Source organism: Phycicoccus sp. Root563 (genome assembly GCF_001427915.1).
Classification (GTDB): domain Bacteria; phylum Actinomycetota; class Actinomycetes; order Actinomycetales; family Dermatophilaceae; genus Pedococcus.
The window spans coordinates 2,428,387-2,486,057 of sequence record NZ_LMGM01000001.1 but is presented as its reverse complement, the minus strand read 5'-3'; the positions used below and the strand labels follow the sequence as shown (position 1 = coordinate 2,486,057).

The window sequence follows — 57,671 nt, the reverse complement described above, 5'->3', positions numbered from 1 at the left end:
ACGTTCTGCACCATCTGGGTGAACGCCTGCTCGAACCACTGGGCCTGCTCTTGGGTGACGGTCATGGAGTGCGGTGCCTTTCGTTGCTGCGCGGGGCTGCTGGGTGGGTGGGGTGCAGGACCCCCGTATGGCGCGGGGTCACCAGCTCGCCGCCGGTGACGTGCGGTCGGCTCCGGGGCCACCGCTGAGGCGGACCTTCATCGTGCCGCCGTTGACGGCGGAGACGCAGGTGCCGCCCCAGTCGTAGCTGGACCCGCCGCTGCGGACCCGGAGCCGCTCGGTCGAGGTGTACGACCCGTTCTTGGAGTGGATGCAGGTCACGGTCCAGGTCGATCCGGCCGGGAAGTTGGAGATGGAGAACCGCACCTGCGGGCACCCGGGGGGTGAGGCGCAGGAGCCGCTCGCGTTGGGCGGCACCGTCTTGGAGCCCTTCGTGGGCTTGCTCACCGACGGCGAGGGCGGCGGCTTGGCGGTGCGGCCGTTGATCGTCGTCCACGCGCTCCACCGACCCGTCGAGTCCTTCATCCGGACCCGGGCCGAGTGGGCGCTGTCGTACGCGCCATACGTGAACTTCACCGACCGGGCACCGGAGCCGAGGTTCTTGGTCGTCCCCGCGCTGGAGGCCTGGAAGGCCGCGATGGCTCGGCCGTTGAGGCGCTGCGACCAGTTGTAGGTGATGGTCTTGCCGGAGGCGGACGAGCCGCGGGACGTCGGGGCGTAGGGCGTGCCGTAGGGGCTGACGTTGCCGCTCAGCGGCGACCAGTCCGACCAGGCGGTGCCGTTGAAGACCCGCACCCGGATGCGCTGGCCGGCGGTGGTGCCCAGCCCGCTCGTCGTGAACGCCTTCGTGGAGTTCTCCGCGCACCCGCAGCTGACGAACCCGCTGGCGATGACGGCGCCACCGTTGCGCGACTCCCACTCCAGGCGGGAGAACGCGCTGGACCGCGAGTCGCCCAGTGGTGCCTGCACGTCCGCCGTCTTGTCCGGCCGTGGCGTCGAGGCCGACGGAGCGCCGGGCGTGGCCGGCTGGCCGACGGAGGAGAACGAGCGCGTGTTCGCCTTGGCTGACTCCTTGTTCGCGCCGTTGGTCGCGGTCACGGTGTACGTGTAGGTGCGGCCGTCGTAGGGCAGGTTGGAGTCGGTGTAGTACCGCTGGCCGGGCGGCGTCGTGCCCAGCTGGGTCCAGGCGCCGGACCCGACCCGGCGGTAGACGGTGTAGCGCAGCAGCGACGGGCCGTTCGGGGAGACGGCGTTCCACGTGATGCGGACGTTGGTGTTGTCGTACCCCGCGGCCGGTGCCCGCGAGCTCACGTCGGTGATGGTGACGGCCGGCGGGGTGCCGGCGGACTGCAGCTCGACGGCCGGCCCGAACGGCCCCGCGCCGAGGTCGTTGCGGGCGCGCACCGAGACGGCCTGCTTGTGGTTGTTGGTCAGGCCGGACATCGAGGCACGGACCCCGGGGGCCGCGACCGTCCGCGTCCGGATCGCCCCGGTCGTCGTGTCCTGGAACCGGACGATGTAGGAGCGGACGTCGCTGCCCTTCTTGGCCGGCGGGTTCCAGGTGACCGTGAGGGTGCCGTCGCCGCGGCTCACCTGACGCACGCCGGTGACCGGGTTGGGCAGGGTGTCGGGCTTGACCGGTCCGACCTCGGGGCTGCGGGGGCTGTCGCCGACGCCGTTGGTGGCCAGGACGCTGAAGTAGTAGGGCTTGCCGTCCTCCAGGCCGCCGATCGTGCAGGGCGAGGCGCTGCAGCGCTGGGACTTCGCCCCGGGTCCGCGACCCGTCACCGTGTACGAGGTGATGGGGCTGCCACCGTCGTAGGTGGGCGGGTTCCACGAGACACGGGCGGTGCCGCCGTTGACCCGGTCGGCCACGGCGCGCACTCCACCCGGGGCGAGCGGCTTGCCGAGGACGCTGATGCTGCCGCGGCCGACGGCGTTGCGCCCCGGCCCGTCGGACACGGACACGGCGACCGATCCGCTGCCCGACGACTCACCCGACGCCTGGATCGTCACGGTGCAGCCTGTGACGCTGGCGGTCAGGCCCTTGCCGCTCTCGATCCGCGCGGAGTTGACGGTGCAGGACGGCTTGTCCAGCGGTGAGTCGAGGTAGGACCTCAGGTCGACCGTGGCCGAGGACCCGGCCTTGAGCCCGGTGACCGAGAACGGTCGCATGCGCGGCGGCGGTGCCACCGGCAGCGGGTCGCCCTTGGCATCCACGGCAGCCTTGGCCGGGTCGGCCGACAGGCCGAGGACGTTGACGCGGACGAACGAGTCCTCACCACCCTTGGGCCGGATCCGTACCCGTCCCTTGGTGCTGCTCGGGGCGTCGCGGCCGGCCTTGAGCGCCACCTGGCGCCCTCCCTGGCCCTCCTGGTCGAGGCTGACCCCGGGAGACTCGGGCTGCCACTGGGCCTCGAAGCCCACACCGTCCAGGGACAGCCCCGGCGGCAGCCAGGCGTGGCACAGGGTGGGGATGTCGAGGGTGCGCTGCCGGCCACCCGCGACGAGCGAGACGGCGAAGTCGGGACACGTGAGCAGCGGGACCTTGGGGCCGATCTGCACCGGGATGGAGACGTAGGCGGTGCGGAAGTCCTTCTGCTGCACGTTCTCCTGGTCGGTGACCTCGAGCATCACCGCACCCGGCCCGACGTACCCGCCGGAGGAGGTGAGGGTCAGCGAGTTCTTGCCGTCGTTGGAGACCTCGAGCTTGTCGGACGGCGAGGCGCTGAGGGTGTCCGGCGTGGTGATGCCGACGACGCGGGCGCGGGGCGACTTCACGTAGTCCGCGATCGCGACGGTCTTGCTCGAGTCGCGGTCCATCTCGATGAGCGCCCCGTTGACGACGAAGGGGTCGCCGTTGTCGCCGGTCGGCACGTAGATCAGCGCCATCGCCGTCTGGCCGTCCTCGTCGGTGATGACGTACGGCACGGTGTGCGGGTGGTCGAGCACCGTGACGCGGACCTGGCGGCCACCCGGCTCGACCGATGCGTCGGTCGACAGGACCGAGACCACCTTGAGCTGCTCGTTGTCGCCGTCCACGTCCCGGTCGTTGGCGAGGACGTCGACCAGGGCCGTCGTCTCGTCGCCCTTCGGCTTGGCCACGTCGTCGACCGCGACGGGCCGGTTCTTCCAGCCGGCGACGGGCACGACGGTGATGCTCGACTTCGACGGGTCGAACACGCCGTTGTCGATGCCGTAGGTGAGGTGCTGCTGGCCGGCCGAGACCGGCGGGACGACCGTGCGGAACGTGCTCGCCTTCGCGTCGATCTTCCACTTCGACAGCGACGCCGAGGGGTTGAGGTCGCGGTAGAGCAGGTCGACGGAGTCCCCGCGGGCGATGAGGTCGTTCTCGGTGGGGTCGAGCGTGACCGTCTTGCCGGGTGCCGCCCTGACCACGTCCTCGACGGCGACCGGGGGCTGGGGGTCGCCCGGTGCGACCACACCGATCCGGACGAACCCGGTGCTCTCGCCACCGAACCGGTCGGCGACGGTGTAGTTGAGCACCTCGGTCCCTGCGGACCGGGGGTACGCCTCGTACTTGATCGTCGAGGCGCCGAACCCGGTGACGCGACCGAGGCTGAGGTTGATGGCCTCGCCGTCGGCGCTGGAGATCCCCTGGACCGTGACCGTGTCACCGTCCGGGTCGACCCCGGAGGTCGGGATGGTGATCGTCAGCGGCTCGCCGGCGACGACGCTCGCCGAGAAGCTGCGGGCGACCGGCGACTGGTTGGGGTTGGTGGCGCCCGGCAGCGGCTTGACCGTCACCGAGACACGGCCGGAGCGCGCCTTGGACGGGTCGCCGATGGGGTACGCCGAGTACTCGATCGTCACGACCTTCTCGACGGTGACCGGGGTGGTCGGGTCGGGTACGTAGCGCACGAGGTTGCCCGATGCGAAGGCGTTCTGCGGCTCGCCCTTGGTCAGCACCTTGACCGAGTCGGGGTCGAGGACCAGCGGGATCCCCTCGGCCATCGAGTCGTTGTCGAGCACGGGGATGCTCACCGTGTCCTGCGCCCGGACGACGGCCGTGTCGTCCTGGATGATCGGCAGCGCCTTGGGGTCGGTCGGTCGCTGGGTCACCGTCAGCTCCCCGGTGGTGGACTTGCGACCGTCGCTGATCGTGTACCGGACCGTGCCGGTGCGGGGCTTGGTGCCGCCGGTGAACGGGTCCAGCGCCTCGACGCGGACCCAGCGCCCCTGGTAGATCGTCGGGCGCAGCCAGCTGTTGTCGCTGTCCACCGACACGCTGCGGGTGGCCAGCACATCGGCCCGCGGCGAGTAGTCGTTGGCGAGGACGTCCGCCATGACGGGCGTCTGGTCGCGCACCGTCGCCGAGTCGGGCACCGCGACCGGTGGGGCGTCGGGGTCGGGGTCGTCGATGAGGTCGATGCGGATCCGTCCGGGGGCGACCCCCTGGCCGACCTGCGCGGCATACGTGAGCTCGAAGGTGCCCTTGGTCGCACCGGTGATCGTCACGACGCCGGTGTCGAGGTCGCTGACCACGCTGAGCGACCCCTGGGGGCGCACGTCCGTGGCGAGGCGCATCTTCGCGTCGGGGTCCTCGGGGTCGGCGCCGGCGATGTCGTTGCCGAGCGGCTCGATCTGCAGGGGCTTGCCGACGACGCCGCGCACCACGTCGGGCTGGGTGCTCGGCGCGCGGAACGTGTTGCCGTCGCCGAGCACCCCGAGCGTCACCTTGCCGGGTGTGACCCCGCCGCGTCCGTCGTCGACGGTGTAGGGCACCGCCTGCGACCCGGCCTTGTCACGGGCCTGCACGACCAGCCGGCCGAGCCCGTCGACGAGGCTGTCGCCGTCGCCCGGCTGGGCGGTGACCTGGTCGTTCTCCGGGTCGCGCCAGTCGCCGATGACGGTCACCGGGATGCGTCCCCCGGAGACGACCGGGTATGCCGTCGTGGCCAGCGTCGCGCTGCCCTCACGCAGGAAGGGGGGCGAGTTCACGTCGTCGGCGACCACGGTGACGGTGACCGTGGCCCGGGGGTGGGCGGAGGCGACCCCGTTGTTGACCTGGTAGGAGAACGAGAACGAGGTGGTCCCGGGGTCGGCCGGCACCGACACGTCGACGGACTGCCCGTCGCCGGACACCGTCGCGGTGACGCCGCCGGCGTCCGGCTGGGTGATCTCACCGGGGGCGATCGCGAGGATCGAGCCCGGGGTGTCGGTGTCGTTGTCGAGGACGTGCAGCTTGGACGTGCGGCCGGCGCGGACCTTGAGGTTGTCGGGCTCGGCCTTGGGGGGCTGCGGCGTCGTCGTGTCGTCGACGACGTTCTTGTCCTTGTCGTCGTTGTTGTCGTCGGTCTTGCTCGGCGGGATGACCGAGTCCCAGTTGTCGATCTTCAGCGGCTTGGAGTCGAGGTCCCACGCGTCGCCGGTGTCGAGGTCGTTGAGGACGATGAGGTTGCGGTTGGTGCGCAGCGCCATGCCGTCGCGCAGCGGCACGTCACCCGGCTTGTCGAGCGTCCCGGCCGTGACGGTCTGGCCCTGGCCGCAGTTGGCGCCGTAGTACGCCCGGTCGGTCTGGGCCCACGCGGCGTGGACGCAGTCCCCGAGGCGCACCGGTCGGGACACCTTCGGGCGTTCGGCACCCGGGCCGACCTGGCTCGGGAGGCGGACCCCGGCCTGGCCGGGTGCGCCGTCGAGCCCGATCACCTTGAGCTCCGTGGTGGTCTCGAGGGCCACGGAGTCGGCCTTCGGGCCGGGCTGCTGCAGCGCGGCGTACGCCATCCCGCCGAGGCGGTCGGCGCCACCGGCGACGGGCTTCTCGAGGCCCTCGGCGAAGACCTGGTCCTCGACGGGGTTGTAGACGACCCAGCGGGTGCCGACCGCGGTGATGTCGACGGCGCTGGCGGTGAGCCCGATCTTCTCGGTGACCGGGGCGCCGAAGGAGTCGCCGGCGGCGGGCACGGAGACGACCTTGCCGGTCGCGGCCGAGACGACGTGGACTCCGCCCGAGGTGTCGACGGCCATGGCGGCGATGCCGCCGGCCATGGCCAGCGGCTTCGCGGAGGTCGTCAGCGTCAGCCCCGACAGCGGTGCGGCCGGGTCGACGCGCTGGGCCCACACCTTGCCCGTCTTCGGGTCGACCATGGCCAGCGTGCCACCGCGCAGGTCGCCGGTCGCCGGGACGAACTCCTTGCCCACGGGCTTGGCCTTCTGCGGCAGCTGGACCGGTGCGGTCGAGTCGATCCGACCGGTGATCGGGTCGATGGGGACGAGCTGGTTGCCGGTGGTCAGGATGCCGCCGACCGCGGCGCCGTCCTGGACGACGTCGAGCCCGGCACCGGGGGTGACGTTGGCCTGGATGCCGGCGTCGAACTGGCGTGCCGCCTTGTTCATCCGGGCGAACTGGCTGTAGTTGGTCGCCGAGACCCACACCCCGCCGTCGTTGAGGTCGGCCTCGTGCACGGTCTCCCCGCGGGAGTGGACGGCGAAGAACGTCAGGCTCGACGCCGCCACTGCGACGACGACCCCCGATGCCACTCCTGCGCGCCGGCGTGCGACCGGACTCATCTGACTACTGCCCCCGTGGTGGTGGTGGTTGCGGTGCTGCCGGCTCGTCGTGGTCGATCGCGTCCAGCAGTGCGAGGTCGCCCTCGGTCACCAGTCGCGTCGACAGGGCGTGCTCGACCAGCCGCGCCTTGCGGTTGCTCGCGAGCTTCCCCGGCCCCCCGTGCAGTCCACGAGTACCAGCATCGGCGAGCTTTTGACAGACATTGTCCAGTTTTCGGTTGAACTTCGTGACCTTCCAGCCGAGGCGGGCGGCGGCGTCGGCCGACGACGGGATCTGGCCGGGCGCGGCATACGAACGTCGGAGCAGGCCCTCGCACAGGGCGACCATGAGCAGCTTCTGGTCGGGGGTGAAGGTGACCCGACCGACGGTGGTCTCCCCCGTGCTGTCGGTCTCGGCGTCCTCGCTGCCCGTCGCCGTGAAGGCCGGGGTGTCGACGATGATGTCGAAGTCGTACGTGGTCGGGCCGGCCGTGAACCACACGGTGAACCGCTCGAGCGCGAGCGGGATCCGGGCGCCGGGGTTGAGCCAGGCCTGGAACAGCCCCTTCTTGTCGGCGACCGTGGCCGTCAGCGTGGTGCCGACGTTGGTGAGCCACCACAGGCCGCCGTCCTCGACGACCTGCAGGAAGCTGCGGTGCAGGAACGGGTTGTCGTCGATCTCGACGTCACCGGTCCGCCCGATGGTGAGCGGGGTGCCCCTGACGGCGACGAACTCCTCGCCACAGAACTCCACGGTGATGCTGCCGGTGCTCACTTGGCCCTCCCACAGACGGGTGTCGAGTACTCCGAGGTCAGGCCCTCGCGGCTGACCTTGACCTGGCCGCAGACCTGGGTGCCGGCGGCGGCCTTCGCCGTGAACGTCGACCGGGCGAGCGGGGCGCCGTCGACCGCCGTGCCCAGGCCGCCCGTGGTCGCCGCGGTGCGGACGAAGAACCGGTCCGGCTTCTCCGGGGCGAGGTACTGCCACGCGAACGCCACGCCACCGGACACCCCTCGCGCCTCGAGGGTCGGGGTGCTCGGCACGGACAGGGCGACGTCGCCGCTCTGGCTGGCGACCGTCTTCGGCGTGTCCTTCGGGGAGTCGTTCCCGCCGCCGAACACCACGGAGATCCCCACGACGACGGCGACCACGGCGACGGCGATCGCGGCGAGCGTGACCGCCGGGTTGCGGGACGAGGTCGCCGCCGCAGGCTCCTCGCTCGCCGGGGTGCGCGTGCCGAGCCGGTCGCGGCTCACCGTGCCCGCCACGTCGACGTCGTCCACCAACGGGTGCTCGTATGCCGCGTGCGACGCCGGCCCCGCCACGCCCTGGGCGCCGTTCACGGCGACCGTGCCACCCACGCTGCGCGGTCGAGCGGGCGCCGGGGTCTGGCCCTGCACGGACTGAGGAGCGCGGACCCGGGTGCGGTCGTCGTCGGCGTCCGGCGACGGTCCGCTCTGGTCGGCGAGGGTGGTCTGGCCCTGCTCGTCGAGGACGACGATGGCGGTGCGGGTGAACCGCTGCTCCTGCTCGATCTCCTGCAGCGAGCGGGCGAACGCGATCGCACTCTGCGGCCGGGCCGCCGGGTCCTTGGCCATCGCCTGGGTGAGCAGCCGCTCGAGCGAGACCGGCACGTCGGCGCGACCCGTGGCCGGGACCGGGGAGGTGCGGATGCGGGGCATCAGGCCGTAGGCCGAGTTGTCACCACCGGGGATCTCGAACGGCGAGCGCCCCACGAGCAGCTGCCACAGCGTCGCGGAGAGCGAGTAGACGTCGGCGCGGGCGTCACCGTTCGACTGACCGAAGAGCACCTCAGGGGGTGCCCACGGGACGCTGACGCCCACGTCGTCCTCGTCGTCCTCCGCCGCACCGTGGCCGAGCTGTCCGGCGATGCCGAAGTCGGTGAGGCCGGGGGCGCCGTACTGGCTGACCAGCACGTTCGCCGGCTTGATGTCGCGGTGCGTGATGCCCGCCCGGTGGGCCGTCTCGACGGCGCTGGCGAGCTGGATCCCGGTGCGCAGGACCTCCTCGACGCTGAGCCGCTCGTTGCGCGAGCGCAGCGCGAGGTTCGGCGGCGGGTAGTACTTCATGACCAGGTAGGGCCGGCCGTCGAGCGAGGTGCCGGACCGGAAGACCTGGACGATGTAGGGGTGGTCGGCGAGCTGGGCCATGGTGTCGGCCTCGTCGCGGAACTGGCGGCGGATCGCGTCGGTGATGCCCTCGCCCTTGAGCACCTTGACCGCGACCCGCATCCGGGGCATCTGCTGCTCGTACAGGTAGACGTCGGCGTACCCACCCGTGCCGACGAGCTCGCGGTAGACCAGGCCGTCGAGCTCGGGTGGGGCGGCCACCGTCACGAGGGCACCTCGTAGGTGAAGGTGACCTCGTCGGCCATGCCGACGACCGTGCCCGGCTCGATGACCTGGCTGTCGCTCGGCCGGAGCCGCACCGGCTGCTGGCCGGGCAGGGCCACGGTGGTGCCGTTGGTCGAGCCGAGGTCGCGCACCAGGACGTGCCAACCCTCCAGCACGATCTCGACGTGGTTGCGCGAGATGTCGTTGTCGCGGCTGACCACGCGCACCAGGTGCGGCCGCTGGGCGGCGGGCAGGTCGGCGTTGACCTTCGGGGCGCGGCCGAGCAGCACCCCGCGGTCGAGCGTCACGACGTCACCGGTCGACAGCCGGATCGTGCCGAGCGGCGGCCGAGGCGTCTGGAACGGTTGCTGCGGCGGGATCTCCCGCTCGCACACCCGGCAGCTGCTCGCGTGCGGCGGGCTCGGGTGCCCGGCCGGGCAGAGCACCGCCAGGACGATGGGGCCCCTCGGTATGGAGCCGGTCGCCGTCATCGGCAGGCTCGCCCGGTCGACGGTGGCCTCGTCGGCCTCCGGGGCGGGCGGCGGCGTCGTGTGCTGCGGGGCAGCGGTGTCCTCGGGTGCGGCGGCCGGCGGCACTGCGGGCGGCGGTACGGCAGGCGCCTGAACCGCGGGCGGCGGCACGGCGGCCGTGTGGCCGGGGGTGCCGCGTCGGCCGGGCATCTCACCGGCGGTGCGCGCGGCCTGGGTGTCGGAGACGGCGGGCGGTTCCGGTGCCGGGGTCGGCTGCGCCGGTGGCGGGGTCGGCTGCGCCGGCGGCGTCACGGGCGGGGCAGGAGGCGTGGGCATCGGGGCCGGCGGGGACACCGGGGGAACCGGCATCGCGGTGGTCGCCGGGGCCGGGGGTTCGTCGGAGGGTGCGACGTTGCTCCCGCCACGGCGCCACGGGACGGACTCGATCAGCCCACCGCCTGCCGCCGGTCGGCTGCCCTCGTCGGTGCCGCGGGTCGGTGCTGCGGGCGCCGACGGCGTCGCCTGCGACGGCGGAGCGGGTGCGGGTGAGGGTCGCCCGGCCTGGGTGTGCTGCGGCGGGGGGAGCGTGTGGTCGGCCGGCGGCGGGGTCACCCCGGCCGCCTCCTCCATCGGCGCGCGGCCGATGGGCGGCTCCTGGAGGGTGCCGGTGTCGTGGTTGGGCAGGAACGGCGGTGTGCCGGTCGAGCCTGGTGCCCCGAACAGGTAGTCGTACCCGGGGACCTCCTGGACCACGGGCGCGGCATCGCCGGTACCTCCGTCCGCGGGGTCGCCGGCGGTGGCCGGGGGCGGCCCGCCGCGACGCAGGCGGGCCGGCACCTGCCAGCCCTGCACGCCACCGGGCGAGCTGAGGCGGCCGTCGGGCAGACCCGGCGCGTCCTCGGCAGCCGGCTCGTCCTCGGCCGCGGGGGTCACCTCGCCGGAGTGCAGGACGAGCTCGGTCGACCCCTCGGGGGCGTCCTCGTCGGCCCAGGGACCCCGGCCCGCGGCGCGGATCTCGACCGCGTCGTCCTGACCGTCCTCGCCGGGCACGACGGCATACGCGGTGCCGCGGGCGACGACGCGCACGGGGTCACCGTCCTGGACGGCCACGAAGTCGGGGGCGGTGCGGACGCCGTCGCGGGTCAGGGCGTCGAGCAGGTCGTCGAGCCCACCGGCGACGGCGGCCTCGCAGACGCGCACGACCACCGCGTCGGTGGCCTCTCCCCGCACGAGGGCGAACAGGCCTCCAGCCGAGATGGCGCACCATCCCGGCTGGTCGGGGTCGGCGAAGCGGACCAGGGTCATGCCGAGGACCTCGTGACCTCGCTGCGGGGAGCGGTGTCGACCTCGTCGTCGCCGTCGTCCTCGCGACGGTCCAGCGCCACGACGACCACGCTGACGTTGTCGCGACCACCGGCGGCCACGGCGGCGTCGACCAGCGCGACGGCGGCCTCCTGCGGGTCCTCGTGCTCGCCCAGCAGCGTGGCGATCTGGTCGTCGGAGAGCTCGCCGTTGAGGCCGTCGGAGCAGACGAGGAAGCGTTCGCCGACCTGCGGCGGGAACACCCAGAGGTCCACGGCGGGCATGGAGTCGGAGCCCAAGGACCGGGTCACGACGTTGCGCAGGGGGTGGCGGGCCGCCTCGGCCTCGGTGATGAGGCCGGCGTCGACGAGCTCACGGACCTCGGAGTGGTCGACGGTGACCATGCGCAGGCGGCCGTCGACGTAGCGGTAGACGCGGGAGTCGCCGACGTTGAACACCGCCCAGTGCGTCGAGCCCCCGGCCGAGACGACGGCCAGGCCCGCGGCCGTGGTGCCCATGCCGGTCTGCTCCGGGTGCCGGGCGACCGAGCGCAGGATCTGCGCGTTGGACTCGGCGAGCGCGGCGACGACGTCGTCGCGGACGAGCACGACGCGTTCGGCCAGGCCGCGCAGGCCGTCGACGACGATGCCGCTGGCGACCTCGCCGGCTGCGTGCCCACCCATCCCGTCGGCGACGGCGAAGACCGCCCCCTCCGCGACGAGGTCGTCCTCGTTGTGGCCGCGCACCCGGCCGATGTCGGTGGCCGACCCGGCGCGCAGGGTGAGGCCGGACACCGTCACCGGGGTGCTGGTCACCGGGTCACCCGCACGGTCTGCATGAGCTCCTGGATGGTGCCGTACTCCGCCTCGACCTCGGGCCCACCCACCGAACCGGTGACCTGGATGAGGTCGACGACCTGCCCGCGGCGCGCACCGGCGAACAGGTGCGCCTGCACGACGTCACCGACCTTGTCGTCGGTCCACGACACGTTGACCCCGACGAACGGCACCTGGTCGATCTCCACCTCGAACGGCTCGTCCATCTCGCCGTCGGGCCGCTCGGTCACGAACGCCTTGAGCTCGGCCAGCGCCCGCCCGATGGTGAACTCGGCCGACCTGGTGAACCCGCGCACGACGAGGTTGGGGGCGAAGCTGCCGCCCTCCTCCGCCCGGCGCGCGGCGAGCAGCGTCCCGGGGACCCGCACCGGGGACCAGCCGTCGGGGATGTCGACGGTGACCGACGGCGGGCCGGGGAACTGCTCGCTCGGGTACTTCAGGGTGGGCATCAGGGCCTTTCGGGGACGCAGTGACCAACGACTGCACCGGGCAAGGCTAGATGGGGTGGAGCCCGTCCCCCATGGGGAGAACTCCCCATGGCCGCCCTGCCGACGCAGCCGGGGCAAGGCTCCCACAGGTGGGCAAACCGGGAAACCTCACCGAGCAGACCCTCCCGTATGCCGGGGGGCGGGCCAGGTCAGCCCGCCTCGACGGCCGTGGTCTGAGCACGACCCGGGGGGCTCGTGACGGGGAAGCTGGGCGATGGGAGATCGGGCGGCGTGGGATCCGTCGCCGGGGGCGGCGTCGAGGAGCTCGACGACGAGGTCGTGCTGGCCGGCGGCGGGGGCGCCGAGGACGAGGAGGACGACGAGGACGGCGAGGGGAACAGCGTCGACGAGGAGGTCGTGGACGGCGCCGGGAGGGTGGTGGTCGGGGCCGGGTCGGGCAGGCGGATGGTGCCGCCCAGCAGCCGGAACACGGTCTCGCCCCACAGGGCGTCGCCGCGGGCGTTCAGCACCTCGGGGTCGGCCGCCGAGACGTAGGCGTTGGGGTCACCGGTGCCGATGAACGCCTTGGCGACGTCCAGCGTCCGCAGCTTCTTCGACGCGGCCCAGGCGGCGACGGCGGTACGCACCTTCTTGTCCTGGTCGTCCCGGGTCGGCGGCTGGAGGGTGACGAGGATGCTGGCCGACGGGTAGGCGGTCCGCACGGCCGAGGCGACGTTCTGCAGGTGCTTCTTGACGTTGCCGGTCGAGTTGTTGCGCCCGTAGTTGAGGATGACGATGTCCGGCGTGGTGGGCACGAGGAACGGCACCCGCTTGGTCGCGTAGTCGGCGGTGGCGTCGGCGCGGCTGCCGTTGAAGACGACGGCGGGCGGGCCGGCCGTGCCGAACGACGTCTTGATCGTGTAGGTCGTCGGGTCGGCCGGGTTGAGCCGGTTGAGGGTGACCTTGCGGTCCTGCGCGAGGAGCTTGCTGAAGGCCGTGACCCACTCGGACTCGCCGTCGCTGGTCTGGTCGCCGAGCACGGCGATGGTCACCTTGGCGTCGGAGGCGAGCAGCGCCTCGGGCGTGCGCGGCGTCGGCGCGGTGGTCGTCGTGCTCGTCGTCGGTCGCTGCGTCGTCGTGGTCGTCGTCTTGCTCGGGGTCTTGATCACCGGCGACGGGTCGGCGATCGTGGGACGCCCGGTCGTCAGGAGGACGACGCCGACGACGAGGCCGACGTTGACGACGACGGCGAGGAGACCGAGCCAGATGTCGGTCCCCCTGAAGCGATGCATTCGGACATTGTGCCGCACGGCGTGCCGTCTCCCGAACTGACGCGTGTCGCCGACGGGCGGCGCGTGGACGGCCCTGACCAGCATGTCCGTTATGTTGACGGTGACCTCGCGCGCCGGGGAGCGTGCCGGGCAGCGCCCGGCGACCCCGCCGCATACCCGCTCCGTCCCCCTGAGGAGACCATGCCCGGCGCCGGCACCCGCGGATCCTCGTCCTCCGGTGCGAGGCGGGTCGTGGCCGACGCCCGCAGGGCGGTGTGGCACCTGCGGCACGGTGGCACGGAGCAGGTCCGCCGCTGGTGGCAGCGACGCGCACTGGACGACCGGCGGCCCCGGGGGAGCATCCGCCTCACCGGTGACGGGACCCTCGAGGTGCCGCCGTGGCCGCTGCCGGAACGCGCACCGCGACGTCCTGACCTGCGGGTCGGCGTCATCCTCGACGACTTCACGTCGCTGGCACTGGGGTACGAGTGGGACCAGGTGGCGCTGCACCCCGACCGCTGGCGCGACCAGGTGGACTCGCCCCGGCTCGACCTGCTGTTCGTCGAGTCGGCGTGGCACGGCAACGGGGACGCGTGGCAGTACCACCTGACGGGGACGTCGGCGCCGCGGCCGGCGATCGTCGAGCTCGTGCAGTGGTGCCGCGACCACGGGGTGCCGACGGTGTTCTGGAACAAGGAGGACCCGGTCCACTACGAGGACTTCCTCGACACGGCCCGGCTGTTCGACCACGTCTGGACCACCGACTCCGACCGGGTCCCCGACTACCACCGCGACCTCGGGCACGAACGCGTCGGCGTGCTGCCGTTCGCCGCCCAGCAGACGCTGCACAACCCGATCCGGCCCGGCGACGGCCACCAGAGCCGCGACATCGGGTTCGGCGGGATGTACTTCGCGCACAAGTACCCCGAGCGCCGCGAGCAGATGGACCTGCTGCTCGGCGCGGCCGACGCGGTGTCGTCACGGATGACCACGGGGCTCGAGATCTTCTCGCGCTACCTCGGGGGCGACGAGCGCTACCAGTTCCCGGCTCCGCTGGACCAGCGCGTGGTCGGCTCGCTGGACTACCCGCGCATGCTCACCGCCTACCGGGCCTACAAGGTCTTCCTCAACGTGAACTCGGTCGTCGGGTCGCCGAGCATGTGCGCCCGGCGGATCTTCGAGATCACCGCGTGCGGCACCCCGGTCGTGTCGACACCGAGCCGGGCCATCGGCGAGTTCTTCCCCGCCGACGAGGTGCTCCAGGTGGCCACCTCCGAGGAGGCCGGCTGGACGCTGCGCGCCCTGGTCAACAGCTCCGAGCTGCGCGACCGGACGGTGCACACCGCCCAGCGCCGGATCTGGGAGTCGCACACGTACACGCGCCGCCTCGCCGCGGTCCTGTCCGCGGCAGGGCTCGCCTCCGGCTCGTCCGCCGCGCGGCTGCCGTCGGTCAGCGCCCTCGTCTCCACGAACCGCCCCCAGCAGGTCGACCACGTGCTCGCCACCGTCGCCGCCCAGCGCGGCGTGGACGTCGAGCTGGTCCTGCTCACGCACGGGTTCGAGCCCTCCGCGGACCTCGCCGCCCGCGCCGCCGAGCTCGGGCTGCGCCTCACCCTCCTGCACGAACCCGCCGACACCACCCTCGGGGGCTGCCTCAACCGCCTCGTCGGGGCGGCGTCCGGTGACGTCGTGGCCAAGATGGACGACGACGACCTGTATGGCGCGGACTACCTGCGCGACCAGCTGCACGCCCTCGACTACTCCGGGGCGGACGTCGTCGGCAAGCAGGCGCACCACATGTACCTCGAGGCCCTGGACGTCACCATCCTGCGGTTCCCCGAGCGCGAGCACCGGTTCACCGACCTCGTCATGGGGCCGACCATCGTGGCCCGCCGGGAGGTCGCCCTCGCCCACCCGTTCGCCGACGTGTGGCGAGGGGAGGACACCGGCTTCCTGCGCGCCGTGGCGGCCGCCGGCCTGTCCATCTACTCGTCCGACCGGTTCAACTTCGTCCAGATGCGGCATACTTCGGTCCGCCACACCTGGGAAGCCACATCAGCGGAACTGCTGGCAAACGCACGCGTCCTGTCCTTCGGCCGGTGCGATGCGCACATCATGATCTAAATGTTGGGAGCCCACCCGTGAGTACCAAGACTGTGGCCGTCATCGGCCTCGGCTACATCGGCCTGCCCACCGCGGCAATCCTGGCCAGTAACGGCGTGAAGGTCATCGGCGTCGACGTCAGCGACCGCCACGTGGACGCGGTGAACCGCGGCGAGGTCCCCTTCGTGGAGCCCGACCTGGCGACCCACGTGGCCGGCGCAGTGAGCCAGGGAATGCTTTCTGCCCAGAAGGACACACCCCAGGCCAACACCTACATCGTCGCCGTTCCGACCCCCTTCAAGGACGGGTATGCCGCCGACCTGAGCTACATCGAGGCGGCCACGGACGCGATCATCCCGCAGCTGCGTGGCGGTGAGCTCATCATCCTCGAGTCCACCTCTCCTCCCGGTGCCACCGAGCACATGGCCCAGCGGGTGCTGGAGGCGCGGCCCGACCTGTCCCTCGACGGTTCGTCGGAACGCCCGGTGGTGCACTTCGCGCACTGCCCGGAGCGGGTGCTGCCTGGCCGCGTGATGATCGAGCTCGTCACCAACGACCGCATCATCGGCGGCCTGACCACCGAAGCCGCAGAGCGGGCCCGGGACCTCTACCAGGTGTTCTGCCACGCCGAGCTGCACCTCACGGACGCCACGACGGCCGAGATGGCCAAGCTGACCGAGAACTCCTACCGCGACGTGAACATCGCGTTCGCCAACGAGCTGTCGATCATTGCCGACAAGATCGGGATCGACGTCTTCGAGCTCATCGAGCTCGCAAACAAGCACCCCCGCGTCAACATCCTCCAGCCTGGTCCCGGGGTGGGCGGTCACTGCATCGCCGTCGACCCGTGGTTCATCGTCAGCGCCGTGCCGGAGGAGGCTCGCCTCATCCGCACCGCCCGCGAGGTCAACGACAACAAGCCGGAGTACGTGCTGACAAAGGTCAAGGACCGCGCCGACCGCTTCAAGGAGCCGGTGATCGCCGCCCTGGGGCTGGCGTTCAAGCCCGACATCGACGACCTGCGCGAGTCCCCGGCCCTCGAGATCACCAAGCAGCTGGCCCAGCGTCACCCTGGGGCCCGCGTCCTTGCCATCGAGCCCAACATCGACGCCCTGCCGGCGTCCCTGTCAGCCCTGCCGAACGTCGAGCTCGCCGAGACTCGGGCCGGGATCGCCGCCGCGGACATCATCGTGCTGCTGGTGGACCACCGGGAGTTCCGCCACGTCGATCGTCGCCTGCTCAACGAGAAGGCCGTCATCGACACTCGCGGCCTCTGGCGCTGACGGCCACCGGGCGCAAGCATCCGGAGAATCACGCAGCTCTGCACACCATCGAGAGGCACCACGTGAAGGCTGTCGTCCCAGCACTTTTCCCCGTCCGTAGCGTCAACCTACAACTCGACGTTTCCGGGGACGCGGAGGCTGGGGACTACATCGTGGCGGCGCTCGCGTATACCGAGGACGGCCTTCGGATCGGGCACCGTCGAATGTCGTGGGAGGAACACTCCTCCCGCTTGGCCGTCCCCGCGCAACCTCTACCTGCGCTCTCTCGTGAACCTGTCAGGGTCGCTCTGGAGATCTCGTTCAGCACACCCCCCAGCACCGTTCAGTTCGAGATCATCGACTGGCGGTCACAGGTCGGCAAACGCGCGATCACCGTGCATCAGTGCGCGTGGTTCGCCAGGTCGGCGACACCGGGACTACACGCGAGTGGGATCCTCGCAGGGAAGGAATGGCAGTGACGACAACCTCGGTCGTCGTCGACCTCACCGGCGACGACTCGCAGGACGCGCTATCGGTGGCGCGAGACGCGCTCGCGGGTCGATTGGTTGCTGCCCCCGTGTCCTGGGTGTTCATCGTCCAAGACAATGGGCTGCTGGCCGCCGAACTGGCTCGGGCTGAGTGCGCACTGGTCACGGTCGTGGTTGGCAATTCACCGCCGGTCAACGCGTGGAGTGCTGGGGTGCAGGTGGTTGTGGACGGGGAAGTCCTCTTCATCCCATCCCCCGAGGCCTGTCTGGCACTGCAGCTCGAGGACCTCGGGCTGCTGGGCGATGCAGATGTGGCCATCGCCTACGCGTCGCACGACCCCGGACACCCGGCCGCGGTGCGTCTGTTGGCCTTCACGGCTGCCGCCTACGCCTCGGTGCGCGGGTTTCACCTCGGGATCCGCGATCCCAAGCAATGCCTGGTGGACCTCGTGACGCGCATCGTGTGGGCCAACGGGCGCCCCGCCGTGCAGTCCGACCCGCCGGACGAGCCCGACTCCAACTACGCGCCGCCTCGCGGCGTGGTCACCAACTTGCCAGCGTGGCGCTTCCGCCCGCCGAGCTCCGCACCCCTCGTCACAGCCGTGGTGATGGTGACCGACGGTTTCGAGCCGGACTGCCTGTCCGCGATCAAGGCACAGGTCCTCGACGACCTGTCGGTGGTCGTCCTGGACACGACGCAGTCCTCGCAGGTGCGTGAGTGGGTGGAGTCCAACCAGCGCGACTACCCCCGGTTCGGCCTGCGCGACTCGATCACCTATCTCGCAATCGGAAACACCAGCCACGACAACGAGGCGGCCCTTTCGCTCTGCGCAGCGGAGTACCTCCTGTTCATGAACGCGCGCGACCTACTCCTGCCTTGGGCGATGGAGACAGCCCTTCGCCGATTCAAGGCAGGGACCAGCGCGGTCGCGGGTCCCCGGGTCCACTTCGACCGATCGTCGGGCAATGTGAGCTCCACAGCCGAGCCATACCTGGACTCGGTCGCCATGGTGAAGCGATCCACGGCGCTCACGCTGCTCAGCCACGCTCATCCCACGGCCCGGACCTTCGGGTCTTGGGAGTTCATGCGGCCGCTGCTGGGAGGCGCGGATCACACGACCATCGCCTTCGCCCTGTCGGCCACCGCCGACCCACAGCCGACGAAGGGCGTTCGCTGGTTGTCGACCACACCAAAGGTGGACCCGGTCCGGCTGGCGGCACCGTACCTGCCTGACACCACCGTTGAACGATTCCTGGTCTTCAGCCGCTACTGCGTGGGGAAGATCGACGAGATCGATGGCTACTCGCGGCTGGTTGGCGTCGTGTCCTCGTTCTCGCCCAGTGGTACCGCCACCGACGAGATCGCCGTGGTCGAGAAGGCCACCTATCGCGACATGGCGCGGCTATCACGATCGAACATCCCTTACGAGATCGTGGCGCTTACGCCGTCGACTCAGCCCCGCTCACACTGTCGGGAGGCCGTGCAACGCATCCTCACCAAGATGCTTCACTCGCTGCCAGCGACAGATGTACTGAGGATCGAGTCGGTGGATGCCGTCGGCGGGATCGAAACACCGAGCAGTGACCTGCTCGGTTGGCTGTCCTTCCGACCGGGGCGCCAGAAGCCTCTCAACCTCGCGCTCAGCGCGGAGCGAGCGGAAGCCGTTCGTTCCAGAACCTTCGGAGACAGCTCAGTGACCTACTGGTCCAGGACCACGATGCAGGAGCAGGACGATGAATGACCGCCTGCCCCGCGTCCTTCTCGCGACGCACACTTTCGCTTTCTGGGGCGGGCTCCAGGACTGGGCGGTGGGTATGGCGCGCGGGCTTGCCGGGCTCGGCGTCGAGGTTGGATTCATCACCAACAACGAGCGCATGTACGAGCTGGCTGCTCCGTTCAGCGCGTACGCCAAGGTGCTCGACTGGAGTACCTGGCGTGACGAGGTGGACGAAGTCCTCGCTGCCGGGCCGTGGGACGTGGTCTTCGCGCAGCCGTTCGGGTCGCGCGAGCTGGGGGTTGCGCTCAAGAAGTCCCACCACATCCCGCTCGTGGCGATGTGTCACGGCAACAACGCCGACTCTGTTTACGCTTGGGGCGGCGTCGCCGACCTGGTGCTGCTCGCCAGCTCCTCGCTTCGGCCGACCATGGTCGACTACGGGGGCGTTGACGACTCACGTGTCGAGGTCCTGGCCAATGGCGTCCCGGACAACTTCTTCGATCACGAGGCCGCCTCGTACGAAGCCCGTTTCGGCGCGAACGGGGACGTGTCCTTCGTCATTGCCTCGCGCCTTGCGCCGGACAAGCTGAACCAGATACCTGCCATGGAACACCTCGTGGCGGTGGCGCTCAGGCACCCCGACATCAGGACCATCAACGTGCAAGTGCTTGGTGGCGGGTTCATGCGCAGCGTTTTCGAGTCCAGGCTCGGAGAGCTGGCCCTCAACCCCCGCGTCAATGTCGAGATGTTGGGCTGGGTCGATGTCGAGACTGTCCGTGAGCGCATGCGAAACGCCTTGTTCACCGTCGTGGGAGGCGTCTCCGGAACCCAGAGCGTTTCGCTCGGTACAGCCTGCCTGGGCGCCGGCATCCGCTGCGTCGCCGGGGTCTCGACTCCCGCAAACGTTGACACCGTGCTGGGGACGAACTTCGGCGACCACTCGGTGCGTGACACGAGCCCAGCGCAACTGACTGCGGACATCAACTGGATGCTGAATGCCGACAACTACGGCGAGTTCCAGTCTGTCTATGTCCCCATCATGAGGTCGGAACGCTCGCACACGGCTGTGGCAGCCCGTGCGCTGCAGCTGCTGCGGACTGCGATGGCTTCGATACCCCAGGGAGTGCACCATGGCTGAGCCGATGAGCGCTTGGTTCAGCGAACCTCTAGTCACTACCGAGGACCCGCTGCTCGAGGACTACGCGGAGTCCCTCGCCGTCCATGAGGGCGAGACGGTGGAGGCGACTTTCTGGACCTCGGCCAACTGGGCCAACGTCGAAGGTGCCGCACTGATCACGGTCCGTGTTGACGATGCAGAGGGGAACGAGGTCGTGGTTCCCGATTGGCCCAGCGTGTCTCCACGCCTTGGCCAGTACAAGTACGTCGAACCCGGCAGCGCGTATTCACCCGGACGCACGAGGGTCCGCGTGACGATTCCAGTCGGTGGCGTGCGGCTCACCTTCGCAGGCCACGCCTGGCGGTCGGGCGTGACGACCTTCATGGCCAAGCCCCGCGCCCTCCAGCGTACGGACGCCCCCGACTCGAAGTGGTTCGACCGCATGGGCAGCTTCCATGCGATCGAACCCGGAACGGTCTCGGCGACCGTGACCACGACCATCATCGGAGGTGGCGTCAAGCCGGAGGAGCGGCGGGCGGCCCTGCAGTTCGTCCGCGACGGCTTCGGACCGCTGCTCCCCGCTTTCGGGCAGACGGTCGACCGGCACAACGGGGCGGTGACGAAGTTTGCGAAGGATCCGTCCGAACCACATCAGTACGTGGCGCACTTTCCAGTTCCGGAGGGGGCCACGCACCTTCGCTGGACGTTCTCGGGGGCGGACGCCGAGCGGATCGCCACGGTCGGAGAGCCAGTCATCGAGTACACGGCCTTCCCGCGGGATTCGCTCCAGGACTTCCTCGATGATCTGGCCCAAGGGCAGTCGCTGGTGTTGATCGACTCGACCGCACCCCCACTTGGATCGGGGACGATCACGATCCGCCCCAACAACCTCGCCAACATGTACGCCTCGATGGGCATCGCGGTCATCTCCATCGGTTTCGGACGGCTGCAGGGCAACCGAAGGCGGCAGTCTTCGCTCGTGTTCCAAGCAGGTCGCGAGGAGATAGAGGACGTCGTCGCTCTCGTGGCCGCCCAAGGTCGTGCCCGGCAGTGCGTCTATGTCTGCAGCTCCTTTGCCAGCACCCTCGCAGTCGGCCGCAGCGACCTGCTCAGGATGAACGGCTGGCAGGTTCTCTACGAGATCCGCGACAACATGGAGGAGTTCAACCGTGTCGGCTACTCCAAGTGGTACTCGGCCTCGTCCGAGGTCCTGCAGTGCCTCAAGAGCGACCAGATCACGACCGTGAGCCCGGCTCTCGCCGAGAAGGTCGCCGCCATCGCGCCGGGTCGCAGCGCAGTCGTCAGCCCCAACGCGATCATGTCCCGCTTCATCGAGGGCAGCGTTCACATGCGTAACCTCCAGCTCGTAGAGCACCGGCGGACCCAAGGTGTGGTTGGCTACGTCGGCCACCTGACCGATGCTTGGTTCGACTGGCACCGGTACCTGTATGCGGCTGCGCAGCTTCCGAGCACTCGCTTTGAACTCGTCGGCCCCGGTATCCCCAACTACATCTCCCTGCCTCCCAACGTCACCTACCTCGGTGCAGTCAAGCAGGACGAGCTGGCCGAGATCGGCTTGCGGTGGTGCGTGGGACTCATCCCGTTCATAGACAGCCCGCTGACGCTCGGCGTCGACCCCAACAAGCTCTTCGAGTACTGCGCCTGGGGTCTACGCACGGTCTCAGCACGCATGGGATCGATCGATGACTGCCCCACGGCAGTCACCTACGACTCGGCGGACGGCTTCGTCGCCGAGATCGAAAAGGCGCTCACCACACCGTGGTCGCAACAGGAGCTGGACGCGGCAACGACGTTCTTGGCGTCGAGCAGCTGGCGAGCCCGCGCCATCCAGACACTCGACCTGATGGGGGTGACTTGGTGACCCAGGTCTTCATTGCTCAGACCGGACTCGACGTCGTTGGGGCCACGGCGGTGCGTCGACTTGCTGCCGCCCACCCCGGGGAACGTCTTTACGTCCTGTCGACCAAGCCTGGTGGCGCCGAACACCTCGCGCGGACGCTTCCAAATGTCGACCTACTGATGCTCGGAGTCGACTCCCTCGTCAATCTCGCCGTGCACCTCAGCACCGTGATGGACGACGTGACCGTGACTATCGACGGGTCGTCCGGACTGGCCCGCAAGGCCTTCCCACTGATCGATGACCGCGCCCTCCGGGTGTTCCGACCCAAGTCGTTGACCACGCCGGCCTTGCACGCAGAGATCGAGGAGCTCGACCTCTCGCACATCGATCGGCTCGAGGTGCACAACGCTCTCCAGCAGGAGACAGCCCTGCAGATGGTCCCCGCGGAGGCACAGGACAAGGTCATCCTCGACCTCACCTGGAACACCCCGGAGGCTGTGATCGCACAGTGCCTCGACAACCCCTTTGGTGAACGCACTCCGGTCGTGTGGTTCGGCTCCCTCGACGCCACAGGCTCCGGGTTCCGTGACTTCGCGCGGCTCTTCGGCCACCTGCCACAGGACTGCGTGCCTGTGGTGGTCCTCCAGACGCCGGCCACCCCAGCGCAGTTCGACGACTTCGCTGCCAGTTTGGGCTGGTCGGGAAGCCTGCCGAGGCTCACGGTGTTCACGGCGCCGTCCGTCGAGTTCGTGGCCGGTCTGATGACCCTGGTGTCCGCCAGCGGGGGAGTGATGCTCTCCTCCGCCATCGATGCCGCGCCCAACCCCCTCATGGCCTACGCCCATGACGCTGGTGTCGCCCTGGTGGGATATGCCAACCGGGCGTTCGACGGAGCCCCGTGGCGCGAACGCGTGGCGACGTGCGATCAGGGCGACATCAGGGGGCTCGCCGCGCTGGTCAGGCGTGCTGTCCCGTCGCTCGTTGCTGCTGCATCTTGAGCAGAGCGTCCAGGCTCAGGGTTCCAGTGCAGGCCGGGTAACTCCCGAAGTCCGAGCTGATCCTCCCCTCCGCGCGACCCCACAAGGCACCTAGCTGTGCCGAAAGCTGCGCGCCCATGACCGCGACACCGTCGTCGTAATACCAGTTGCCGGGCAGCAGGGTCACCTCACCCAGCACTGGGCCACGTCGGGTCATGTAGAGATCGATTCGACACATGGGGACCGGGATGCTTGCAGACACCTGTATGGCGAATTCGACCAGCTCGGGCAAGAAGCGTGGCGCCGGCGTGTGACCGCGGGTGGCCACCTCGGGCTTGACGTGGAAGACCGCCGTCGTCGGCAAAGGACGCAGGTGAGCGTCCCAATAGTCGACGTGCAAAGGCTTGGCGTTGCGGTCAAGCGCGAAGCAGATGCCGAGCTGGTCGTAAAACATCAGAAACTTGTAGTCGATCGGCACATCGACCCCGTGGATGTCGTCCACGACCTCCTCCGCGACGAAGTTCACCTGGCTCTGGTCACGGCCGAACTGCTCCAAGAGCCTTTCCATCTCACGGTGCAGGGCCTCGATGTCGACGGGCTCTCCCCTGAAACGGTCGAAGAAGCCGTCCTTACGCGCCTCGATCAGATACACACCCGCAGAGGTGTGCGCAAAGGTTGGTTTGAGGGCGAACACCGGCGGCAGGGCGTTCAGGTCGATCTCGTCGACGCTTCGGAACTGCGCCAAGTTCGTGGCGGTCGGGTAGCCCTTCTGCAGGAAGTACGACTTGCTCGCGATCTTGTCGCCGAACTCCCATGGAATCCCGTCCTCGTGGCGCTCGCGCCTGTGGACCCGCGACCAGTAGTCAGTGCCGAAGGGGACATCCACATCGATCACCCCGAATCCCGGGCATCCGGGCCTGAATGGTCATTACCCGCGCCGGTCTCGCGATCGCTCCTCGGCAATGACCTTCTTCAGGCAGTCCGTGAACATCTTCAGTGTGGGCACCACATGCTTCTCACCCTGACGGTTGACCCAAGGGACGATGTTCTCGTGGTTGCCTCCCCTCCAAGCAGCGTCGAGAAACGGCAGGAAGTGGTCCTCGTAATGGTATTCCTCGATGTTCTGCAGGAGGTAGACACGGTTTCCTCGAGGGACTGAATACCTGCTCAGAGCCGACACGCGATCGTCCGCCGAGGCGGTCCAGCCGCTCCCTGCGATACTGTCCGGGGTCTCGAAACTGGCCCAGATCTCCGGCCACACCACTCGTACATAGTCCTTCTGCTGGGTGTAGTACTCCCCCTCCACGAGGTAGCGGCCGATGTCGGTCTGGGCGTTGAATGCGACCGCGACCGAATCGGGGACGAGGGCGGACACCTGCAGCGCGGCAAAGCCTCCGCCTGACGAACCGGTGAAGATCACGATGCTGGCGCCGATCGACCGCGCAATGGCTTGCGAGAGGTCCGCTATAGCCCGATGCGCGTCGACGTCGCCCCAGCCCGTGTACCAGGTCAGCCAGATCTTGGGGTCGAGGTGAAGCGTGGGGTCAGAAAAGAAGACGCTGCTCACGTCCAGCTCGAGAAGGGTCCGCAGTCGCTCGAAGCGGGGAAGGACGGTCGTCTTGCGATCGGTGGCGCCGTGGAACGACACGATGACGACATCGCTCTGCTTGTTCACCACGAGGGCGTCAAGGGGGACTTCCGGCGTCAGCGGTTGCCGGATCCGCAGTGCTCCTAAAGGCAGCTTCTGTGGGACGTCACCTGCCCCACTCACGTTGAGTAGCTCAGCGTTGGCGCCGCCGGTGTCCAGGTCAGCCAGTGGTGTGGCATGCATGGCGGGGAGCCTAGTGCAGCGGCGCAGCCCCCCAGATCCCCCGCAAACTCGTGGCGATGCGCCCCTCCACGGCGTAGGGACCTCACGGTCCCGGGACGGAGGTGTGATGGTCTGGCCGGAGGCCATCGAACCAGTGCGTCACGACCTAGGATGCACGGGTAACTCCGTCGCCCACCCCGCAGGAGCCCTGACCAGTGCACGACGACGAACGCCGCGATCAGACCGACCTCGATCGGCGGTTCTTGTCGGAGTTCATCAGCGACCCGCACGGCCTGCGGGTGCGGTTCGAAGGGCTGCAGGCTCGTGACCGAGCCGCTCGGGCCAAGCTCAAGGACGCCGACAAGAACGCCACCGAGCTCAAGCAGCTCCGCAAGGAGAAGCAGGAGCTGACCCGTCGGCTGGGCAGCGCCAACTCCGCCCTCGACGCCTACCGCGCCGAGACCGCGCGGCTCAAGGGCGACCTGAAGCGGGTGCGCGGGTCCAAGGCGTACCGACTCGGACGCTCGATCACCTCCCCGCTCGGCCTGGTGAGGGGCCGCACCGCCACGGCACCGAAGCAGCTCCCGCCCGCGCCGCATACCCCTGCGGCGAAGGCCACCACTTCGGACCCGAACGTTTCAACGCCCACGAACGCGGCATTGGCCTCGGAACGGCGGTTGAGCGACTACTCGTTCGAGGAGCTCGTCGAGCGCTTCCTCGAGCAGCAGACCCCGGTCCGCCTCGGACACGTGCTCACCCGCGCCTGGTACCAGCGCGGACTGGTCACCACCCCGTCCGCGCTGCTCCGGGACCACCCCCAGGTGGCCGCCGCCCTGGAGGCCGGACCCGCCGAGCTGGCGGAGCGCATCCTGGGTGCCGACCGGGTCGTGCGCGAGGGCATCGCGGTGCCTCCCCGCGCGCCCGGCCCCGCCTACCTGCCCGAGCCGGGCCGCGTCATGTACTGCGCCCACTCGACCCCGGCCTACAACACCAACGGCTACTCCGTGCGCACCAAGGGCGTCGCGTCGGGCCTGCGCCGGTCCGGCGCGGACGTCGTCGTCGTGGCACGTTCCGGCTACCCGTGGGACTCCAACGCCGACGTGAAGTCGCGGGGCCGTCACCGCCACGCGGTCGAGGTCGACGGCGTCGAGTACGTCCACCTGCCCGGGAACCCCCTCGCGAGCACCCCCGTCGACCGCTACATCCTCGAGTGCGCCGACGCCTTCGTGCGTGAGGCCCGCCTTCAGCGGCCCAGCGTCATCCACGCGGCCTCCAACTTCCGTGTCGGCCTGGCCGCGCTCATCGCGGCCCGCCGGCTCGGCATCCCCTTCGTCTACGAGGTCCGCGGACTCTGGGAGGTCACCGAGGCCTCCGACAAGCCCGGCTGGGAGGACTCCGAGCGGTACGCCCTGCAGTCCGGACTCGAGACCCTCGTCGGCACGGAGGCCGACGCCGTGCTGGCCATCACGGGTCAGACGCGTGACGAGCTGGTCCGACGAGGTGTGCTCGCCGAGCGGATCACCGTGGCCCCCAACGCGGTCACGCCGAGCGAGTTCCTCCCCCTGCCGCGCGACACCGGGTATGCCGCCACCCTCGGCATCCGCACGGACGTGCCGGTCATCGGGTTCGCCGGCAGCATGGTCCCCTACGAGGGGCTCGAGGTGCTCGTCGACGCCGCCGCTCTGCTGCGCGACGCCGGCGTTGGCTTCCAGGTCGTGGTGGCCGGCTCGGGTTCGGCCGCGGCGGGGCTCAAGGAGCAGGTCGCCCGCCTCGACCTCGGGGACCACGTGCGCCTCGTCGGACGGGTTCCCGGCGACCAGATGCCGCGGCTGCTCAGCCTCTTCGACATCATGCCGTGCCCGCGGTTGTCCCTGCCGGTCACCGAGATGGTCTCCCCCCTCAAGCCGCTGGAGGCGATGAGCAGCGCCAAGGCCGTCGTCCTCTCGGACGTCGCACCCCACCGCGACATCGCCGGCCCGGACGAGTCGCGCGCCCTGCTGTTCCGTGCCGGCGATGCCCGGGCCCTCGCGGACGTGCTGCGACGCCTCGTCGAGCAGCCCGACCTGCGCGCCGACCTCGGCCGCACCGGTCGCCTCTGGTGCCTGGACGAGCGCACCTGGGAGGGCCTCGCCCACACCATCAGCGGCGCCCACCGCGAAGCGGCAGTGCTGCATCGCGAGGCGGGGAGCCACGGGCTCGCCCTGGACACCCTGCGCGTCGGGCTGGTGGCCGACGAGTTCACGACGTCGACGCTGTCGGCCTCCGTGCAGGTCGTCCCGCTCGACCGCAGCGGCTGGCAGGACCAGCTCGACGGCCTCGACCTGGTCTTCATCGAGTCGGCGTGGAGCGGCAACGGTGGCACCTGGCACCGCGGTGTGGGCCGCTACTCCGACGAGGAGCACGCCGACATCTCCGCCCTGCTGGCCCGCGCCCGCGAGCTCGGGGTGCCCTCGGTCTTCTGGAACAAGGAGGACCCGGTCCACTTCGAGCGGTTCGTGGCGACGGCGTCCCTGTGCGACCACGTCTTCACCACGGACGGCAACCGCGTCCTGCCCTACCTGACTGCTGGTGTCGGCACGGTGCGGACCGCCTCGTCCCTGCCCTTCTACGCCCAGCCGAAGATCCACAACCCGCTGCCCGGGCGGCGTGACTACGAGCCGACCGTGGCGTACGCCGGCACCTTCTACGGCCAGCGTTACGCCAAGCGCTCGGCCGAGCTGAGCCTCCTCCTGGAGACGTGCCGTCCCTTCGGCCTGGCCATCTACGACCGGCAGGCGGCCATCCCGGACTCGCCGTACCACTTCCCCCCGGCCTTCCGGTCCAGCGTGCGCGGCTCCCTCCCCTACGACGAGGTCATCGACTCCTACAAGAGCCACCTGGCCAACCTCAACGTCAACTCCGTCACCGAGTCACCGTCGATGTTCTCCCGCCGCGTGGTCGAGGTCGCCGCCTGCGGCGGGGTGGTCCTGTCGGGGCCCGGACGCGGCATCGACGAGACGTTCGGGTCGGTCATCCCCACGAGCAACGACCCCCTGATGTGGCGCACCCTGCTGCGCACCTGGTCCAGCGACCCACAGGCTCGGCTCGCCGAGGCGTGGCTGCAGATGCGTGCCGTGCTGCGCTCGCACACCGTCGACACCGCCCTGACCATCGTGGCGCGCACCGCCGGTCTCCCCGTGGCCGCCCCCGAACGCCCCTCGTATGCCGTGGTGCTCGACTCGACCGCCCCGGACGTCCTGCGCGCCCTGGCCCTGCAGTCCCAGCCACCCGTCGAGGTCTTCGTGCACGCCGACCCTGGCACAGGCGCCGTCGACGACGCGACGGCAGCCCTCGCCCGCCACGGCGTCGCCGTGCGCACCTGGGACGGGTACGGCAGCCCCGCCACCGTCGCCGGCTGGATCGGCCGGCTCTCCGACGTCGTGGGCCGGACCCACTTCGAGGACCTGCTCCACGCCCCCGCCTACGGCGCGTGGGACCGCATCGACAGCCACAGCGTGCCCGACCTCGAGCCGGGTCGGCCCATCGCCGAACCGGTCCCCGGGACCGGCACTATGACCGGGCTCGTCTCGGCGCAGGTCGCTGCAGGGCACCATCACCTCGACGACGCCCTCCGGGCGCAGGACCTCACCGCGGTCCGCCTGCTGCTCCCGCACCGTGCCGTCGTGGCCGCGCCGCCCCCCGCGAGCGACACCTCGACGACCTCGTCGCTGGACGGCGCGGACATGGCTCGGGACGCTGCGACCGTCGCCGGTCGCCGGGTCCTCGTCGCGGGCCACGACCTGAAGTTCGCCGCCTCTCTCATCGACGAGCTCCGCAGTGAGGGCGCCGAGGTGCTGCTCGACGAGTGGGAGAACCACACCACGCACGACGAGCAGCGGTCCCTCGAGCTGCTCGACCGGGCCGAGGTCGTGCTGTGCGAGTGGGGTCTGGGCAACGCCGTCTGGTACTCCCAGCACGTCATGCCCGGCCAGCGGCTCGTGGTTCGGGTGCACTCCCAGGAGCTGCGACGGCCGTACCTCGCGCAGGTGGCCCACGAGAACGTCGCGGCCTACGTCTTCGTCGGTGAGCTCGTCCGGGCGGCGGCCATCGAGAGCCACGGCCTCCCCGCCGACAAGTGCGTGGTCGTGCCCAACCCCGTCGACACGACGGCCCTCGACCTCGCCAAGTCTCCGGAGGCGGCGACGACCATCGGCCTGGTCGGGATCGTGCCGGCCACCAAGCGGCTCGACCTCGCGCTCGACGTCGTCGAGGAGCTGGCCTCTCGCGGTCACGACTACTCGCTGCGCATCAAGGGCCGCACCCCGCAGGACTACCCGTGGATGCTGGCCCGACCCGACGAGATGGCCTGGTACGACACGCAGTACGGGCGGATCGACAGGCTCAACGCCATACGTCCCGGCACGGTGGTCTTCGACGGGCACGGTGACGACATGGCGCAGTGGTACACCGGCGTGGGCGTGGCCCTGTCCGTGAGCGACTTCGAGTCGTTCCACCTCACCATCGCCGACGGTGCGGCCAGTCGCGCCCTCCCTGCGGTGCTCGCGTGGCCGGGCTCCGACCTGGTCTACCCGCGCGACTGGATCAGTGCCACGGTCTCCGACCTGGCCGACCGTGTCGTCGCCGAGGAGCGGAACCCCGAGGGCTACCGCGCCGTCGTCACCGACCAGTTCGAGGCGCGAGCCGTCCTGGGGCGTCTCGTCGACCTCCTCAGCCCCGAGGCGCCGACCCGTGGCTGAGACCCGCGTCCTCATCTACGGCAGCTGCGTCTCCCGTGACACCTTCGAGTTCCTGCCCGAGGGCCACACGCTGCTGGCCTACGTCGCCCGCCAGTCGGCGATCAGCGTCGGTTCCCCCGCCGCCGGGGTCAAGGCCCAGCTGACCGAGCTGCCCTCGGCGTTCCAGAACCGCATGGTCGCCGGTGACGTCAAGGGCGACCTGCTCGAGGTGGCGGCCCGGCTGGCGCCCCAGGTCGACGTCCTGCTCGTCGACTTCATCGACGAGCGGGGCGGGGTGATCGAGGTCGGGGGCGGCCACGTCACCAAGCTCACCGAGCTGTGGTCGTCCGGCGGTGCCGCTGCGACCCGCGGTGGGCGCTGGATCGCGTTCGGCACCGACGAGCACTTCGCCCTCTGGGCGCCGGCAGTCGACGCCATCGTGCGACGCCTCGACGAGCTCGGGCTGCTGGCGAGGACGGTGGTCCTGCGGACCCCGTGGGCAGCCCTCCTCGACGACGGCGGGGCCGTCCCGGTGCCGGGCTGGATGACGGCGCCGGCCCAGGCGAACGCCCAGTACCAGCGCTACTTCGAGCACCTGGACTCGCTCGGCCTGACCACGGTCGACCTCCCCGAGGACCTGGCCCGGTCCACCATGGACCACAAGTGGGGGCCGAGTCCCTTCCACTACACGGCGCAGGCCTACGAGCACCTGGCCACCGGGATCACCCGCGCGGAGGTCGTCCTGGCGGACGTCGACCGCTCCTAGGTCGACCCGGCCCGAGGTCGACCGGATGCACAAGGGCGCGGGCGCCCTCCCCGAGTGCGGCTGAGTCAGGACACCCGGATGGGCGGGCTGACGACCGGTACCCGGCTGCCGTCGTCGGCCATCACGAAGACGCGGCAGCGGTAGACCCCCGGCTTGGGCACGATGAACCGGTGGGTCGTCGCCCGGGCGTACGGCGTCACGTCCACGCGCTGGGCGCCCTGGTGCAGGGCGAACGAGACGGCTTGGCGCCCCGCGCCGTGGATGGTGGTGGAGAGCTCGAGCGGACCGGTCTGCTCGACCACGACCTCGGGGGCAGCGGCTCGACGCCGCGGGTCCCGTGCCTCCGGGTCAGGGACCCGAGTCATCTCGGAGGGTGAGGACGTCTCCCAGTGCTCGGGCAGCGAGAGCTGCTGCGCCGCTCGGGCGACCTGTTCGGCCAGCGCGAGGTAGGTCCGGTCGTCGTAGTGGAAGGGTGCCTTCCCCCACTGGTGGTCGGCGCGGCCGCGGACCTCGGTGAGGTCGCGACCCAGGACGGGGACAGGCACCTCGGCCGCCACCGCGTCGAGGTATCGGCGGGTCAGCTCGTTCGCCCGGTCCGCCTCGAGCCCGAAGCTCGCCGGCGTCGGCTCGTCCGTCGTCGTGGTCGTCGCCCAGGGCGGGGCGAGGAGCACCGTCCGCGAGCGCAGCCCGTGCTCCTCGAGCAGGGCGCGCCACCGCGGCAGGACCGCGGTGAACCGGGCCAGGTGCTCGGGGGAGCCGAACGCCGGGCCCGACGGCTCCGTCAGGGCCTGCCCGTCCAGCTGGGCCTGGCGCAGCTCGACGGAGTCGGTCGAGACCGTGCCGTCCTCGTGGTCGAGCAGACCGAGGCGCTCGTCGACCAGGTCCCACAGGACCAGGTCCACCTCGTCGGCGAGCTCCGCCACGACGGACGGGAGGGACGACCGGGCGTCGCCCTCGAGCATGCGGCGCTGGAAAGCGCTCGGGAGCCCGGACAGGTCGAAGTGCGGCTCACCCGCCGGGCCGAAGGCGCTGACGAGGCTCTGCCGCGCGACGTACCCGCGCAGGGTGAAGTGCTCGGGACGGAGGAACTCGAACGTGTCGCGGGAGACGCAGCTCCCCACCACGAGCACCCGCAGCGGTCGGGTCACCCTGGTCACGGGCTCGGTCAGCGTGAGGACGGGGTTCATGAAGCCGTCGCGGACCTGGACCCGCACCCGGGCGAGCTCGGGCCCCATACCGGGAAGCTGGAGCATGTTGTCGCGCCGGGCGTGACTGGCGAGCACGCGGTCGTCGCCGTCGAGCAGCTCGAAGACCGTGCTCACCCCGGCGTACCGCATCGCACGGCTGTTCCAGGCCAGGGCGGTGTTCACCACACCGTCCTGGTCCACCGTCGCGGTGACGCCCACGTTCGCCTCGACGTCTGCCACCTCCTGGCGCAGGTCGCGGGGCAGGATCTCGAGGTCCGTGCGGGAGACGATGCGTTCGTCCTGCAGGCGGTCGACCACCTCGTCGACCCCGACCTCGGGGTCGAGGAGCAGGGCGAGGGCCCGGACCATGGCGGCCCGCGGCGGCGGGTCGTGACCCTCGCCGAAGGCCGAGACCAGGACGAGGTGGCCGCGGGCGTTGTGCCAGCGCCCCCCGCCGTCGTGCTGGTAGCCGTCGGCCTCGAGGTACGGCGCCAGGTGGGACACCACGTGCCAGTCCGCAGCGTTCTGCAGGAAGAGCAAGCGACGCAGCCCCTTGCCGGCCTGGTTCGGTGGCACGGCGTGGAGCACCCCGCCGGCGCCCAGGGCCGCAGACCGCTCCGCGCGGCTCATCCCGGCGACCTCGGCGGGGGGCAGGGACAGGGCCAGAGCGAGGTACTCGGCCACCACGTCGGGGACGTAGTCGAGCAGGTCCGTCTGCGGGTTCCAGACCATGGCCGAGGCGGGGACGGTGAGCTGCGACCCCAGGAGCAGCGCGGCAAAGGCCCCACCCGACCCACCGGCGAGCAGCAGCTCGCGCCCCGCCCTGCGCTGCAGCTCGGTCAGCAGCTCGACGAGGAGGGCCTGCACCCCCTCACCGGCGCGACCCGCGTACCACCCGAGCCGCAGGTTTCGGTCGACGGTGAAGCTGGGGTCGCTGATGGCGACGAAGGGTGTTTCCAGGCTGGTGCCCAGGCCGCTGCCTGAGAAGAACGGCCCGGGCTGGGCGTCCCGCTTGGACACCGCGCCGCTGAACACCACCAGGAGGGCGCGCCCCGGTGCGATCGCCTGCATGTCGCCCCTGATCAGGACGTCCACGTGGGCTCCGGAGGGGAGCCACACCACGTGCACACCTTCCGCCCACGACTGCGCCGAGATGAACTCCGCCGGCGAGGCCCACACCGCGACCTGCGGCGCGAACCTCGTGTAGTCGCTGTCCGCCGGGAGGTCGGCTGGGGTGCCAGCACTCGCGGGGGGCGTCATGGGACCAACACTCTCATCAGGGTCTTTCCGGTGGGAAAGTAGGCGGCATCAGCGAGGAACTGTACCCGCGACGGCAGCACGTCGTGGGCGGCCACCTGGACGAAGGAACCGGTGCCGGGGTCGACGGCCCAGAGCCCGTCGGCGGTCGCGGCCCAGAGCCGGCCGGCTCCCACGGCCAGGCCCGTGTCGGCGAAGGTCGGCTGGTCCCCGGCCATGGCCTGGCCGAGGGGGAACCGTCGGACGACATGGCCGTCGGCGCGGTCGAGCTCGACGAGCTCGGAGCGCATGAGCACGAACAACCGTCCGGCGTCGTCCACGACGACCGAGCCCGCCGACTGCAGTCCCGCACGCGGGGGCGTCGTCCACAGGGTGCGTCCGGTCCGGGTGTCGTAGGCGAACACCGCCGCGTCCGCCGCCACCGGCTTGGCCCCCAGCCCGCCCCACCGTGAGGTGGTGCCGTAGACGACCGAGCCCGAGGCGGCCAGCCCCACGATGCTCTGGTCCTTGACGGGGCTCGGAACCACGGTGGGCTCGGTGCTGTCGCCCACGAACCACCCGAGCACGCCGCCGCGGCGGCCGTAGCGGGGCACGGTGCCGAAGTAGGTGCGACCCGAGGAGGAGGCCCAGCCGAGCGGTCGGTCCTGGGCGTAGGACGGACCGAGGTGCGCCACGAGCGCTGGGTTCTGGCCGTCCACCCAGGGACGCCGCGTGTCGAACCGGAAGATCCGTGCGCCGGTGTAGGTGCCGAAGAACTCGTGGGGACCGCTGGCGGCCAGGCCCTCGACCTCACCGAACCCCAGGAGCGCCTGCCCCGAGTCGGCACCGCCCAAGCGGGGCGTCAGCGAAGGGATCGGCTCACGGGTGTCCAGGCTGCTGAGGCTCGCCCCACCGAACCCCCCGGCCCACAGCACGCCGTCCGACCCGGCACCCAACGACTTGATGCGCAACGGTCTCGGGTCGAGCCGGAGGTGGATCGGCACCAGCCTGGCCTCGGGGAGGTCCTTGCCCTCCACCCCGTCGGGCAGGGCGCCGACGTCGATGGCCACCAGCTCCTGCGAGCCGTCGTAGGACACGAGCCAGTCCGACAGGGTGCCGCCGATGGTGGCCCGCACCACGAAGCGGTCCCGCCCGGGTGGGATCGTCGTCGTGGCCACCGGAACCTTGGCGCTGGCGTCCGGTCGATCGGGGTGGACGCGCCACAGCAGGCCGTTGCTGAAGTAGTAGAAGGGCTGGCCCGGCGCCGCCTCGGAGGGCGACTGGGTGAGCTGCCGCCCGGTCGCATCCTTGGACACGGGGGTGTCCCAGGTGCGCCGCTGCAGGTCGTAGACGCCGCGCGTGCCATCGGGCAGCTTGGCGGCCAGCAGCCTCCCGTAGATCCGCAGCTCGGTGACGAAGCCGCTCGCGGGGGTTCCCGGCAGGGCGATCTCCTCGCGCGCCGAGGGGTCCTGCAGGTCGATGGTCACGACGGACGGGTTCACCGAACCGGTCCCGACGTACAGCGTGGAGCCCTGGATCGCCAGGCTCCGGGCGTACTCCCGGTCCTCCCGAAGCGGTTCGATGCTCGTGAACTTGTCGGCCCTCGGGTCGAGCGCCCAGAGCTCGCCGCCCGGGTAGCTGCCACCCCACACCCGGCCGTCGGGTGCCATGGCGAGGCTGAAGACCACCTCGGCGCGGTGCGTGGCCCTCCCCAGGTCCTTCAGGGTCCGGGCCCTCGGGTCGTACCTCAGCACGTGCCCCTGCGCACCGCCCAGGTAGACGGTGCGCTGGTCCGGCGCCGTCACCATGGCCCACCCCGTCGGCGCCCCGGGGAGCACGTGCCGGTCGACGAGCCGTCCCGTGGCCAGGTCGGCGACCTGGAGCTCCGCGGGGAAGCCGGACACGACCGTGTAGATCAGGGGGCGCCCGCCGACGACGATGCGACCGGACGTCGTCGTGTTGACGTACCCCTTCAGGGCAGAGACCGCCTCGGCCGCACCGATCTCTCCCCGTGCAGCCGGCGCGGGCTGGACGTCGACGTCGTCCCACCGTGCGGCGCTCTGCGCCGAGGTCCCCGAGACCACCTCGACGGTGGCCCAGCGGGCACCGTCGGGCACCGAGAGGGTCTGCGCCCAGTCCTGCCAGCGACCGGACGTCGCCCGCACCGGGACCTGGTCGACATCGGGCAGCACGGCGCGGTGCGCGTCGAGGAAGCGCACGACCACGCCCTGGTCGCCCTCGATGCCCAGCACCGCGCCCGACACCACGACCTCGAGGCCCGGTGGCACCGGGGTGGGTTGGCTGCGGACGATGACGCCACGGGTGGTGGAGTCGTCCCGGACCTCCAGCGCGTGCCCCGCAGCGCCCTCGGTCACCCGCCGCGCGCTCGCACCCTCCACGGCGATGACCGACCAGTCCGCTGCCTGCCCCGGGTCGCTGCCGTCGGCGGTCTCGAACCCGCCGTTGGGCAGGTAGGCGCAGGTGACGTCCAGGTCGTCCCACCGTCCGTCCGAACCCGTCGCCCCGGTGATGCCCACCTCGAGCGCCGCGGTGCCGGCCGGTGACGTCGAGCGCACCGTCGTGCGGCTCCAGACGTCGGAGCCCGTGGACGCCGCCTGGCTGGAGGTGGCCAGCTTCCGGCCGCCCGACCCGATGAAGACCACCGTGACCAGTTGTCCGCCGGTGACCTTCCGGGACCAGGCCCCGACGTCGCACTGCAGCCCCTGACCGGCCGGCACCCGGGCCCGGCTGACGGTGGCGGGGCGGGCCAGCCCACGACCCACCTCGACGCGGAGGCCACGGTGGCCCGTGCGCGCCTCGTCGCCGGTGACGAGGGTCGCTGCGCCGGCACCCGTGGCGGACCAGCCGGCGGCCTTGAGGCTGGTCGCCTCGAAACCGCTCGAGTCGGCCACCGCCGGACCTGTCGGCACCACCGCGGGGACCTGGCTGGGCGAGGGGGTCGCCGACGGCAGCGGCAGCGGCTCGGTGGACCCGCGGTGGAGGAGGGCGTAGGACACCGCGCCACCGAGCGCGAGCACGACGACGAGGGCGCCGAACAGCGCGCGTCGCCCCCTCGGCACCTTCCGGGGCCCGTGCCCGTCCTTCACGTCGCGGTCAGGGGCTGAACTCGGGCAGCCGCTCACCGATGCCGAACAGGGCGGCGATCGCCGCCACCGAGCGGTCGGCGGCCGCGCCGTCGCCATACGGGTTCACGGCCCTGGACATCGCCTCGTATGCCGCGGGGTCCTCGACGAGGCGCGTCACCTCGGTGACGATGCGCTCCTCGTCGGTGCCGATGAGCTTGACCGTGCCGGCGGTGACCGCCTCGGGGCGTTCGGTGTTGTCCCGCATCACGAGGACCGGCTTGCCCAGCGACGGCGCCTCCTCCTGCACACCACCGGAGTCCGTGAGGACGATGGTGGACAGCGCCATGAGGCGGGTGAACTCGCCATACGCCATCGGCTCGGTGACGAGCACGTTCGGGAGGCCCTCGAGGTGCGGGAGCACCGCCTCACGGACGATCGGGTTGCGGTGGACAGGGAGGATGACGTGGTAGTCGGGGTGGGCCAGGGCGAGCCGGCGCAGGGCGCGGCCGACACCCTCCATGGCACCGCCCCAGTTCTCGCGACGGTGCGTCGTGACGAGCAGGACCGGACGACCCGAGGCCTCGACCTCGGCCAGCCGGGGGTCGGTGAAGGCGAGGTCCTGCTTCACCGTGTGCAGCAGGGCGTCGATGACGGTGTTGCCGGTGACCGTGATGGTGTCCGGGTCGACGGCCTCGCGCAGCAGGTTCGCCTGCGAGGTGGACGTCGGCGCCAGGTGCAGGGCCGTGGTCTGGCTGGTGAGCTTGCGGTTGGCCTCCTCCGGGAACGGCGAGTTGATGTCGCCACTGCGCAGACCGGCCTCGATGTGCACGACCGGGATCCGGCGGTAGAACGCCGCGATCGAGGCCGCGGCGACCGTCGACGTGTCGCCCTGGACGATGACCGCGTCCGGGGCCACGTCCACGAGCACCGGGTCGAGCCGGTCGAAGACCTTGGCCATCAGGCCGTTGAGCGTCTGGCCGTGGGCGAACACGTCGAGGTCGTGGTCGGGGACGATCCCGAAGATCTCGTTGACCTGGTCGAGCATCTCGCGGTGCTGTCCGGTCACGACCGTCACCGACTCGAAGTCGGGGTGCGCCTCCAGCGCCTTGATCACGGGAGCCACCTTGATGGCCTCCGGGCGCGTGCCGTAGATGGTCATGATGCGCTTCTGGGACAAGGGTTCACTTTCGTCGGGTTCAGGGGTCACGCCGGGCGGCACCCGGCACGGTCAGGTGCCGGTGGAGTGCCGGGAGACGTGCCGGTCGGTGCTGGCGTCCTCGGGGTGGACGACGGTCGCCCGCAGCCTGGCGCGGGCGTCCTCCAGCAGGCCCTCGGCCTTCGTGGTCTCACCCTTGGCGATGTTCCAGGCCCACCAGCGGTAGGCGCGGGCCGTCTCGTAGGCGGGACCGTCGAGGACCATCTCGCCCTTGTGCAGCCAGATCGCCCGGGTGCACATCTCCTCGATGGTCTGGGCGGCGTGGGAGACGAGGAAGATCGTGCCCGCGTGCTCGCGGATCTGGGCCATCCGGGCCTCGCTGCGGGCCTTGGACGCGGCGTCGCCGGTCGCGAGCGCCTCGTCGATGAGCAGGATCTCCGGACGGGCCGCCGCGGAGATCGCGAACCTCAGGCGGGCGCCCATGCCCGAGGAGTAGGTCTTCATGGGGAGGTGCACGGAGGAGCCGATCCCGGCCAGCTCGAGCACGTCGGGGATCGCCTCCTTCACCTCCTTGGGCTTCAGGCCCATGGCGAGCAGGCCGAGCCGGATGTTCTCCATCCCCGAGAGCTCGGGCATCAGGGCGGCGTTGACGCCGAGGAAGGACGGGGTGGACGTGGCGAGGACCCGACCACCGGTGGGGGTCTCCAGGCCGGCCATGACCCGCAGCAGGGTGCTCTTGCCCGAGCCGTTGTGGCCGACGACACCGACCGACTCGCCGGCCCTGGCCACGAACGAGATGTTGTCGACGGCGCGGACCGTCACCGTGCGGTTCCAGCCGATCTTGCGGGCCGCCCGCTGCCCCAGCCCCAGGTGCTCGCCCTCGCGTTCCTTGCTGGCGACGCGGTAGTGGACCGAGAGCCGCTGGACCATCACCGTCGGCGGCCCGAGCGGCACCTCGATCCCCTTCTTGGGACCGGCGTCCGCGTCCGGGGGCAGGGTGATGTCGGGTTCCCGGTCGTCGAAGGCGGCCGGCACGGACTCGGTGTGCAGGTCACTCACGGCCGTACTCCTCCTCGCCCTGCCAGAAGTACAGGAAGCCCAGCACGGGGGTCACCAGGGACCAGGCGACCAACGTCAGCCAGAGCTTGGCATCGGGCATGACGCCGTAGAGGAGAAGGTCGCGGGTGATCTCCAAGGCGCAGAACACGGGGTTGAGCTCCAGGGCGGCCAGGACGTGGGGGTGGGTGATCCACTTCTCCATGGAGAACATCACGCCCGAGCCGTACATCCAGAACCGCGACAGCACCCCGATCACCATGCGCAGGTCGGGCAGCGCACTGGTGAGGCGGGCGGTGTAGAGGATGAGGCCGGTGTTGAACGACAGCTGCATGAGGAAGACCAGCGGGAACAGCGCCCACAGCCAGGTGAACTTCGCGTGCGGCGGGATCACCGCGATCATCACGAGCATGGCGCCGACCACGGGCATCATCGAGATCGCCTGCCGCAGGGCGAGCGCGAGGGGGATGGACACCCTGGGGAACGAGAAGGCCCGGATGAGGTTCTTGCCCGCGAGCATGACGGTGGCGCCCTGGTTCAGCGCCCCCGAGGTGAACGAGAACATGAACACGCCGATGAGCAGGAACCCGATGTAGTTGGGGATCGCCTTCGACGAGCCGAACAGCACACCGAAGATGAAGAAGTAGGTCAGCCCGTCGAGGACGGGCTTGCCCACGAGCCAGAAGCGGCCGAGGAGCGTGTCGCGGTTCCCCGAGAAGGCCCGGGCCCGCGAGTCCGCCCAGATGAAGTAGCGGCGGCGCCACAGCTGGCGCAGGTACGACGCGAGCGATCCGCGCTGGCCCACCGGCTTGAGCCGGCTGATGTCGACGACCTCCAGCTGGACGTCGTCGACCTGGGCCAGGGGTGAATGGGTGCGAGCCCGTTCGCTCACGGTCGGCTCCCCAGGGTCTCGTAGATGTCGCGGTACCGCGCTGCCATGGCCTGCCACGTCCTGGTGGCGGCGAACTCCCGGCCTCCGGCAGCGAGCTGGTGCCACAGCGCGTCGTCCGCGAGCAGCCCGTGGAGTCTACCCGCCAGTGCTGAGGGATCGTCCGCCGTCGCGAGCAGGCCGGTGCCCACCCCGGTCGCCGGTCCGGTGACGATCTCCGCGAGCGCCGGGAGGTCGCTGGCCACGACGGGCCGGCCCGCCGCCATCGCCTCGATGGGCTTGAGCGGGGTGACCGTCCGGCAGACGAGGGTGTCGCGCCGCGGGACGACGAAGACGTCGAGGGCGCGGTGCCACCGGGCGGCCTCGGCCCGGCTGACCCGTCCCGGCATGACCACCACGTCGTCGAGGCCCAGGGTGGAGGCGAGCTGCTGGAGCGCCGGACGGGAGACCCCGTCCCCCGCGATGGCGCACCGCACGTCGAGACCCTGGTCGCGCAGGGTGCGGACCGCCTGCAGCAGGACGTCGAGGCCCTCGTAGTCCACGAGAGATGACACCGTGCCGACCCAGCGGCCCTCCTCGGGCAGTCCGAGTGCCCGCCGACCCTCGCGGGGCGTCATGGCCCCGTCGAGCAGGCTGGCGTCGACGGCGTTGGGGACGACGGTGATCCGGTCGGGGGCGACCCCGCGCTCGACGAGGTCGGCGCGCATCACCTCGGACAGGACGACGACGTGGTCCGCAGCGAGCGCGACCTCGGTCTCCTTCGCGTGCCACAGCCGGAACCGCTCGCTCGCGGCCCCCTCCTCGCGCTGGCCCGCCGGTCGTGAGGCGAGCCAGGTCTTCTCGAGCTGGCCGCGCGCCTCGTACACCCAGGGCAGACCGGCAGCGCCGGCGACAGCCTGCGCGACGAGGGCGTTGGGGAAGTGCGTGGTCGTGTGCAGCACGGTCGGCGCGAACTGTTCCACGTGGAACCTCAGCAGCTCGGCGGTCTGCTCGAGCCGCCCCTCCGGCGTCGCCGACATGCGGCGCGGCAGCAGCCGGTGGTACGGCACGCCGTCGACGACGTCGGTGCCCGCAGCCCACGGGAGGCCGACGTTGACGGGGTACCCCAGCCGGGTCACCGCCTCGACCGCGATCCCCAGCCCGGCCTGCGCCCGCAGGATCGAGTGCGACCGGAGGGCGTACCCGGACTGCGTCCAGGGCAGCGAGTTCGTGAGCAGGTGCAGCGCGCGAGGCGTCCCCACCCCGGACCCGTGCGTATGCCGCAGGGTCGCCACGGCGCCGCGTGGCACCGGAAGCACGGGCACGGCATACCCGGGTTGCATGGTGGCCCGCTCGGAGGCGAGCCGGCCCACCTGCCGGCGGGCGGCGCGACCGGGAGCCGCTTCGAGGAGCTCGACCGCGCCAGTGAGGTCGCCGCGGCGCCACAGCGCCCGCGCCTGGAGAACCGCGTCGGCCCCCTGCGGGACGTCGAGGTCGAGCTGGACGGCGAGCTCGGAAGCGATCCGGCTCGCACCCAGCTGCTCGGGCGGCAGGGCGCGCAGGGTGGCGCGGGCGTCCTCCGGCCGGTCGGCGAGGTAGCTGGCCAGGGCCTGACGCGGGCCGACCCCCATCGAACCGGAACGACCCGTGCGGCCGAGTGCCCTGGCGACCGGCCGGCGGAACCGCGCCGGCAGCCGGCGCATGCCCTGCACCGCGAGGCGGGCGGGGTCGTCCTCGGCGTGCCGACGGAGCATGACGACGAGGATCCCGAGGTTGCGCAGGGTCTCGAGCCCGCCCGCGCGGGCGCGACGCTCAACCACGACCGGTCACCACCGCGTCGAGGACCTCGAGGTAGTCGGAGGCGAGCCGGGAGTCCTCGGCGTGCTCACCCACCCAGGCGACCCCGTCGGTGCCGGGGTCGAGCAGGGTGCGGTCGGTCGCGACGGCCTCCCACACCTCGGCGAGCGCAGCAGGGTCACCCGGGGTGGCGACGTGACCCGCGTGCGCCCCGGTGATGATGTCCGCGGCCTCGCCCGCCACCGAGCCGGTGACGTGGACCCCGAGGGCCATCGCCTCGTACAGCTTGGACGGCACGGTGAGCTCCAGCGCCGGCCAGGGCCGCAGGCAGACCAGCACGGTGTCGGCCCACGCGTAGTGGGTCCCCATCTGCGAGCGCGGGACGGGGTCGACGAACTCGACCTCGACCCGCTCGGCCGCGGCGAGCGCCACGAGCTGGGGCCGGTCGGCACCGTCACCGACGAGCCTGAGGCGGACGCGTGCGCCGCGACCACCGGCCAGGGATGCCGCGTGGACGGCGGTCGCCAGGCCCTGGGCCCGGCCCAGGGTGCCGGCGTAGAGCACGTTGAGGACGCCGTCGTCGCCGTCGCGGGGGACGTGGGTGGGGTAGCCCGGGACCGGGTGGGCGCCGTTGCGCACGACGTGGACGCGCTCCATCCCCCGGTCGCGCAGGACCCGGGCGAACGTGTCGGTCGTGGCCACCACCGCGTCGGCCCGACGCTGCTCGTACGTCGTGGCGCGGCCGACGCCGGCGAGGCCACCGCGCGAGACGCGCTGCGCCGCCCGGCTGGCCCGGCCGGCCGAGGTCGTGTCCCACTCGTCGGCGACGGTGAGCAGGTCCGGCCAGGCGTCACGCATCTCGGCCACCACCGGGACGCCCAGCCGACCGGCCACGCGGCGGCCGGCCCACAGCATCGGCAGCGACGGGACCGTCGCGACGACGACCTGCGGGGTCGCGGTCCGGGCGGCCCTGCCGGCCGCACGGACCGCGGCCCGGGCGGCCACGAGCTGGTCGGCGAACCGCGAACCCACGTCACCGGCATACGCACGGAAGGCGACGCGGTGCACGGTCTCGCCGTGCGGGCCGGGGTGGACGGCTCCGGGGGCCATCGCGGCGTGCTCCGGCAGGAGGCTGCCGTGGGGGTAGTGCGGGGCGGGAGCGATGACGGTGAGCTCGTGCCCGGACCGGACGAACTGCTCCGCGAGGGCGGACCAGCGCTGCTGCGGGGCCCCACCCTCGGGCGCGTAGTAGTGCGTGAGCAGGAGGATCCTCACGGGACGGGGTCCGCGGGTGGGGGCGGCAGGACGTCGTCGACCGCGCGGACGTCGAGGTCGACGGCCCCACGGGCGGCACCCCACCGGGCCGAGCCCCCGACGAGTCCGGGCAGGGCGAGGTAGGCCAGGCCCAGGAGGACGTCCGCCACGAGGACCAGCCCGCGGGTCGGACGCGAGGCGCCGAGCATCGCCGGCAGGGCGAGCAGGCAGGCGACCGCCGTGGCTGCGGCCACGATCCCCGCGACAGTGGCGTGCGACCAGCCCGCCCGGGCCACACGCTGGTAGACGTGCAGCCGGTGCGGCTCGAAGACGCGGTCGCCGTGGGACATCCGGCGGACCAGGGTCACCCCGGCGTCGAGGACGAGGACGAACAAGGGGGCGAGCGCGACCTCGGTCGGGACCGGCAGCATCACCAGCCAGCTCGCCACCACGGCCCAGGTCGCCCCGAGGGCGTAGGAGCCGATGTCGCCGAGGAAGACCTTGGCCCGGGGGAGGTTGAACGGCAGGAACCCCAGGCCGCCCGCGGCGGCGCCGATGCCCAGGACGGCGACCGCGGGGACGTCGTAGTGGACACCCGCGACGGCATACCAGAGGCCCGCGACCACGGCGTGGCCCGAGACGAGGCCGTTCACGCCGTCCATGAAGTTGGTGATGTTGACCATGGCGATGGTGCCGATGAGGACGAACGGCACCCACACGACCCCGTCCCCGGTGACGCCCATCGCGGACAGGCTCCAGACCAGGGCCAGGACCGCCTGCACCACCAGCCGCAGCCGGACCGACAGCGACCACAGGTCGTCCGCGAACCCCACGAGCCCGAACCCCAGGACCGGCAGCAGCACGAGGAACAGCTCGTCGACGTGTCCCTCCACGGCGTCGGGGCGCAGCAGGGTGACCAGCACCACCGCGCCCAGCACCGCTGCCACGACCCCGAGGCCGCCCCCGCGAGGGGTCGGGACGACGTGCAGGGAGCGGTCTGCGGGGATGTCGACGACGCTGTGGCGACGCAGCAGCGGCAGGGTCCCGCCCACGACGAGCACCGAGAGCGCCGTGCAGCTGACCATGGCCCAGGCGAGGGCTGCGGTCATGCGCGGCGGCCGCTGGGGACGGAGACCGGCTCGGCGGCGTACGCCACGACCTTGAGCCAGGCGTGCAGGTCGATGAACCGGCCGAGGGCCAGCTCGCGTCGCACCCGGTCGATGTCGACGAGCACGTCGTCGGGCATGAGCGGCATGCCGACGTGGGTGACGAGCTCGTGGAACGGGCGGTGGTCGGGTTCGTCGCTGGCGAGCGTGCGCTCGGCCATCTTCTCGCCGGGGCGGACACCGGTGTAGACGACGGTCGGCGGCGGGAAGCCCTGCAGCGCGGCGAAGCGTCGTGCCAGCTGTTCGATGTTGTGCGGCTTGCCCATGTCGAGGATCAGGCCCTCGCCGCTGCGGCCGTGGACGGCCGCCTGGAGCACGAGCTGGGAGGCCTCGTGCACCGTCATGAAGTACCGCGTCATCTCCGAGGACGTGATCGTCAGCGGGCGACCGGCCGCCAGCTGGGCGGCGAACGTCGTCAACGCCGAACCCCGGGACCCCAGGACGTTGCCGAAGCGGACCGAGATGTACCGCGCGTCCGGCCCGGCCTTGACGCCGAACGAGGCGGTCAGCCGCTCGGTGATCCGCTTGCTGTAGCCGAGCACGCTCGCGGGGTCGGCGGCCTTGTCCGTGGAGATGTTGACGAACCGGCTCACGCCCTGCTCGACACAGGTGGCCAGCAGGTCGCTGGTGCCGGCGACGTTGGTGAGGAACGCCTCCGAGGCGTACCGCTCGGCCAGCGTCAGGTGCTTGACCGCGGCGGCGTGGAACACGACGTCGGGACGGTGTCGGCCGATGAGGTCGTTGATGAACCCCGGGGTGCGCAGGTCGCCCAGGACCAGGTCCTCCGAGTCGAGCATGCCGCGACCGTCGACGGACAGCTGGACCGCGTGCAGGAGGCTGTCGTCGCGGTCGGTCATGACCAGTCGCGCGGGCTGGTACTGGATGATCTCGCGGCACAGCTGCGAGCCGATCGAGCCGCCGGCGCCGGTGACGAGGACGACCTTGCCGTGCAGGTAGGACCCGATGGCCTCGACGTCGATCTCGACGGCACCGCGGCCGAGGAGGTCGTCGAGCAGGACCGGGCGGAACGCCTGGCGCGGCAGGTCGATCCGCACCCCGCCGGGGATGCCCTCGCGCGTCGGCCCGGAGACGCCCTGGGCCGAGAGCATCTCGTCGAGCGAGGGGAGGACGAGCAGGTCGGCCCCGGCCTGGTTGGTGAGGTCGATGACGCGCTGGACCAGCCCGGGCGACGCGGACGGGACGGCGAGCAGGACGACCTCGGCGCCGAGGCGTCGGGCCAGCTCGGGCAGGTCGTCGATGCGGCCCTGGACGCGGATGCCGGAGATGCCGAGGTGGCGCTTGCCCGAGTCGTCGTCGACGAGGCCGACCGGGTGGAGGACGGTGCCCGCGTCGTCGAGCATCATCGCGATGGCCTGGCGTCCACCCCAGCCGGCGCCGACGACCAGCGCCCGGCGACCGGCCCGACCCTGGCGGCGCTTGCGCGCGCGGTGGTACTGCACCGCGACATACCGCAGGACCAGCCAGCCGCACGCCGCGCACGGGGCGGCGGTCACGGCCACCGACAGCGGCAGCATCGCGGGGTGGGTGAGGATCGAGGCGGAGCTGAGCGAGGACATCAGGAAGATGGCGACGACCGCGAGGCCGACGATCTCGTCCTGGGTCCCCCACCGGCAGCGACGGGCGACGAGCATGGCGTACGTGACGAGGTAGACGCAGGCGCCGAGCAGGAGGGCCAGGCCGAGGCCCTCGCGGTTGACGATGGACGACTTCTGCTCGTACCGGCTCATCGCGAGCAGCACGATGATGATGACCAGGATCGCCACGTCGACCAGCATGAGCACGGGGATCGGCCAGTGCCGGACCTCGACGAGGCCGTTGGCCCGACCCTTGCGTGGGGCCTGCGCGCCCTCCGGTTCGGGGGTGCTGGCGGTGTCCCCGGTCGCTACCGGGTCGGGCGCGTTGGCCGCCGGTGCCGGCGCGGGTTCACCGGGCGCGACGGAACCGTCTTCCCCGGGGGCGCGCTGAACACTGGACACGGCCGCCAGAGTATCCAACAAGGCACAAGCACGAGCAATCGCGACCAAGGCGCGCCGGGCCGCAGGACCGCTGGCCTGCACCGATGCCTGTTCACGCAGCCCCGCCGACCCCTGGGTCCCGGCCCGCGCGGGACAACCCCGTCTCCTCCCGCCGCAACCCGCCCACAACGCCGGTTGCGGGGCAACCCGTGGGACGACAACCCGCGGTATGCCGCGCCACCGGCGCCTTGCGGGCGGCGAAACCCGCGCCAGTCCGCGTCAGTCCGCGTCAGTCCGGGGGGCGGACTCGGGCTGGTCGGCCCACCACCGGCGCAACGCGGCCACCGCCGCGTCGTGGCCGATGGGCCCCTGGTCGAGGCGGACCTCGAGGAGGAACGAGTACGCGCGTCCGAGCACGGGCCCGGGACGGATGCCGAGCACCTCGGCGATCTCGTTGCCGTTCAGCTCCGGTCGAACGGCCGCCAGCTCCTCGGCCTCCTGGAGCGCGGCGATGCGCACCTCGAGGGCGTCGTAGGTGCTCGAGAGCCGGGCAGCCTTGCGGGCGTTGCGGGTCGTGGAGTCGGACCGCGTCAGGCGGTGCAGTCGCGGCAGCAGGGGGCCGGCGTCGGTGATGTAGCGGCGCACGGCGGAGTCGGTCCACTGGCCGTCTCCGTACCCGTGGAACCGCAGGTGCAGCTCGGTGAGGCGCGCGACCGCCTTCACCGTGTCCTTGTCGAAACGCAGCGCCTTGAGCCGCTTGGACGCGAGCTTGGCCCCGACGACCTCGTGGTGGTGGAAGGAGACCCCGCCACCCTCCTCGAACCGCCGGGTCGCCGGCTTGCCGATGTCGTGGAGCAGGGCCGCGAGCCGCAGCCACAGGTCAGGGCCGGGCACCGACTCCGGGGGGCCGTCGGCCGGTCCCTCGAGGGCGATGGCCTGGTCGAGCACGGTGAGCGAGTGCTCGTAGACGTCCTTGTGCCGGTGGTGCTCGTCGATCTCGAGCTTGAGCGCGGGCAGCTCGGGGAGCACGTGGTCGGCGAGGCCGGTCTCCACGAGCAGCCTCAGCCCGGGACGCGGGGTCGGGGCGAGCAGCAGCTTGGTGAGCTCGTCGCGGACGCGTTCGGCCGACACGATCTCGATCGAGCCCGCCATCTGCTCCATCGCCGAGCGCACCTCGGGCGCCACCGCCACACCGAGCTGGGCGGCGAACCGCGCGGCCCGCATCATCCGCAGCGGGTCGTCACCGAACGACACCTCGGGGGTGCCCGGTGTCCGCAGCGTCCGCGTGGCGAGGTCGGCGAGCCCGTCGTGCGGGTCGACGAACTCCATCGAGGGCAGCCGCAGCGCCATCGCGTTGACCGTGAAGTCGCGTCGGACCAGGTCGTCCTCGAGGTTGTCGCCGAACGCCACCACGGGCTTGCGGGTCTGCCCGTCGTAGGCGTCGGCGCGGTAGGTCGTCACCTCGACGGTCAGGTCGCCGCGACGCACCCCCACCGTGCCGAACTCGCGACCCATGTCCCAGTGGGCGTCGGCCCAGGGCTTGAGGACGGCCAGCGACTCGTCGGGCGAGGCGCTGGTCGTGAAGTCCAGGTCGGGCGAGACGCGCCCGAGGAAGGCGTCGCGCACCGGGCCACCGACCAGGGCCAGCTCGTGCCCGGCGGCGGCGAACAGCTCGCCCAGCTCGGTGAGCAGCGGCACCACCGGGGCGAGGTGGGCCGTCGCCGCCCGCAACAGCTCCGGCAGGGCGGCGGGAGGGCCAGCCTTCGGCTCGCGGGGATCAGCGGTGGACACGAGGGACAAGCCTAGGCGCTCGTTAGAGTGACAGCGTGACCTCCCCTGCGCGCGATCCGGAACGGCTGGCCCCCAGCCGCGCGCGCCTTCCCGCCGTGGAGGAACGCTCCGCCGGCGGCATCGTCGTCGACGTGCAGGACGGGATCGCCCGGATCGCGGTCATCGCCCGCCGCAACCGGGCCGGGCGGATCGAGTGGTGCCTGCCCAAGGGCCACCGCGAGAACGACGAGACCCTCCCCGAGACCGCCGAGCGCGAAGTCGCCGAGGAGACCGGCATCGAGGGCCGGGTGCTCACCGAGCTCGGCACCATCGACTACTGGTTCGCCACGAGCGACCACCGCGTGCACAAGTTCGTGCACCACTACCTCCTCGAGGCCACCGGCGGCCGGCTCACCATCGAGAACGACCCCGACCACGAAGCGGTCGACGTCGCGTGGCTCCCACTGCGGGAGGCCCACGAGCACCTCACCTTCCCGAACGAGCGTCGCATCGCCAGGCAGGCCTGGCACCGTCTGGCCGGAGACGGGTGATGGTGCGCGTCCCGGTATGCCGCGTGCTCGCCGCGGCAGCCCTGGTGCTGCCCGCGCTGCTCACCCCCCACGCCACCGCCGCGGCCGGCCCCACCGCACCGGCCGTCCGCGCCATACCCGCGACCGCCACGACCACCGCGACCACCACGACCACCACAGCGGCGGCCGGGCGGCCGGCAGCCGCAGCAGCCGACGCCGTCGTGCAGCTCACCGGCGTGAGCCCGGCCGTCGTGGCCCCCGGCCAGGCGCTCGTCGTCACCGGGACGATCCGCAACGACGGCACCACCCCCCTGGCCCGCCCGACCGTTCGGGTGGTGGCCGGCACCCTCGCCAACACCCGGGCGGCCGTCCGCGACTGGGCGGCGCAGGCCGGTCCGGCGCGCGGCGACGTCATCGGCCAGACCCGCCTCAAGGGGAACGTCGCGCCCGGCACCGCGGCCGGGTTCCGGATCAGCATCGAGGGAGTCGCCTCCCTCCGCACCGACGCGACGTACGGCGCCGTCCCCCTCAGCGTGGAGTCCGGGACCAGCGCGGTGCGGACCTTCGCGGGCTACCAGCGGATCAAGCAGTACCAACCGCTGTCGATCTCGTGGGCCGTCCCGCTCACCCTCGACCCCGACCCCGACCTGTTCGGCGCGAGCGGCACCGCCCGGGAGACCGCGTGGACCTCGGCCCTGGACGCGTCCTCGCGGGTGACCCGGGTGCTGGACGCGACCCAGGACGCCCCGGTGACCTGGGCGCTGGACCCCAGCCTCACCCCGTCTCTGCTGCCCGACCCCATCGACGCCGGGCAGACCGGCACCCAGGAACGCGTCCTGCGCACGGCGACCGAGGACCGCATCACCCAGGAGGCCCGCAGCCACACGCCCTGGGTCCTGCCGGACACGGACGCCGACCTCGGTGCGGTCGTCGGCCAGGCCGGGGCGACCGGGCTGGTCCGCGAGCTCGTCGGTCGCTCCGACGAGGCCGCTGACGCCCTCGGGGGCCGCGCCGACATCGCGTGGCCGGCCGACGGCACGTACACCGCCCGGGCGGAGTCGGGGCTGCGCCAGCTCTTCCGCGTGCCTTCGCTGGCCGGGCAGGTGGCCTCGAGCAACGCCCTGCCGTCCGGGTTGAACGGCCTCACCCCGGGCGCGGTCCAGCGGAGCACGACCGGGTTGCCCCTGCTGGCGTACGACGACTCCCTCAGCGCACTGCTCGGGCGCACCACGTCGCCGCAGGAGTCCCTGCTGAGCACGCAGCAGTTCATCGCCGACACGGCGGCCCTGCTGGGCGAGCTGCCCGGGACGGCCGGACGATCCGTGTTCGTCGTCGCCCCGCGCTCGTTCAACCCCGACCCCGAGGCGACGCGGCGGTTCTTCGACACCGTGCAGACGCTGCCGTGGCTGACCCCGTCGACGACCGGCGCCCAGCTGGCGCAGGCCCGGCGCACGGCGACGACCCAGGCCGCTCCGGTGACCCGGCCGACGACGCCGGTGACCACGGGCAGCAAGCCGGTCCTCACCGGGGCCCGGGTCGCCGAGCTCGACCGCACCCTGCGCACGGTGCGGGGGGTGGCCCAGATCCGCGACGACGGCGACGAGTTCGCGCGCACCTGGACCCGCGCCGCCGAACAGCTGTTCTCGACCCGCTGGCGCTCGGCCCCCACGGCCTGGAACACGCTCAGCGGGCGGGTCACCGCCGCCACCCGGCAGACCACGACCGCGGTCAAGGTCAGTGCCGGCACCATCAACTTCCTCGCGGACTCCGGTCGGCTGCAGATCACGGTGACGAACGACCTCGACGTGCCGGTGGAGAACGTCAAGCTCACCGTCGAGGCGTCCAACCCCCGTCTGCAGATCGACAGCCAGCCGTCGGTGCTGCGGATCGGCCCGCGCAGCCGGGCCACGGTCAACGTCAGCGTCACCGCCCTGGCGGCGGGCCTCGTGCCGCTGCGCACGACGCTCACCACCCCCGACGGCACGGTCGTCGGGCAGGGCGCCGACGTCCAGGTCCACGTCACCCCCACCGGCAACTGGGTCTACCTCGTCCTGGGTGGGGTGGCAGCGCTGGTCATCGCCCTCGGTATCGTGCGCACGGTCCGGCGGCGACCGAGCCGCACCGACCGCGGCCCCGGTGCCGACCCCCAGACCGTGGAGGCACGCGGATGAGCGAGACGTCCCAGCAGGGCGAACGCAGCCTGGCCCGTTCCAGCGCGGTGATGGCCGCGGGGACCGTGGTCTCCCGCGTCCTCGGCATGGCCAAGTCGGTCATGCTCGCCGCCGTCATGGGCTTCGCGGTGACCGGTGACGCCTTCGACGTCGCCAACACCCTGCCGAACCAGTTCTACCTGCTGCTCGCCGGTGGCGTCCTCAACGCCGTCCTCGTCCCGCAGATCACCAAGGCCGCCCACCACGACGACGGCGGCGACGAGTTCGTCAACCGGCTGCTGACCCTCTCGATCGCCCTCATGGCGGTCGCCACCGTGGTCGCCACCGCCCTGGCACCGTTCCTCGTCCAGATCAACGCGACCTCGCGCTGGTCCGACCAGACCCTCGCGCTGAGCACCGCCTTCGCGTTCATCTGCCTGCCGCAGATCTTCTTCTACGGGCTCTACACCCTCCTCGGTCAGGTGCTCAACGCCCGCGGCCACTTCGCGGCATACATGTGGGCACCGGCCCTGGCCAACATCGTGAGCATGCTCGGCCTCGGGGCGTTCCTGCTCGGCGGGCTGCCCGCCGAGGCCGGCGTCTCAGCGTGGACGCCGACGATGATCTGGCTCGTGGCCGGCACGGCCACCCTCGGGGTGGCGGCGCAGGCGTTCGCGCTGGTGATGCCGCTGCGCCGGATCGGCTTCCGGTTCCGCCCGGTGTGGGGGTTCCGCGGCGTGGGGCTGCGCTCGGCGTCGAAGGTGGCGGTGTGGACGTTCGCGGCCGTCGCGGTCAGCCAGCTCGGCTTCATCGTCACCTCGCGGGTCCTCACCGGCAGCACCGACAAGTACTCCTACAGCACGGCCTTCCTGTTCTTCATGCTGCCGCACTCGCTGGTCACCGTCTCCCTCGTCACGGCGCTCTTCACGCGGGTGTCGAAGTCGGTCCACGCCGGTCGGGTCGGCGAGGTGGTCGACGACCTCGGCCGCGGGCTGCGGATGCCCGCCGTCCTGCTCGTCCCCGCCACGGTCGGCGGCATCCTGCTCGCCGAGCCCGTGCTGCGCGTCCTGCTGTTCAGCAACAACCCCGAGCAGGTCCGCGGTGTCGCGCACGTCCTCATGGCGATGCTGCTCGGCCTGGTCCCCTACGGCTGGCTCTACCTCGTGCAGCGCGTCTACTACGCCTACGAGGACGCCCGCACCCCGTTCCTCCTCCAGCTGCTCGTCACCGTGGTCGCCACCGCGTTCAACGTCGCGATCATCGTCGCCGGCCCGGACCAGGCCGGGGTGGTCGTCGGCATCGGCCAGACCGTGAGCAACCTGCTCGCGGCCCTGCTCGGGTTCTTCCTGCTGCGCCGCAAGCTCGGCAGGCTGCGGCTCGCCTCCGCGATCCAGGTGTATGTCCGGCTCGCCATCGCCTCGGTGCTCGCCGCCGCGGTGGGCTGGCTCGTCCTGCGGCTCGGCCAGGGCGTCACCGACAGCGGGTTCGCCGGACGCCTCGTGGTGACCGTGGTCGCCGGACTGGCCTTCGCCGCGGCCGCGCTGGGGCTCGCCCACGCCATGCGTGTGCGGGAGGCCTCGCAGCTGCTCGACCCGGTCGTGCGTCGGCTGCGTCGTCGCTCACCCTGAGGTGCGCAGACCCTAGGATGACAGCGCAGCGCAGGGGCAACCCGGACGGCAACGAGGACGTCGACCACGTCGACGAACGAACAGGAGGCAGCGTGCACGGGGTCGGGCCTTCGACGGTGCTGGGCGGCCGGTACGCCGTGCAGCGCAGGCTGGAGAAGCTGCCGCACGCAGAGCGCTGGTCGGCCCACGACACCACCCTCGAACGCGATGTCGTCGTCGTCTGCTTCGGCGAGGACGACGCCCACGCCCCCGCCACCCTCGACGCCGCCCGCCGCGCCGCGGGCCTCGACAACCACCGGCTGGTCCGCGTCCTCGACGTGGGTCGTTCCGAGGGCACGGCCTTCTACGTCGAGGAGGCCATCCCCGAGGCCCACACCCTCGCCCAGATCCTCGAGCAGGGCGGCCTGCCCGCCGAGGAGGCGCGTCGGATCGCCGGCGAGACCGCGACCGGTCTCGAAGCGGCTCGCTCCCGCGGCCTGCACCACCTGCGCCTCACGCCCCACTCGGTCCTGCGCGCCCCCGACGGCACCATCAAGGTCCGTGGCGTCGCCACCGCCGCCGCGATGGCCTCCGACGACGACGTCGACTCCGCGACCGCCGCCCGCCTCGACGCCGTGGGCGTGGTGGCCATCGCGTATGCAGCGCTGACCAGCCGCTGGCCCCTCTCCACCCCCGTGCCCGGTGTGGAGAGCGCGCCGCGAGTCGTCGGCGGGGTGGCCGCCCCCTCGGAGATCGCGGCCGGCGTCCCCGGCGACCTCGACGCGTTGTGCCGCCTGACCCTCAACGACGACCAGGGCCCCCTCAGCCCCGGTGACTTCGCCTCGCAGATCGCCCCCTGGGCGCCGACCCAGGTGGTCGGGCTCGGAGGCAGCTCCCCGCGCCCCGACGACGGGGTCGAACGCACCATCGCCCTGCCCATGGCCGACCTGCCACGGGAGGCCGCGGCCGAGGAGCCGGGCGCCGCACCCTTCGACCAGGCCACCCAGGTCCTCGCCGCGCCGACGGACCAGTCGACGCAGACCCTGCCCGCGGGCGGGGTGGGCGACGCCCCGGCCGTCCCTGCCACCGGGACCGCCACCGGGACCGACGCCGCGACCGCCACCACCCCGGACGGCGGCACCGCCGCCGGCTCCCCGCAGACCCACCAGGAGGGCCCGGCCGCCGCCGTCGGCCTGGCGCTGGGAGCGGCCGGCACCGCCGCCGGCCACGCGGCCGGTGCCGCGGCGCACAAGGTCGGGTCGTTCGCCAAGGCCGCCGCCGACAAGGCCGCCGACCGCAAGGCCGCGAAGGAGGCGGCTGCCGAGCGCGCCGAGTCCCGCCGGATCAGCCTCGACGAGGCCCTCGTGGAGAACGACGAACCGCTCGACCCGCCGCTGCCGATGCTGTCGCAGGAGACGACCCAGCGCAGCAGCGACCAGTCCGGGATCGTGCTGGGCATCGTGGCCACCTTCCTCGTGGTCGTCGCGGTCCTGGGTTTCTGGGGCGCCTCGACCATCGGCTCGAGGAGCAACATCTTGTTCGGGGGCACCTCGAAGCCGACCGTCACGGCCACGGCGTCCACGACCGTCACCGTGCCCCCCGGCCAGACCCAGACGTCGCAGCCGTCGGACACCGCCACCGGGGGCGAGCCGTTCGCCATCCTCAGCGCCACCGGTTTCGACCCCGAGGGCGACAACGCCGAGCGCAACGGTGAGGCCCCCCGGGTCTTCGACGGCAAGGACGACACCTTCTGGAGCTCCGAGGGCTACGCCAGCGCCAACCTCGGCGGCCTGAAGAAGGGTGTCGGCGTCCGGGTCGACCTCGGCCAGGTCCGCAAGGTCTCCGAGGTCGACCTCGTCCTGCCCGACACGTCCGACGTCACGGTCTACGTCGGCGAGGACCGCACCCTCGACAACGCGACCGAGCTCGGCACCTCCCAGGGCAAGGACGGCTCGGTCACGGTCAAGGCCAAGAAGCCGGTCTCCGGGCAGTACGTCTTCGTCTGGTTCACCAAGGTGTCCCAGGTCTCCGACGGCAGGTTCCGGGCCACGCTCGCCGAGGTCACGGTCCGCTGAGCCGCGCGGCGGCGGACGGTCACTCCCATGGGCACCACTCCCCTGCACGAGCGCGACGACCGGGAGCTGCTGCGCCAACACCTGGCCGGTGACCCCGACGCCTTCGGGGAGCTGTTCCGCCGCCACCGCGACCGGATGTGGGCCGTCGCCCTGCGCACCACCCGGAACCCCGAGCTCGCCGCCGACTGCGTCCAGGACGCGTTCATCTCGGCCTTCCGGCGGGCAGGGTCCTACCGGGGCGACGCCGCCGTGACCACCTGGCTGCACCGCATCGTCGTCAACGCGTGCCTGGACCGGCTCCGGCGCGACAAGCCCACCTCCCCGCTGCCGGAGTACGAGCTGGCGGACAAACGGGACGCCCACGCCTCGGTGGACACCCGGCTGGACGTGCGCGAGGCCCTCGACCGGCTGCCCGAGGGCCAACGGATGGCGCTCGTGCTCGTCGACATGCACGGGCTCTCGGTGCTCGAGGCGGCTGCGGTGCTCGAGGTCGCCGAGGGCACCGTGAAGTCACGGTGCAGCCGGGGACGCGAGGCGATGGCAGCCATGCTCCGGGAACGATCGGGGCAGCCGTGACGTCGTACCCATGGAGCCCCTGTCGTGCCCGTCGCACCGGCGCCGCCTGCTCCCACCGACCTGCACGTCCCCCGCTCCGCCCTGTCGCGGCCCGACCCGTCCGGAGGTTCTCGTGGTGACCACCCCGCCCGTGCCGCCCGGTCGACCCGACGAGCAGGACGACCCCACCGGCATCCGGGCCCTCCTCGCCGGGCTCGGCGACCCCGGACCGATGCCTGCCGACCTCGTCGACCGCATCAACGCCTCGATCGCGGCCGAGCAGCAGTCCCGGTCGGCCGCCGGTGACCGCACCGTCGTCCCGCTGCGTCGACGCCGTCCCCTGTGGGCCAAGGTGGGCCTGGTCGCTGCCGCGGTCGCCGCCGTGGCCGTCGCCGTCCCCGCCATGCTGGGCACCGGCCCCGGCGAGCTCATGGCCTCGCTGAGCAGAGGTGGCTCGTCCAGCGCCGACGACGCCTCGGCCGGTGCGGCGAAGTCCGCCGCGTCGGGTCCCGAGGGCGCCGCCACCGGTGCGGACAGCCGTGCGGCTGGCGGGACCGGGGCCATCGCCCTGGCCTCCACCGGCACCGCATACACCTCCACGGAGCTGACCAGGCAGGCGCGGAGCATGCTCAGCCAGGGGTTCAGCGCTGCCAGCCCCCTCAAGGCGGACGCCGCCACCAACCCGCAGGGCCTGCGCGGCTGCCTCACCGCCCTCGGGGTGGCTCCGTGGATGCCCGTCGTCGGCGACGTGGGCACCTACGACGGACGCCCCGCCGTGGTCGCGCTGGTCAGCGGCGACACCGGCCAGAGCGTGTACGCCGTGGGTCGCGACTGCGACGCCACGCACCCCGTCGTGATCGCCGGGCCGGTCCCCGTCCCCTGAGCGGCGGAATCACCCGTCGACCGCGGCCTGCCGCGGCCCGGCGAGGAACATTCAGGCCCTACGATCGGTTGCAGACATCAGCACCGTATGTAGCGGTGAACCTCCTTCTCGACCACAAGGGGCTGTACTCGCNGATCATCATCGGCTCCGGCCCGGCGGGCTACACCGCCGCCGTGTACGCCGCCCGGGCCAACCTGGCCCCCCTGCTCTTCGAGGGTGCCGTGACGGCCGGTGGCGCGTTGATGAACACCACCGAGGTGGAGAACTTCCCCGGGTTCCGCGACGGCATCATGGGTCCGGACCTGATGGAGAACATGCGGGCCCAGGCCGACCGCTTCGGCGCCGAGATCATCACCGACGACGTCGAGTCGGTGGACCTCGAGGGCGAGATCAAGACCGTGGTCGACGCGGAGGGCAACACCTACCGTGCGCACGCCGTCATCCTCGCGATGGGCTCGGCCTACCGTGAGCTCGGCCTGCCCGACGAGAAGCGCCTCTCCGGGCACGGTGTCTCCTGGTGTGCGACCTGCGACGGATTCTTCTTCCGTGACCAGGACATCGCCGTCGTCGGCGGTGGCGACTCCGCCGTCGAGGAGGCCACCTTCCTCACCAAGTTCGCGAGGTCGGTGACGATCGTCCACCGTCGTGACGAGCTGCGCGCCTCCAAGATCATGGCCGAGCGGGCCCTGTCCAACGACAAGATCAAGTTCGCCTGGAACTCCGCCGTCGAGGCCATCCACGGTGACGCCAAGCTCACCGGCATCACGCTGCGCGACACCGTGACCGGCGAGACGCGCGAGCTGCCCGTGACGGGGCTGTTCGTCGCCATCGGCCACGACCCGCGCAACGAGCTGGTCAAGGACGTCGTGTCGCTCGACGACGAGGGGTACGTGCTCGTCGAAGGTCGCACCACGCTGACGAACCTGCCCGGCGTCTTCGCTGCCGGCGACCTGGTCGACCACACCTACCGGCAGGCGATCACCGCCGCCGGTTCGGGCTGTGCGGCGGCCCTGGACGCCGAGCGCTTCCTGGCCGACCGCGACCACGCCGGGGCACCGGCCACCGACGCGGCGCTCGTCGACGAGCCCGCGCTCACCCACTGACCGACCGCACGACCCCTTCCCCAACCGCAGCACCACCGAAAGGAGCCCCCGAGTGGGAGCCATCAAGGACACCACGGACGCCACCTTCGAGGCCGACGTCCTCCAGAACGACAAGCCGGTCCTGGTGGACTTCTGGGCACCCTGGTGCGGCCCCTGCCGCGCCGTCGCCCCGGTCCTCGAGGAGCTGGCCATCGCGCACGCCGACAAGATCGACATCGTCAAGCTCAACACCGACGAGAACCTCGCCGTCAGCTCGCGCTACGGCATCACCGGCATCCCGACGCTGAACGTCTACGTCGGTGGCGAGGTCGTCAAGACCCTCGTCGGCGCCATGCCGAAGCCCAAGCTCGTCCGCGAGCTCGCCGACTACCTCAACTGAGGCGTCCGTCAGCCGGCCGACCCCCTCGGGGCCGGCCGGCTGACGCGTTCCGAGGGGTCCTCGTCCAGCGGTGTCGGTTGGATGAACCCCCTCCGCTGACCTAGAGTCGGTCCCTGCACGACCCGGCCGCGCCGACCCCACCGGACGGCCGGCCACCTGTGTCCCACCCCGTCCGGCCGGTTGCGGCAGGATCCCGGCTCGCTCCTGCGGACCACCCCTGACCTGCACCGATGCCGACCTCGACGAGGTCCCGACCACGTTCCGCGAGGAGGCTGCGTGTCCGACAGCAAGAACGGCCTGCTCGGCCTCGGGAGCCGCGGACCCGCGGTGCTCGACGTCCGCACCCGGCTCGCCGCCCTCGCCTCGGACGACCTGCCCGAGCTGACCGAGCTGATGGCCGGCTCCCCCGACCCCGACGTGTATGACGAGGGCCTCCTGCGTGCCGTGCGCGCCTTCCAGCAGCACAAGGGCCTCATCGTCGACGGTGTCGTGGGCGTGGAGACGTTCGGCGCCATCGACGGCGCCCGCTGGACCCTGGGGGACCGCATCCTCGTCCACACGCCCGGCCACCTGCTGCGCGGTGAGGACGTCGTGGCGCTCCAGGAACGGCTCAACACGCTCGGGTTCGCCTCCGGCCGGGTCGACGGACGGTTCGGCCCCGAGACCGAGCGCGCCGTGCGCAGCTTCCAGCGTGCCTACGGCCTGCCCGGGGACGGGTCGGTGGGCCCGGAGACGCTGCGCGCGTTCGAGGACCTGCGACGCTCGGTGTCCGGCGGCTCCGCCAACGTGCTGCGCGAGCGGGAGCGGGTCCGTCGCTCCGGGCACAACCTCAGCGGGCGCACCGTCGTGCTCGACCCCGGGCACGGCGGCGACAACACCGGGGCCGCTGCGAACGGACTGGTCGAGGCCGACCTGGTCATGGACCTCGCCCGCCGCATCGAGGGTCGCCTGACCGCCATCGGTGTCGCGGTGGTCTACACCCGTACCGAGCACACCTGCCCCACCGAGGATGAGCGCGCGGCCATCGCCAACGCCGCCGGCGCCGACCTGCTGCTGTCGCTGCACGCCGACTCGCACGACGCCGCCGACGCCAGCGGGGTGGCCACGTTCTTCTTCGGCCGCGACCGGACGACGTCCTGGTCGGCCATCGGCGAGCACATGGCCGACCTCGTGCTGCGCGAGATCGTCGCCCGCACCGGGCTCGCCAACTGCCGTTCGCACGGGCGTTCCTGGACCCTGCTCCAGCAGACGACGATGCCTGCGGTCCGCATCGAGGCCGGGTACCTCTCGCACCCCGCCGACGCAGCCCGGCTGGCCGACCCGGCCTTCCGCGACACCCTCGCCGAGGCCGTGCTCGTCAGCCTCCAGCGGCTCTACCTGGGTGACGACGACACCGCCAAGACCGGGGTCCTGCACCTCGGCGACCTGCGCGCCTACCTCGCCGCGCACCGCTGACCCGACCGGCCAACGCAACGCCTTCAGCTGACGAATCCCCTTGCTGGTCAAGGGGATTCGTCGTCTCCGGTGATGGCCAAGATGGGCCGCCGGCGCTCTGGACGCCATGTTTCCCGTGAAACATCGACGCCGGCGAGCGCCCCGCTCACGGCGGCCGGCGGCCGGCAGCCAGCGGCCGTGCCGCCGAGGCCTGCCGGGTGTGGGCGTCGCGGAGTCAGGCGCTCCGGTCGACGCCGAGCATGTCGACGATGCGGTTGAGGTCCTCCACCGACGCGAACTCCACGGTGAGCTTGCCCTTGCGCTGGCCGAGGGCGATGTTGACGCGGGTGTCGAACCGATCGGACAGGCGGGCGGCGAGGTCGTCGAGCTGAGGGTGGCGGTTCCCTGCGCGGG

General features: G+C 71.7%; 38 protein-coding genes (2 of these 38 only partly in view). 17 read left to right on the top strand and 21 right to left on the bottom strand.

Annotated features, from left to right (window positions below):
• The 8 genes from ASD62_RS11780 to ASD62_RS11745 form a co-directional block, all read right to left on the bottom strand.
• A protein-coding gene (locus ASD62_RS11780; protein WP_056916122.1) for a MoxR family ATPase crosses the window boundary here: on the bottom strand, window positions 1-65 show its beginning. The gene continues 904 nt to the left of window position 1, outside the view; only the first 65 of its 969 coding nucleotides appear in the window; its start codon is at window positions 63-65; its stop codon lies beyond the left edge, outside the window.
• Between the two features lie 73 nt (window positions 66-138).
• Window positions 139-6,531 carry a fibronectin type III domain-containing protein gene (locus ASD62_RS20945; RefSeq protein ID WP_082580755.1) on the bottom strand — a complete coding sequence of 2,131 codons (6,393 nt, stop codon included), beginning with the start codon at window positions 6,529-6,531 and terminating at the stop codon, window positions 139-141.
• Window positions 6,532-6,535: 4 nt separating this feature from the next.
• A complete protein-coding gene (locus tag ASD62_RS11770; RefSeq protein WP_056916120.1) occupies window positions 6,536-7,285 on the bottom strand; it encodes a hypothetical protein in 750 nt (249 codons plus the stop codon).
• Window positions 7,282-8,862 (bottom strand): serine/threonine-protein kinase, encoded by a 1,581-nt coding sequence (locus tag ASD62_RS11765; protein ID WP_235529208.1) that lies wholly within the window; start codon window positions 8,860-8,862, stop codon window positions 7,282-7,284. The genes ASD62_RS11770 and ASD62_RS11765 overlap by 4 nt, the downstream gene beginning before the upstream one ends.
• A gap of 2 nt (window positions 8,863-8,864) precedes the next feature.
• The gene (locus ASD62_RS11760; RefSeq protein ID WP_056916118.1) at window positions 8,865-10,640 is read right to left on the bottom strand and encodes an FHA domain-containing protein; all 1,776 of its coding nucleotides are present in this window, start codon (window positions 10,638-10,640) and stop codon (window positions 8,865-8,867) included.
• A complete protein-coding gene (locus ASD62_RS11755; RefSeq protein ID WP_235529209.1) occupies window positions 10,637-11,452 on the bottom strand; it encodes a PP2C family serine/threonine-protein phosphatase in 816 nt (271 codons plus the stop codon). The genes ASD62_RS11760 and ASD62_RS11755 overlap by 4 nt, the downstream gene beginning before the upstream one ends.
• Complete coding sequence (locus ASD62_RS11750) at window positions 11,449-11,922, bottom strand: hypothetical protein (RefSeq protein WP_056916117.1); 474 nt, start codon at window positions 11,920-11,922, stop codon at window positions 11,449-11,451. The genes ASD62_RS11755 and ASD62_RS11750 overlap by 4 nt, the downstream gene beginning before the upstream one ends.
• Window positions 11,923-12,110: 188 nt before the next feature.
• Window positions 12,111-13,193: an SGNH/GDSL hydrolase family protein gene (locus tag ASD62_RS11745; RefSeq protein WP_056916116.1), complete on the bottom strand. Its 1,083-nt coding sequence runs from the start codon at window positions 13,191-13,193 to the stop codon at window positions 12,111-12,113.
• A gap of 180 nt (window positions 13,194-13,373) precedes the next feature.
• On the opposite strand from ASD62_RS11745, the gene ASD62_RS11740 reads away from it, so the two are divergent.
• The 6 genes from ASD62_RS11740 to ASD62_RS11710 all read left to right on the top strand — a co-directional run bounded on the left by ASD62_RS11740 (window position 13,374) and on the right by ASD62_RS11710 (window position 22,719).
• Window positions 13,374-15,296 carry a glycosyltransferase gene (locus ASD62_RS11740; RefSeq protein ID WP_082580753.1) on the top strand — a complete coding sequence of 641 codons (1,923 nt, stop codon included), beginning with the start codon at window positions 13,374-13,376 and terminating at the stop codon, window positions 15,294-15,296.
• A gap of 17 nt (window positions 15,297-15,313) precedes the next feature.
• Entirely contained in the window at window positions 15,314-16,558 is a 1,245-nt protein-coding gene (gene wecC, locus ASD62_RS11735; protein WP_056916115.1) for a UDP-N-acetyl-D-mannosamine dehydrogenase, read from the top strand.
• Between the two features lie 454 nt (window positions 16,559-17,012).
• A complete protein-coding gene (locus tag ASD62_RS11725; protein ID WP_056916113.1) occupies window positions 17,013-18,767 on the top strand; it encodes a glycosyltransferase family A protein in 1,755 nt (584 codons plus the stop codon).
• On the top strand, window positions 18,760-19,881 hold the full coding sequence (locus ASD62_RS11720) for a glycosyltransferase (RefSeq protein ID WP_056916112.1): 1,122 nt from the start codon (window positions 18,760-18,762) through the stop codon (window positions 19,879-19,881). Before ASD62_RS11725 ends, ASD62_RS11720 begins: the two co-directional genes overlap by 8 nt.
• Entirely contained in the window at window positions 19,874-21,742 is a 1,869-nt protein-coding gene (locus tag ASD62_RS11715; protein WP_056916111.1) for a hypothetical protein, read from the top strand. Before ASD62_RS11720 ends, ASD62_RS11715 begins: the two co-directional genes overlap by 8 nt.
• Complete coding sequence (locus tag ASD62_RS11710; RefSeq protein WP_056916110.1) at window positions 21,739-22,719, top strand: hypothetical protein; 981 nt, start codon at window positions 21,739-21,741, stop codon at window positions 22,717-22,719. Before ASD62_RS11715 ends, ASD62_RS11710 begins: the two co-directional genes overlap by 4 nt.
• Here ASD62_RS11710 and ASD62_RS11705 read toward each other — a convergent pair.
• Window positions 22,679-23,593 carry an ATP-grasp fold amidoligase family protein gene (locus ASD62_RS11705; protein ID WP_056916109.1) on the bottom strand — a complete coding sequence of 305 codons (915 nt, stop codon included), beginning with the start codon at window positions 23,591-23,593 and terminating at the stop codon, window positions 22,679-22,681. The two genes, ASD62_RS11710 and ASD62_RS11705, sit on opposite strands and share 41 nt — an antisense overlap.
• 33 nt (window positions 23,594-23,626) lie before the next feature.
• Window positions 23,627-24,529, bottom strand: a complete 903-nt coding sequence (locus tag ASD62_RS11700; protein ID WP_157581446.1) for a hypothetical protein — start codon at window positions 24,527-24,529, stop codon at window positions 23,627-23,629.
• 194 nt (window positions 24,530-24,723) lie between these two features.
• On the opposite strand from ASD62_RS11700, the gene ASD62_RS11695 reads away from it, so the two are divergent.
• Both ASD62_RS11695 and ASD62_RS11690 read left to right on the top strand, forming a co-directional pair.
• Window positions 24,724-29,244, top strand: a complete 4,521-nt coding sequence (locus ASD62_RS11695; RefSeq protein WP_056916107.1) for a glycosyltransferase — start codon at window positions 24,724-24,726, stop codon at window positions 29,242-29,244.
• Window positions 29,237-29,989, top strand: coding sequence for a DUF6270 domain-containing protein (locus tag ASD62_RS11690; RefSeq protein WP_056916106.1), 753 nt, complete (start codon window positions 29,237-29,239; stop codon window positions 29,987-29,989). The genes ASD62_RS11695 and ASD62_RS11690 overlap by 8 nt, the downstream gene beginning before the upstream one ends.
• A 65-nt stretch (window positions 29,990-30,054) precedes the next feature.
• Here ASD62_RS11690 and ASD62_RS11685 read toward each other — a convergent pair whose 3' ends face one another.
• The 10 genes from ASD62_RS11685 to ASD62_RS11640 all read right to left on the bottom strand — a co-directional run bounded on the left by ASD62_RS11685 (window position 30,055) and on the right by ASD62_RS11640 (window position 46,514).
• A complete protein-coding gene (locus ASD62_RS11685; protein WP_056916105.1) occupies window positions 30,055-32,436 on the bottom strand; it encodes a DUF6270 domain-containing protein in 2,382 nt (793 codons plus the stop codon).
• On the bottom strand, window positions 32,433-35,492 hold the full coding sequence (locus tag ASD62_RS11680) for a hypothetical protein (RefSeq protein ID WP_056916104.1): 3,060 nt from the start codon (window positions 35,490-35,492) through the stop codon (window positions 32,433-32,435). The genes ASD62_RS11685 and ASD62_RS11680 overlap by 4 nt, the downstream gene beginning before the upstream one ends.
• A 34-nt stretch (window positions 35,493-35,526) precedes the next feature.
• Complete coding sequence (gene wecB, locus ASD62_RS11675) at window positions 35,527-36,657, bottom strand: non-hydrolyzing UDP-N-acetylglucosamine 2-epimerase (protein ID WP_056917345.1); 1,131 nt, start codon at window positions 36,655-36,657, stop codon at window positions 35,527-35,529.
• Between the two features lie 69 nt (window positions 36,658-36,726).
• A complete protein-coding gene (locus ASD62_RS11670; protein WP_235530690.1) occupies window positions 36,727-37,713 on the bottom strand; it encodes an ABC transporter ATP-binding protein in 987 nt (328 codons plus the stop codon).
• The gene (locus ASD62_RS11665; RefSeq protein WP_056916103.1) at window positions 37,706-38,602 is read right to left on the bottom strand and encodes an ABC transporter permease; all 897 of its coding nucleotides are present in this window, start codon (window positions 38,600-38,602) and stop codon (window positions 37,706-37,708) included. The genes ASD62_RS11670 and ASD62_RS11665 overlap by 8 nt, the downstream gene beginning before the upstream one ends.
• The gene (locus ASD62_RS11660) at window positions 38,599-40,398 is read right to left on the bottom strand and encodes a glycosyltransferase family 4 protein (protein ID WP_056916102.1); all 1,800 of its coding nucleotides are present in this window, start codon (window positions 40,396-40,398) and stop codon (window positions 38,599-38,601) included. Before ASD62_RS11660 ends, ASD62_RS11665 begins: the two co-directional genes overlap by 4 nt.
• On the bottom strand, window positions 40,391-41,650 hold the full coding sequence (locus ASD62_RS11655) for a glycosyltransferase family 4 protein (RefSeq protein ID WP_056916101.1): 1,260 nt from the start codon (window positions 41,648-41,650) through the stop codon (window positions 40,391-40,393). Before ASD62_RS11655 ends, ASD62_RS11660 begins: the two co-directional genes overlap by 8 nt.
• Window positions 41,647-42,738 carry a hypothetical protein gene (locus ASD62_RS11650; protein WP_056916100.1) on the bottom strand — a complete coding sequence of 364 codons (1,092 nt, stop codon included), beginning with the start codon at window positions 42,736-42,738 and terminating at the stop codon, window positions 41,647-41,649. Before ASD62_RS11650 ends, ASD62_RS11655 begins: the two co-directional genes overlap by 4 nt.
• A complete protein-coding gene (locus tag ASD62_RS11645; RefSeq protein WP_056916099.1) occupies window positions 42,735-44,792 on the bottom strand; it encodes a polysaccharide biosynthesis protein in 2,058 nt (685 codons plus the stop codon). Before ASD62_RS11645 ends, ASD62_RS11650 begins: the two co-directional genes overlap by 4 nt.
• Window positions 44,793-45,050: 258 nt before the next feature.
• Entirely contained in the window at window positions 45,051-46,514 is a 1,464-nt protein-coding gene (locus tag ASD62_RS11640) for a CCA tRNA nucleotidyltransferase (protein WP_369818816.1), read from the bottom strand.
• Between the two features lie 83 nt (window positions 46,515-46,597).
• Between ASD62_RS11640 and ASD62_RS11635 the strand changes: the two genes are divergently transcribed.
• From ASD62_RS11635 to ASD62_RS11595, 9 genes are all read left to right on the top strand, one after another.
• Window positions 46,598-47,092: an NUDIX hydrolase gene (locus ASD62_RS11635; protein WP_056916098.1), complete on the top strand. Its 495-nt coding sequence runs from the start codon at window positions 46,598-46,600 to the stop codon at window positions 47,090-47,092.
• Window positions 47,092-49,242, top strand: a complete 2,151-nt coding sequence (locus ASD62_RS11630; RefSeq protein ID WP_157581445.1) for a DUF6049 family protein — start codon at window positions 47,092-47,094, stop codon at window positions 49,240-49,242. The genes ASD62_RS11635 and ASD62_RS11630 overlap by 1 nt, the downstream gene beginning before the upstream one ends.
• Window positions 49,239-50,849: a murein biosynthesis integral membrane protein MurJ gene (murJ, locus tag ASD62_RS11625; protein ID WP_056916096.1), complete on the top strand. Its 1,611-nt coding sequence runs from the start codon at window positions 49,239-49,241 to the stop codon at window positions 50,847-50,849. Before ASD62_RS11630 ends, murJ begins: the two co-directional genes overlap by 4 nt.
• A 17-nt stretch (window positions 50,850-50,866) precedes the next feature.
• Entirely contained in the window at window positions 50,867-52,903 is a 2,037-nt protein-coding gene (locus tag ASD62_RS11620) for a protein kinase family protein (RefSeq protein ID WP_056916095.1), read from the top strand.
• Between the two features lie 27 nt (window positions 52,904-52,930).
• Window positions 52,931-53,479, top strand: a complete 549-nt coding sequence (sigM, locus tag ASD62_RS11615) for an RNA polymerase sigma factor SigM (protein WP_056916094.1) — start codon at window positions 52,931-52,933, stop codon at window positions 53,477-53,479.
• Window positions 53,480-53,594: 115 nt separating this feature from the next.
• Window positions 53,595-54,341, top strand: coding sequence for a hypothetical protein (locus ASD62_RS11610; protein ID WP_056916093.1), 747 nt, complete (start codon window positions 53,595-53,597; stop codon window positions 54,339-54,341).
• 134 nt (window positions 54,342-54,475) lie between these two features.
• Window positions 54,476-55,444, top strand: coding sequence for a thioredoxin-disulfide reductase (gene trxB / locus ASD62_RS11605; protein WP_235530689.1), 969 nt, complete (start codon window positions 54,476-54,478; stop codon window positions 55,442-55,444).
• A 52-nt stretch (window positions 55,445-55,496) separates the two neighbouring features.
• Entirely contained in the window at window positions 55,497-55,823 is a 327-nt protein-coding gene (gene trxA / locus ASD62_RS11600) for a thioredoxin (protein WP_056916091.1), read from the top strand.
• A gap of 276 nt (window positions 55,824-56,099) precedes the next feature.
• Complete coding sequence (locus tag ASD62_RS11595; RefSeq protein ID WP_082580752.1) at window positions 56,100-57,278, top strand: N-acetylmuramoyl-L-alanine amidase; 1,179 nt, start codon at window positions 56,100-56,102, stop codon at window positions 57,276-57,278.
• A 214-nt stretch (window positions 57,279-57,492) separates the two neighbouring features.
• Here the strand turns inward: ASD62_RS11595 and ASD62_RS11590 are convergent, their stop codons facing one another.
• On the bottom strand, window positions 57,493-57,671 hold the final stretch of the coding sequence (locus tag ASD62_RS11590) for a ParB/RepB/Spo0J family partition protein (protein ID WP_056916090.1). Its footprint extends 1,042 nt past the window's final position; only the last 179 of its 1,221 coding nucleotides appear in the window; its start codon lies off the right edge, out of view; the stop codon is at window positions 57,493-57,495.

What these genes read in the sequence shown, in the direction of transcription:
- ASD62_RS11700 (WP_157581446.1), bottom strand. Translation starts at nt 24,529, where the DNA reads ATGCATGCCACACCACTGGCTGACCTGGACACCGGCGGCGCCAACGCT.
- ASD62_RS11620 (WP_056916095.1), top strand. Translation starts at nt 50,867, where the DNA reads ATGACAGCGCAGCGCAGGGGCAACCCGGACGGCAACGAGGACGTCGAC.
- sigM (WP_056916094.1), top strand. Translation starts at nt 52,931, where the DNA reads ATGGGCACCACTCCCCTGCACGAGCGCGACGACCGGGAGCTGCTGCGC.
- ASD62_RS11740 (WP_082580753.1), top strand. Translation starts at nt 13,374, where the DNA reads ATGCCCGGCGCCGGCACCCGCGGATCCTCGTCCTCCGGTGCGAGGCGG.
- ASD62_RS11630 (WP_157581445.1), top strand. Translation starts at nt 47,092, where the DNA reads ATGGTGCGCGTCCCGGTATGCCGCGTGCTCGCCGCGGCAGCCCTGGTG.
- ASD62_RS11745 (WP_056916116.1), bottom strand. Translation starts at nt 13,193, where the DNA reads ATGCATCGCTTCAGGGGGACCGACATCTGGCTCGGTCTCCTCGCCGTC.
- murJ (WP_056916096.1), top strand. Translation starts at nt 49,239, where the DNA reads ATGAGCGAGACGTCCCAGCAGGGCGAACGCAGCCTGGCCCGTTCCAGC.
- ASD62_RS11720 (WP_056916112.1), top strand. Translation starts at nt 18,760, where the DNA reads ATGAATGACCGCCTGCCCCGCGTCCTTCTCGCGACGCACACTTTCGCT.
- wecB (WP_056917345.1), bottom strand. Translation starts at nt 36,657, where the DNA reads ATGACCATCTACGGCACGCGCCCGGAGGCCATCAAGGTGGCTCCCGTG.
- ASD62_RS20945 (WP_082580755.1), bottom strand. Translation starts at nt 6,531, where the DNA reads ATGAGTCCGGTCGCACGCCGGCGCGCAGGAGTGGCATCGGGGGTCGTC.
- ASD62_RS11685 (WP_056916105.1), bottom strand. Translation starts at nt 32,436, where the DNA reads ATGACGCCCCCCGCGAGTGCTGGCACCCCAGCCGACCTCCCGGCGGAC.
- ASD62_RS11750 (WP_056916117.1), bottom strand. Translation starts at nt 11,922, where the DNA reads ATGCCCACCCTGAAGTACCCGAGCGAGCAGTTCCCCGGCCCGCCGTCG.
- ASD62_RS11715 (WP_056916111.1), top strand. Translation starts at nt 19,874, where the DNA reads ATGGCTGAGCCGATGAGCGCTTGGTTCAGCGAACCTCTAGTCACTACC.
- ASD62_RS11650 (WP_056916100.1), bottom strand. Translation starts at nt 42,738, where the DNA reads ATGACCGCAGCCCTCGCCTGGGCCATGGTCAGCTGCACGGCGCTCTCG.
- ASD62_RS11760 (WP_056916118.1), bottom strand. Translation starts at nt 10,640, where the DNA reads ATGACCCTGGTCCGCTTCGCCGACCCCGACCAGCCGGGATGGTGCGCC.